Source organism: Acinetobacter sp. SA01, from assembly GCF_011319235.1.
Classification (GTDB): Bacteria; Pseudomonadota; Gammaproteobacteria; order Pseudomonadales; family Moraxellaceae; genus Acinetobacter.
Map to the genome: position 1 here is coordinate 1 of NZ_WXXM01000019.1, position 52,580 is coordinate 52,580.

Below are 52,580 nucleotides of genomic sequence, written 5' to 3' on the forward strand. Positions count from 1 at the left end.
AAATTCTGGGGTGTATCGTTGTCCACTCATAATGTTCTCTCCTATGCAAAAAGAATAGACGATATTTGTCTAGGAGAGTGGTGGCAGTCCAATATCTAACTAAAAAGTGTCTACAAAATCGGTGGCTATTCAATCTAACAATGTTATGTTCATCTAATTACATTTCAAAACATCAGGAATTTGATTATGGGCAGCCAAAAAAAACAAGCCAAAATGGCAGCAATTGATATTGGTATCTCTCAAGATAATCGCGTAAAAATTGTCGAAGGGTTATCCCGATTACTCGCTGATAGTTACACTTTATATTTGATGACTCATAATTTTCACTGGAATGTCACCGGACCACAGTTTAACAGCCTGCACAACATGTTCATGGACCAATATACTGAACAGTGGAATACACTAGATGTAATTGCTGAGCGTATCCGTGCTTTAGGTTTTCCTGCACCAGGTACTTATAAGCAATTTGTAAAATTAGCTTCAATCAAGGAAGTAGAAAGTGTTCCTAAAGCAAATGAAATGATTCAGTTACTGGTTAATGCACATGAAGCAGTTGCGAGAACTGCAAGAAGTATATTTGATGTTGTGGATGAGGCGAATGACCAGCCAACAGCAGATGTACTCACACAACGATTAGATATTCATGAGAAAACTGCATGGATGTTAAGAAGTCTTTTAGAATAAATTTTGTCAGATGATAAATAAAAATATGAGGCTAACTGCCTCATATTTTTATTACTATAATTTGGAGTAAAGAACTAATTTCAAATTATAGTGATTTAGTGCTGTAGTACCAATCTACATAGTTGTAGCCTTCAGATTTACGTGTATCAGCAGCTTCCATTGTTACTGGTGGTGGCACAATCACTTCTTGGCCCGGTTGCCAATTTTCAGGTGTAGCAACTTTGTATTCATCAGAAGTCTGTAATGCTTTAAGTACACGAAGAAACTCATCAATACTACGTCCATTACTCATAGGGTAATAAACCATTGCACGTAAGATACCTTCAGGATCGATAATAAAAGTCGCACGAACAGCTGCTGTGTCACTAGCACCTGGTTGGATCATGCCATAAGCTTTGGCAACTTCCATTGAAAGATCAGCAATAATTGGGAATGGGATTTTAATGCCAAAATTTTCTTCAATACTACGTGCCCAAGCAATATGTGAATGTACACTATCAATTGATAAACCTAATAGTTCACAGTTCAGTTCAGCGAATTGCTCAGCGCGAGTTGCAAAACCCATAAATTCAGTAGTACAAACAGGTGTAAAGTCAGCTGGATGTGAGAAAAGAACTAACCATTTTCCCTTGTAATCTTCTAAACTTTTCATACCATGAGTAGTTTTGGCATTGAAATTTGGTGCTGGCTTATTTAATTGTGGAAATGTTACAACTTCATCTAGGTTCGACATTTACAGTCTCCTTAGGGGGGAATTAATTTAAATAAGAAATGGTTGGATAACCTGCATCAATCCAAGCTTGCATACCACCTTCTACAGAATAGAGTTTTTCAAATCCCATATTTTGAAGTGCTTGAATTGATAGAGCTGAACGAGCTCCTGTACCACAGATTAAATAAATATCTTTTTCTGATAGTTCCTGTAAAGAATGTTCAATTTCGCAATGGTGATTCACTAGGGGATGTTGGGCTATTTTCATTTCCAGCATCCCTCGTGGAAAATTTACAGCTCGATCAATAGCTACAGTTTTGTATTCTTCAGGTTCACGAACGTCTATTAAAATTAAGTCAGGATATTCTAAATATTTCTCGTAGAGCTTCTCGACTTTTATTTCAATAACCTTATTTTTAGTTTCAGCTATTAGCTGGTTTGGGGTTTTCATAATATCCTTTTGAAGTAGATATCAATATAGTTTATATATTTATAATATAATAAGTATTCTCATTATTGTCTAATATTATTAAACTTCTTTCATAAATCAAAAAGCAATCTTCTTTCTGATCCTTAGTTCAAAGCGATACATTGGGGTATCTCATTGTCAACTTTTTATTTAATGGTTAAGCAATTGAAAATGCATATTCCATCTAAAAGCAGACCATCCAAATGAAATTCTTCTCTTCCTGAGCTATTAGCAGGAATACCGAATGCTATTCTTGTTGCGAAAAGTTGTGGTATTTCTACAAAGCTACAACCCTGAAATTTCACGGCTGTAGCTTTATAGTTCTCTGAGTAACGTCACGTGGATTTAATAGGTTTTATTATACTTTGTTATAAGAAATCTGATTAAATCACCATGATAGAGTTTTGGTACCAGGTTGAAAAATTGCTTCCCCCATATCATCAGGATTCGCATATTTTAAACCTTTGATAAGATCACCCTCTTTAACACCATATTGATCCATACACATTTTACAGATAAAGACTTGTCCACCATTGACCATTATATTTTTCAGCATGGCCTGATGCTCTGCATATCTATGTTCAAAGCGGCTAGAAGCAAGCATAACCCCTTGATCGACTAAATATACAGTCAAGGGATGCCCTTTTTGGAATTGATTATTACTCATGCCGATGGCCATCTTTGTACGATGAGCATCATTACTGGTAAGCAATACAAATAATGGATCTTTTGTTGTTTCTGCTACTGCAATCGATAAACTTGAAAAAAACAGCAGAAAAGACAAGCACAAGTTTTTAATAAATTTCATAGGATTTATACTCTTTTTAAATCAATATAACCTGAATCGTAGATAAGAAATTGGCTTGAAAAAAAAGGTGGCTACATACTATTAGGGAGTTACCACACAACCTACGCTTTCAGCGACCATGTTTGATTTTACATATTTCTTCTGCATGATTGATGACTTTTTTTCAAAAATCGAAGTAACTTATTGGCAATTTTTAAAATACGATCCTCTCAATTAAAAGTTTCGTAAATCGTGTTTATTGCCATTTAGTATAAATTTTCGTATTTCCATAATCTCAAAGCTTTATTCTTTTCATTAAAGCAAAATCACGGTCAACTCTTTAGATATTTACCTTGTTAACAACGGATAGTTTATCTCATCAGAGCACATCGATTGGCACTGTATGCTTTACATTTTGCCTTGATGAAAGATTATCAGAGCAATTATTATTTATGGATCGATCGACTACGCTGCCTGTATGCAAAAATCAGCGTATTCAACGGTATAAATATCTACCATTGCAACACGCGGTAAAAGCTCAATGGACTAGTTCTTTGGCTGTAAGCTGCATTTAATCATGAGTCAGTCAGGCAAGATTGTCAGTACAGCTTTACCTAATGAACATACAGCAGACATTAAAATGATTGAGCATTTGGTAGAAGGCTTAAAAACAAAATTCTATGCTGTTCGTGGATATATCAAGTCAAGAATTAAAAATCAAATTTGAGGAATCAAGACATTTGGTTCAATTACATATCATCGTAAAAATATAAAAACTATTCGTTTATCCAAAGCAGATGAATACCACTTAAAACAACGCAATAAAAAGAAAATTTATTCAGCTTATTGAAAAAATTAAGCTATTAATCTAAATCTATCAACTAGATAAAATACTTTAAATTTCTAAGCTTTTAGAAACTACGACCTTCTCCTTTTTCTTCATACGTTATTCCCTCACGAATATGATACAGTCGCTGGAAAGTCGGAATAATTTTATCGTCATGTGTAACAACAATAATTGCTGTTTGAAATTTTTCCGCCATTTCGTGCAACAAACGAATTACAGTCATGGCACGAACGCTGTCTAAAGGTGCCGTTGGCTCATCTGCCAAAATGACAGGTGGCTTATTAATCAAGCCGCGTGCAATAGCTACACGTTGTTGTTCACCACCTGATAATTGCCCAGGCATGGCATGAATACGATGCTGAACATCTAAAGCCGTTAAAATTTCTAAAGCACTTGCACGTGCTATGTTATTAGGAACACCTGCCAGCATAGGTAATAGCGCAACATTATCTAAAACATTCAAAAAAGGAATCAAATAAGGTGTTTGGAACATAAAACCAATTTTGTCACGTCGTAATGCATTTAAATCTTTTACTAACCAGTGTTGATCAAAAATCACTTCATTCCCTAAAGTCATACGTCCTTCAGTGGGATCAATCACAGCGCCTAAACATTTTAATAAGGTACTTTTACCTGAACCTGACGGACCAATCAGTCCAACAACTTCTCCTGGATCCACCCACATATTGACATCTTTTAATGCATAAAAAGCATTATCACCTTGCCCAAAACGTTTTTTTAAACCCTCAATTAAAATTCCGTGGGTCATGTGTTATCCTCCAATTGCTTCGGCTGGATCAATACGTAATGCCATACGAATAGCTACTAGACTTGCCAACATACAAATCAACATCACAGCAATAAATCCAAGAATAGAATCCTGAGGAATCAATAATACATACTTTGGAAAATATGGCGCAGCAAAGGTTGAGGTGATTTTACCTATAGTAAATCCAATTAGACCAAGTGAGAGAGCTTGCTGTAAGATCATCCAGGCAATCGTTCGGTTGCGTGTTCCAATTAGTTTCAAAACTGCAATTTCTCGAATTTTATCCATGGTGAGTGTATAAATAATAAATGCCACAATTGCCGCACTCACCAAAGCCAAAATTACTAAAAACATCGCAATCTGCCTTGCTGACGTTGCAATCATCTTGCTAATTAAAATATGTTCCATTTGAAGACGCGTGTAGACAGTCAGTTGCTGCCAACGTTGGATGTGTGCAGCAGTATCTTCTGCGGAAGTACCAGTTTTAAGACGGACTAAAATTGCATTTACATAACGATTGCTGGTTTGAGCACTCAGAACACTGTCTAATAAATCTGGATAAGCAGGCCGATTGTAAATTGGATTTTGTGCGGTACGTCGGCGGTCTTGTAAAATTGCCGCATTATCTTTTTGAAATTGGGCTTGTTGTGCATCTTTAATCGGAATAAAAATCATCGGGTCACCACCTGATGACACCATTCGTCGAGTCAATCCTACTACAGTAAAATAATTACGACGGATTTTGATGCGATCACCTAATTTAAGTCCTGAAGTGATGTCTACAACAGCTTCATAGTGCCCTCGAGTCAATTGACGTCCCGCTAAAAGGTAAGGTGGCCAGCCTAAATTATTCCAGGCATGTTCACCTGTATGGATTCCAACCACCATCGCACGGATATCTTTATCTTTGTAATGAACTTGTGTGGTCAGATAAGTAATATTTGAGGCATGTGCCACACCAGGTATGTTCCTGATACTACGATATAAATCATCACGCACACTAGAGGATTCGGCATATGGACCAAGCGTATCTTGTTGCACAACCCAAAGGTCGGCTCCACTGTTATTCAATAATGCTTTGGCATCATCCACCATACCACGGTAGACACCCGCCATAATTAGAGTCACGCCGATCAACAAGCCAAGTCCAAAACCAGTAAAAACAAACTTACCCCATGACTGGAATATATCCCGACCGGCTAAGCTAATCATTCAGATGTTCCTGCAAGATTTTTTACAATATGCAAACGGTTTTTCGCATTAAGTGGTTTTTCACTATATAAAACGATTTGATCATTTTCTGATAGACCATCGAGTACTTGAACATCACCCTCTAAATTAGAGCGACCTAGTTTAATGTCAATAAATTGTAGTTTTTGATCTGTCACTTTCCAGACACCGACTTGGTTATTGATGCGGTGAATAGCAGCATTTGGAATAGCAAGGCTGCGAGACAGTGGTGCTAGTTTAATTGTCACTTCTGCTAATTCGCCTAAAGGGGGTAGAGGGTTAGGTTGTTGACTAAAGACTACTTTGGCTAAGATTTCTTCGGTAATAGCATCTGCACGAGGCTCTACCCATAAGATTTGACCTGAAAGTGTGCTACTTTGACGCGAGCGTAAATGAATTTGCGCAGGTAAACCTGAGGCTAAGCCAATCGCACTAGATTGATCGAAGCGTGTATTCAACCAAATAGACTTCGGGTCTACAATTTCCAATACGGTTTGCCCTGCAACTACAGTAGAGCCAGGTTCTGCATAACGGGCTGTGACTATACCTGGTGCTGTTGCCATTAAATTTAAATTGTCGCGCTGGGCTTGTAGTGTATTGAGGTCTGCACGGGCTTTATTAAGTTCTTGCTGCATTGAGCCAAGTGCCGTTGTAGCAAGATCAAGTTCCTGCTGCTTAATGGCGAGTGACTCTTGACTGGTGGCATTGATTTTGGTGAGTTGCTGATAGCGTTGAACTTGTTGCTGTGCAAACTTTTGACGAATTTGAATATCTTGTTGCTGAGAGATGATTTTTTGGATAATGGCACGTTGCGCAAGTATTTTTTCTTCTAAATCAACGGGATCCATTCCCCCTAAAAGTTGTCCAGCTTGTACAGCATCTCCTATATCGACTCGAAGGTTTTTAAGACGACCTGCCGTTGTGGGACCAATCTTGTAATTATGACGAGCTTCAACAGTCGCTATACCAAATAGACTAGGCTGAATGGATTTATACTGAACTTGTATCAGAGTGACCTTGACAGGTGCAAAAGGTCCTGTACGCAATAGGACATAAACCAAAAATAAGATTAATGTAATAAGCACTACAAGAACGGAAAGAGCCCTCTTTCCTAATAAAAATGTTTGCATCTGTATTTTGCTTATCTTATTTAATTAAGAATAATATAATCTATTTTTAAGTATTATATAAAACAATTCCTTCCTAATTTAGATACCTAATCGGTTCGGACTGCCACTATCTAAGCTCATTCCACTGAATCATCACTTTCTAATGAACTAATTCTTTCCCCAAAAAGGATTGTAGCAACCTCTCTAGTGAACACACTTTACCAAGCTATCCGATAAGCCTTAATTAAGTTCCCACTTAAAAATAAATGGGGACTTAATTCATGACTACAAATACCCATGCATGGGACGTAAAAACTGGCTGTTTTCAGGATCACTACGCAATGGCTAATGAGCTGTGAACACATGACGCTTACAGTCAGCGAAACTGAATGGACTGTATCCGTATCGTATGCCTATATGAGTGATTTATTCAGTATTGATGATGAAAAAATGACTTTATTGCACCAAACATCAACGTGACTGAACTGGATGAAGGCGCAAAACGATTTGATATCGTACTTGAAAAACGTGATGCAAAATTGAATACTGTGATGAGTAACAGTTTCGGTTTTGGCGGTGTAAATGCCTGTCTTCTTGTTTTCAAAAAATAGGAAGGCTAAGCTAAGAAGTGTTGATCATTCAGCCATGGATGATCAACTTCTGCCACACTGCCCTTTAAAAGGGTGAATGGATGGATGCTCCTTCTGATGCTTTCTTGTGGGTAAAAGCATTACATATTATTGCAGTCGTTTGTTGGTTCGCGGCATTGTTCTACCTGCCACGTTTATATGTTTATCATGCGATGAGTGAAGATGGCACGAGTCATCAGCGTTTCCAAATTATGGAACGCAAGTTGTACCGTGGCATCATGTGGCCGTCAATGCTTGCCACTCTCATCACAGCGCATTTTTTAGTGGATTGGGGTGATGCAACTCGGCATTACCATGAAGCACTCTGGTTTTACCTGAAAGTTGGATTAGTGGGCTTACTGGTGATTTACCATTTTGTTTGTGGTTATTACCGTAAAAAACTGATGGAAAACCCGCATTACAAATCACATAAGTTTTGGCGTTTCTTTAATGAAATGCCAACGATTATTTTACTCGCAGTAGTGATTTTAGTAGTGGTTAAACCGCAGTTTTAATCCAGTTGATTTAAAAGTACATTCTCTCTATTAAATGAGGAATTTAAAACCTCCTCAAAAATAGAATCCCTCCATCTACAAAGCAGTGCTTTTCACCTTCATAAAAGGCAGGAGTAATTTATATCTAATGCTTTATATGATTAATGGCACTGTTGCAAATAGGGATCTGAGTCGATGATGTTCCCTTTAAAAAGTGCTTAGAGACCAAAAATTCTATTCACTAGATATACTTAACCCTGATGCTGACCATAAGAGAATGACGAAGCTTGTCCTTTATGTAGTGCACGCATGACTTCATTACCTTTAATTGTGGCATAAGGCGTCTTCATAGATTTGAATCCTAACGTGGCCCTGATGATCCGGTTTAGCTTGCCATGATCACATTCGATCACGTTATTTTTGTACTTAATCTGCCTGTGCTCAAGGTCTGGTGGACATTTTACTTCCCGTTTTAACCGTGATAAATCACCTCCATATGTGGGTGCTTTATCCGTGTTGATCACTTGTGGAATTTTCCACTTCTTCACATTATTTAAATTTTTTAAGAAAACAATAGGCTGATTTGGTATTACGTCTAGAAGAAAGATAAAAATCAATGGTATAGCCACGTTGATCGACTGCACGATACAGATAAGACCATCGTCCATTCACTTTTATATAAGTTTCATCAATATGCCATGAGCTCAGATCTGTAGGATTACGCCAATACCAGCGTAAGCATTTTTCTATTTCAGGAGCATAACGTTGAACCCAACTGGAAATAGCAGTGTGATCAACATTCACACCACGTTCGGCAAGCATTTCCTAAAGTTCACGATAGCTAATGCCATATTTACAATACCAGCGTACAGCCCAAAGAATGATCTCGCCCTGAAAATGCCGACCATGGAAGGGGTTCATATGCTGAACCTTTAGCTAAAAAACTATTTAGCTTACCATCAGCGGCTATTTGCAACAGTGCCTATGCCTATCTGAGCGATGTATTGAAAAGACTGCCGACACAGAAAATGAGCCAGATTGAAGAATTACTACCGCATAAGTGGAAGCCTTCCTGACTCAAGTAACTTTCACTGAAATCTTACACACACTATTGAATTTTATTAATTTTTTATAAAATATGCAGTACTAGACACGATAATACCCTCCAACCATTTCAATAAAAAGGAGAAAAGAAGCTTAAACAAGATACAATGTTATAACAAAAGGTTTATGGTTAATCATTAATTTCTATAATTTAATAAAATATCAAGCAACTCCACTTAAAAAAGGCGATAAAATGAAAAAATTAGTACAAGCCAGTTTTTTCACCTTCTCAACAGCAATTTTTATCTCACCAGTCATAGCTGCGCCTCAAGAGCGTTCACATAACAATTCATATAATCAAGCATATATGCATTCTCCTGCTGCAAATCAGAGCCAACAGCAGATGCAACAACGCCATCAGCAACAGATGCAGCAAGAAACTCAACAGCAAATGCCACAGCGTAATCAACAAGAGATTCGACAAGAAGTTCAGCAACGTCATCGTGAGATCGTACAGAATCAGATATTGAAACCATCCCGCGACTGGAAACCAGGACAAGCTTTACCATCCCGCTACTATGGTCAAGGCTATAGATTCGATTATAGAATGAATAAGAAACTTAGCAAACCTGAGAAAAATCAACAATGGATTCGTGTACATGGCGATTACATCCTGATTAATACAGTTAACCATCGTATTTTAAAAGTAGTTCCAGATTGATGCATTTAATCTGTTCACAAAAATAAGGGTTAATAACTACTAATTGAAATATATGCATTTCTATACTGATATTATCGTTATGAGTAGATTAGGGCCTGTCATCAATTAGCTTGAGAAAATCTAATCTGTCCTCATTATTTTTTCATGACTAAACGCTATGCATTAAGAGATGATCAGTGGGAACAGATTAAGGATCTGTTGCCCAGACGAGCGAGTACTGTTGGAGTAACTGCCAAAGACAACAGGCTATTTGTTAAAGCAGTATTGTATCGGTATCGTTCAGGTATTCCGTGGCGAGATTTACCAGAACGCTTTGGGGATTTTAGAGTCGTGCACACTCGCTTTAGCCGTTGGGCTAAAGCAGGCGTATGGCAGAAAGTTTTTGAAGTGCTGGCAAGGAATAGTGATAATGAATATGCCATGCTGGATTCAACCATTGTGCGCGCTCATCAACACAGTGCCGGAAAAAAAAGAACAGGCGATTGGACGCAGTAAAGGTGGCTTAAGTACCAAAATTCATGCTCGTATTGATGCTTTAGGCAACCCAACAGGATTTTATCTCACTGCCGGGCAGGTTCATGACTTAAATGGCGCTGATGTGCTGCTGGACTTATCGTTAAGTCAGACTTGGCTCATGGATAAAGCCTACAATTCCAAGGATCGGTTGATTGATCCAATCCATAAGATCAATGGTCAGATTGTGATGCCGTCCAAAAGTAACGCGATTGATCAGCGTGATTATGACCAACATCTTTATAAGGCAAGACATCTGATCGAGAACTTCTTCGCCAAGCTCAAGCAGTATCGAGGTATTGCTACACGCTATGATAAATTGGCTCAAAATTTCCTGTCAGCGATCTAGCTTGCCTCAATCATGATATGGCTTAATTGATGACATGCCCTAGTAAATATTAATATAGCAGCTAAAGTGTTAGGCGTTTCCATTCAAACTTTAAGACGTTGGAATGAAAGCGGTGTTTTAGTTGCTTAAAGAATCCCAAATAATCACAGACGTTATGATCTGATTAAAATCACGCCTGAACAAATACACAGCTTATGTAAGAGTTTCAAGTCATGATCAAAAAGACGACCTGGAACGACAAAAGCAAGTTTTGGAAATGTATTGTGCAAGGCACTGTTGCAAATAGGGACCTAAGTCGATGATATTCGCTTCAAAAAAGCTTAGAGACCGAAAACCCTGTTGATTAGATACACTTCACCCTGAGGCTGACCATAATAAAATTACGAAGCTTATCCTTTACGTAGTGCACGCATGACTTCAATACCTTTAATTGTGGCATAAGCCATCTTCATAGATTTGAATCCTAATGTGGCCCTGATGGTCCCTTTAGCTTGCCATAATTACATTCGATCACGTTATTTTTGTACTTAGCCTGCCTGTGCTCAAGGTCTGGTGGACATTTTCTTTCCTGTTTCATGATGTCAGCCTTTTTAATCATAAAATGGCCACAATTACAGGTACTGGTTTGGGTGTAGAATGAAGTGCAGCATTACTTCTTATTGAGCAAGCGGCTAAAGTAATTGTTTCAGATATTAATCTTGGTGTAGTTAGAAAAGTTGCGGAAAAAATAAAAGGTGTGAGTAGTTAATATACCATTGATAGTTTATATACTTCGCAATAATTTATATATTTTAATAGATGATAAAAAAGACCACGTGAAAACATGGTCTTTTTCTATTTTAGTTAAGATTATCCAGTACAAATTGAGGTGACTTTATAAATAGTTTGATTAAAGCCTGTGCCGAACTTGATGGATGGCGAACACCTCTTTCCCAACTTTCTAGTGTCCTTGGAGAGATACCAAGTTTAGATGCTAGTTCTTGTTGAGAGATATTCATTTTTTTGCGTGCTCTAATAATTTCTTGAGCTAATGTTAAATTAACAATGAATGGAAAATCATAATTAATATTCACATGCTGCTGTTGAAGTAGATTCATAGGTGTATCCTCTTCTTTTTACATAGCTAATAAGAAAGCTAAAGCAGAAACCTAAAGCTCATAGCAATTGCTAATGAACTTAGTAAATCGACTAACCATAAAAAGATAAACCACTGAAATTGTGATAATTTCATTAATAACTCCTTTAATGGTAACCCTCATCGCCAACACTGACTTTATCCCTAAATACCCAATAAGCCATGATGGTGTAAATGATGATAATTGGGATCAAAATCAGTGCACCGATCAGCGCGAACAACTGACTATTGGCTGGTGCAGAAGCATCCCAAATCGTCACTGATGGAGGAATTACATAAGGGAATATGCTAATTAGAAAGCCTGTATATGCCAAAAATATCAGTGCCAATGTGTATAAGAAAGGCATTGATTCATGATGCTTTTGACAAGCTTTAATAGTAGTATCTTCAACTAATTAAATTTCAAAACAATAAATAATTGCCAATAAATTTAGACAGCAAAAGAAAAAGGAGGTGCTCGGCCTTGAGGAATAAGAAATAATTGCTTTAAAAGAAAGAAGATATGGAAATAAGCTTCTTTAAAAGCTAAAAAACGAACTTGAATTCTAACGAGAACTTCTTTAACACCGATGTCTGGTAGTGGAACGACATGTGCGTAAACAACACAGTACTGACATTGATGATTCGTATCGTGATGATGACTGTACGAAGTTTTTTGTTCTAGATGTGCATTATTAGGCTTTTCAGGTTCATGATTAGCTAAACTCAAGTCTCGATGAGAGTAATTATGCGAATGATCTGAGCTATGCAGATCATGAGAAGTATCTAATTGAAGTGCATGGACAATAGTTTCACAGACTGGAGAAATTTGATATTTCTCTGGGAGTAAAGGCTGTATAAAAACAGCAATCTGCAACAAGATTGCCCCAAAAGCTAGCAATCTACCTAAAACCATGATCACTTAGATGGTCTCAATTATCCAAGTAAGAATATTCGATTCTAGCAGAATTAATATTTATTAAAAGTATGTAGTATTAATTTAAGAGTTTTGATTTTAATTTAGCCTAATAATTTTTATAATAAAGTAAAAATAAAAAATATCTATATAAGTAGTTGATTTTAATCTGAATTAATTCAGATTAAAATCGTGCATGATTAATTTTGCTTTTAAAAAATAATGATTAAAGTTCAGAAAGTAAAGTATATGGAAGAATTTTTCCTACATTGTAGGGATTTTATTTAAATATCTTTTACTAACCTGAATAGCGGATAAGCAATTGACTTGAAAAAGAGAAGGACTAGAGTTGTACTAGCTCACCTTTTGCGTAGGTGGGGCGAGTATGTCAATTGTTCTGTGGGGTATCGCCGGGTAGCAATAAGGGCATCTGCGATATGTACTTTTTGCCTGGGCAATCTCTAAGGCATCTTTGATAATTTTTACTTCTACAGTTTTACGACCCAGCATTTGCTTAAGCCTCGAAAAAATTGAATTTTCAAATTTAATTAGATCTTAAGAACTTGATTTTACCCTGAGGGAAAATATTTTTGAGGGTAGATCAGTGAGTCAGCAAGTGAGTGTATTACGAAATAAAAAACTATTTATCAGTATTTGCACATTGGCCTTGGTGATTTTAGGAATTTGGTGGGGCAGCAGTTTACTACTAAATAAAAATAAAACGGAAAAATCAAAGACACAAAATGTAGTCGCCAATGAAACAGAAACAATAGATGTGTCTGGTAATCAGATTTTAATTTCGCCCACACAGATTCAACAAGCAGATATTCAATTACAAACTTTAGGGCAAGCGACAAGAGATGTACAACTCGCACTGACTTTGCAGGGGCAAGCGCAGTGGTCACCTCAAAGTAAAGTGGTTTTAACCAGTCCTGTAGCGGGGATAGTGCAACAGGTATTGGTGCAACCTTTAGCAGAAGTGGGTCTCCACAGTCCTATACTGGCCATTCATAGCCCTGATTTAATTCAGATTCAAAATGAAATTTTACAAATTCGTGCACAATTGCAATTGGCCAGCCAAAATTTGGCACGTGAACGCAGTTTATATGCTGAAGGGATTATTGCTGAAAAACGTGTACAGGAAGCCCAGAATATAGTGCAACGACTGAATATTGATCTGAGTGCCAAGCAACGCATGTTGCAGTTTATGGGAGGAAGTAGCAGTCAGGGACTGAATCCCGTGGTGTATGTTAAAAGTCCCGCCAGAGGCAGTGTAGAAAGTTTACAGGTATCTGCAGGTCAATATGTAGAAACTGGCGCAGTATTGGGTCAGTTGGTGAATAGTGATCTACCTTTGCAATTAATGTTGCAAGCCCCTTTAGCGGATAGCAAATATATCCAGATTGGCGATTTGGTCAAAGTTGAGGGATGTGAAATTACCGGGCTGGTACAACAAATTGCATCAGCACTTTCAGGCAATACGCAATCTCAAAATGTTCTAGTCCAAATGCAGGCCAAGGACAACTGTTTAAAAGTACAACAGTTTGTTAAAGCGAATATTCAAAGCCATAACCCGACAACAAAAACCGCATGGGTAATACCGAGTACTGCCTTAACTTTAAAAGATAACAAGCACTTCATTTTTATCAAAAACCAAAATGGTTTCGTGGCAATGCCTGTGGAATTGGTGGGTGCGAACCAGCAGCAAAGTCATGTGATTGGAAATGCATTAAAACCTGGAATTCAAGTTGCTGTGAGGGGTGTCGAACGTCTAAAAGCCGTTTGGTCAGGTTTCGGTGCAGAGCAGGCACCACCTGCCAGCAGTAGCACTGCGGTGAATTGAGGTTAGGCACATGTTAAAACGTATTATTGCATTTTCACTGAGTCAACGAATCCTAATGCTGTTATTGGGTATGGCAATCAGTGTTGCGGGTTATTTGGCATTTACAAAATTACCGATTGATGCCTTTCCGGATGTATCAAGCACACAGGTTCAAATTGTGATGAAATCTCCTGGCATGACGCCAGAAGAGGTGGAAAGCCGTATTGTGGTACCGATAGAACAGGAAATGTTGGGAATCCCTCATCAAACTGTACTACGTTCACAATCTAAATATGCCATTGCAATCATTACCCTGGATTTTGCAGAAGGGACAGATCCTTATTGGGCCAGGCAACAGGTCAATGAGCGTTTGACTGGAGTCATGTCAGCTCTGCCTGGCAATGCATCAGGCGGGATTGCGCCTATGACGACGCCATTAGGTGAATCTTTTATGTTCACTTTACATGGTCCTATGAGTGATATGGAAAAACGAACCTTGCTCGATCGGGTCGTCCGTCCACAGCTCAGAAAAATTGAAGGGGTAGCGGATGTCAATGTCCTGGGTGGTTTGGCACGTACCTTTGAAGTGACACCCAACCTCGATGCTCTGGCATCGAGAGGTCTATCTCTTGATCAGTTAAAACAAGCAATTGAATTAAATAATGCAAGTGACGGAGCGGGTCGTCTGAATGAAAATGGAGAATCATTATTGATTCGTAGCGATAGTCGTGTCACCAATTTACAAGAGCTGGGTGAGATTATTGTTTCCAATCATCAGGGGACGCTGGTGCAAGTGAAGGATGTCGCCGATGTCCATACCGGTGCCCTTACCCGTTACGGAGCGGTAACCGAAAATGGTCAGGGTGAAGCTGTTGAAGGGATTGTCCTCACCTTAAAAGGCGCCAATGCACGTCAGGTTGTGCAAAGTGTGCGTGAACATTTGCATGACATTGAGAAAAACTTACCCCCGGGCGTTACGATCAAGCCTTTTTATGACCGTGGTGAACTGGTGAATCGTGCCATTCATACCGTGAGTAAAACCTTGATTGAGGCGATTGTACTGGTCCTGATTTTATTGCTGCTGTTTTTAGGAAATTTAAGAGCTGCTTTGGTGGTTGCCGCGATTTTACCTTTATCTGCGTTGAGTACTTTCTTAATGATGCGTCAGTTTGGATTAAGTGCCAACCTGATGTCATTGGGTGGTTTAACCATTGCCATTGGTTTGCTGGTCGATGCGGCGGTTGTGGTGGTTGAAAATATCGAAATGCAACTGGCAGATGCACACGAGTCCAAACACCGTTCGTTTTTGCCGCCGCTGAACGTCATTTATCGTGCAGTTTGTGAGGTGGCGGTACCGGTGACTGCAGGAATGATCATTATTATGCTGGTCTTCATTCCATTAATGACGTTGCAAGGCCTGGAAGGGAAGCTTTTCTCTCCAGTGGCACTGACCATTGTCTTTGCATTGTCGAGCTCACTGATTTTTTCATTAACGATTATTCCGGTGCTGTGTTCCTATTTTTTAAAATCTCAAGCACATCACACGCCGTATATTGTTGCTAAGCTGGAACAGGCATATAGCAAGGTGTTAAATGCAAGTTTGGCCCATCCGAAACGTGTTTATGCTTTGGCCGGAGGTGCTTTGGTGGTTGCTGCACTCATTTTTCCACTCATTGGTAAGTCTTTTATGCCAACCATGGATGAAGGTGACACCATATTGCAGCTGGAAAAAATGCCATCGATCAGCCTGCAAAATTCGATTGCACTTGATCTGGACATTCAAAGAAGAATTCTAAAACAAGTTCCAGAAGTGGCCCGCATTGTGGCAAGAACCGGTTCGGATGAACTGGGCCTTGACCCTATGGGCTTAAATGAAACCGATAGCTTTGTCATTTTGAAACCGCAAGATCAGTGGCAGGGACAAAGTAAGGAGCAGATTTTAGCCAAAATTCGCCATGTATTGGCCGATGTTCCTGGGGTCAATCTCACCTTTAGTCAGCCGATCGAAATGCGGACTTCAGAAATGTTATCGGGTGTACGTGGAGATTTGGCCGTCAAAATTTTTGGTACCGATTTAGATCAGCTGAATCAGCTGTCTAAGCAAATCTCTACCGTTCTACAAGGGATCAAAGGCAGCGAAGATGTCATGACTTTGGAAAATTCTGGGGTGCAATATCAGGAATTACGTATTCGTCGTGATATGGCTGTCCGCAATCAGTTAGATAGTCAGAGCATACAGGCACAACTCAAAATGCTCATTGAAGGGCAGCAGATTAGTTCGATTATTGAACAGGGGCGACCAGTTCCATTGATGATGAAAGGTGATCCACGTCTGGGACAATCCAGTTTTGCCCTCGCGAACATGAATTTACCTGTTGCAAACTCAGCGGCTGTACCGTTGTCCTCTTTAGCAGAAATGGTCAAGACTGAAGGCGTCGTCAAAATTGACAGGGAAAATGCTTCAAGAATGTCCGTTGTCCGTGCCAATGTGCGTGACCGGGATCTGGTTGGTTTTGTCGAGGAAGCAAAACAGCAGGTTGCCCAGAAAGTTAAATTACCGGCCGGCTATTCATTGAAATGGGGTGGACAGTTTGAAAATCAACAACGTGCAGCAGCGCGTCTGATGCTGGTTGTCCCTGCAGCGTTGACCATGATTTTCTTCCTGCTCTTTACAACTTTAGGGTCTGTTCGTCAGGCAGTACTGGTTTTTGTGAATATTCCCTTTGCTTTAATTGGGGGAGTCGTAGCCTTAGCCATTACCGGTGAATATTTATCGGTACCTGCTTCTGTTGGGTTTATTGCATTAATGGGGATTGCCGTACTGAATGGTTTGGTGATGATCGGTTATTTTAACCAGCTCATTTCACGCGGCGTTGCAATTGAAGAAGTGGTTCGTGAGGGGGCGATGCGACGTTTACGTCCAGTAATGATGACTGCAAGTATCGCGGCTTTGGGTTTAATTCCCTTGCTCTTTACCACTGGGCCAGGTGCTGAAATTCAGCGTCCATTGGCGATCGTGGTGATTGGGGGATTAATTTCCTGCACCTTACTGACGCTGATTTTACTTCCTAACTTGTTCAAACAATTTGGTTTAGTGCGAGATACTCATGTCTGAAATGTGCCAACTCTCTATCAACATCTCCAGTGATATTGCGGAAGAATTAATGAGCCATTTATGGCTTATTCCCGAGATTGTGACAGGATGTACCTGTATCCCGGCACAAGGTTTCGGCAGCCGCCAACATTATCGCAACATTCAAGAAAAAATTCGGGGTGCAACTGAGCGTAATTTGATTCTGTTGATTTTACCCCTCGCAACTGTACCTTTAGTTTTAGCCCATATCCAAAAGAAATTTAAATCAAGTGACTGTTTCTATTGGGTATTACCAACCATAACATCGGGTTATGCTGGTCAAGGAGAAGTGAACGAATGAAACCAGAGATAGCGACTCAACCCCGTTTGCTGGGTAAAGCCTTACGTTTACTGGGCTTGGGCTGTTGTGTGATGATGACTTCTGTCGTCTCCGCGGAACCCGCTTTAGATCAGGTATTGCCACCACTCGATGCGATCAAGCTGAGCTTGTCACAGCATCCAACTGTTCGGTCGGCAATATCGGATCAGGACTATGCCAATTTTGCAGGACAAGGGCTAAAACTGGGCCATCCCTGGACTGTGCGCGCGGGCATGCAGCTTCGTAACAACAACGCCCAGGATGGCCAAACAAAGTCCAATAGTTATGAGCCGAACTTTGGTGTTGAAAAGCAGATTCGTTTGCCTGGCAAATACCAGCTGGATCAGGATTTGGCCCAACGAGGGATGAGTATTGCGGAATTAAAATATGAAGATGCCAAACATGAAGTTGCCAAAACTTTGCTGAATCAGTGGTTTGCCTATATACGCAGTGCTTTGCAATTGACGCGCATAGAGGAACAGCAGGCAAGAATACAGCGCTATATGCAAATGACCCAGCAGCGTATTCGTGCTGGAGATGCCCCACGACTAGAACTGATGCTGCTCAGCAATGAATCGCGGCAAATCGAAGAGCAATATATGCAGGCTAAAACAGCTTACTATCAAGCACAGCAGTTATTGTCACGTGATTATCAGGGAAAAATTCCAGAACACTGGAGCAGTGATGTCATCAAAGTTCGCTCACTCAAATATACACAGACTGAATGGATACAGCAGGTTTTGTCTGCCAACCATGAGCTTGAGCTGGTTAAAAAACAGGCAGTACAGCAAGATGCATTAGTCAAAAGAGAGCAACTCAATCGGATACCTAATCCTACGGTCGGAGTGGGCTATAGTCGTGAACAGTCTGGCGTTGAAAACTTGATGAGTGTGAGCGTTTCAATTCCACTCGCCAGTCGGCAAGTGCGTATAGCTTCTGGTATGGCCATGGCGGAAGCTCAAAAGGCCAATTTTGAGATCGGACGAGTAGAAAACCGTTTGCGTCAGGAAACGCAATACTGGTTTACGCAGATGGAGTCGGCAACTGTACGGAGTGAGCAGGCTCAACAGAATTTGGCACAGTTACAGCAACAACATGGATTGATGCAAAAAGCATATAAGCTTGGTGAATTGAGTTTAAATGAACTGTTACTTCATTCACAGCAATTGGTTGATGCGCGCGGTCGAATTGATCAAGCTAAAATTGATTATGCAGAAAGCTTGAGTTTACTATTGCTGAATTCGCATCAGTTATGGCCTTTACATGAGGATCATCAGGCAGAGTAAAATATAGTAGAGTGCTGATATATCAATGCCTTGTATGATCATTATTCGGTTGGTGTTCTGTCTTTCTTGGGCCAGAGTACCTGCCGCTTTCACAGAAATAAATATAGGCTTGTAAGTAGCAGAATGAGAGGGTAGCTCAGACGTGAGAATATTGTTAGTTGAAGACGATGCCTTACTGGCTAAGGCGACAGCACGGGGCTTAGACCATGCAAATTTTGTGGTCGATATCGCTACCACAGCAGAGCAAGCCTATCATTTTTTGGCGAGTTATGATTATCAGTTTATTTTGCTTGATTTAGGTTTGCCAGACCGGAATGGATTGGAAGTTTTAAAGTCACTGCGCCGTAAAAAGAATAAAGTAGGCGTTATTATTCTGACTGCTCAAGATAAAATTCAGGAGCGTATTTCAGGTTTGGATGCAGGAGCAGATGATTTTGTAGTTAAGCCATATGATTTGTATGAAGTCATTGCACGGATTCAAGCGGTATTGCGCCGTATTTCAGGTGAAGTGAGTGATTTGATTCAGATTGGCAATATTGCAGTTAATAAAGCTACCAAACAGGTACTAAGAGATCAAACTGAAGTTGAATTAACTCAGAAAGAATTTCACTTGCTGGAACTCTTTATCCTTAACCGTGGCCGGATTATTTCACGGGAGAGCATAGAAAACTCATTTTATGCCTATGATGCAGATGTAAGCAGTAATGTGATCCAGGTCTATATTCATAATTTACGGCGCAAGCTTGGGAAAAACATTGTCCGTACAGTGCAGGGGTTTGGCTATATTATGGACGAAAATTATTGATGGCCAATTTCATCCGCAGTTATTCGTTGACCCGGCGTCTATCATTGATTTTACTGGTTATCACCGCCACTGTCTGGGTGGGTAGTCTAGGCTGTATCTACTGGGGAATGCAGCGCACGGCGAACAATATATTTGATAAATCACTGGTCGAAACCGCCCATGCTTTACTCTCGACTACTTCAAGTTCACTGGAAGGACGAATCCCTGACCATACTGTCATCGAGAAAGCTCAAGGTGAGCATTATAACCAGATTATATTTCAGATTTGGCATCGTAATGGCAAGTTGATTTATCGTTCGGTTGGCGTGGATACACACCCCTTTGTTCAGCAAGCCAACTTTGGCTGGATTAAGATTCACAATCAAACCTATCGCAGTTATTCGGTTTGGGACAGCACCCACACTATACAAGTACAAATTGCACAGGTCTGGACCATCCGTCAGGATATCCAGAGAGATATGCTACTATTTTTAATAGTGGTTTCAGCATTCTTTTTACCATTATTGTCTTGGTTGATTTTGCAGACCGTACGTAGCAATTTGTCCACTGTATTCAGTATCAGTCAAAATCTGGAAAAGCAGTCGATTGAACATTTAAAACCCATCAACCCTGTCGTGCCCAAAGAAATCGAACCTTTGGTGAAGTCATTAAATACATTATTGAGTGAAGTTGCAGAAAGCATGCAACGTGAAAAACGTTTTACCTCAAATGCAGCCCATGAGTTACGTACACCTTTGGCGGCGATCCGCCTGCATGTACAAGTTTTGCAGAGTGCACGTTCGACTGAGGAGGCACGAGAAGCAGCAGAGGACATTATCATTGGCATTGATAAGGCCTCACGAATGATCACGCAGTTACTGACCTTGGCCCGGATAGAACCCAATGGTCAACAAATTCAAGGCCCGGTTGATCTGGTTAATATGATTCAAAGTACCCTTGCGATGATGGATTTTCAGCTTCGTCAGGCAAAGATTGACTTACAGCTACAACTGGAGTCGGCCCTGATCATCGCACAAATGGATCAATTGGAAATTATGCTCCGTAATCTTTTAGAAAATGCCATTATCTATCGTAGTCAGGAACGTCCGTGTCTCATTAAAATCAGTTGTGGCTGTGTTGAAAATTATAGTTTTGTGCAGATTGAGGACAATGGAATCGGTTTGGATGAAGCACAAATACCTCTGATTTTTCAAAGATTTTATCGAGTGAATCAGAATAGCACTGTCATTGGCAGTGGTTTAGGCTTATCGATTGTTAAGCAAATTGTCGATTTATATCACGGAAAAATTAAGTTACGACGGGCAGATGCAATTGGCGGTCTGGCGATCAGGATTGAGTTTGAAATCAAAAATAAATAACGGCACTATAGATAGTACCCAAGAATAATTTGTAAAATTTTAAATTAGGTTGTCACCACTACGTGTGGTGACAGAGGTCAAATAAGCCCGCGATCCTACACTTAGATAAGAGAATAGGCTGCAATATGAGAGTGAAAATCGGCATAAATTTTATTAAAAGCATAACTTGATTTCTATGCTGTGTTGAGAATTGAGTCAATAAAACTATTTCGTTTATAGTTTCATCATGGATAGATACATGCTTACAGATGCTCAATGAGCGAAAATGGAACAATTCTGCCTCGGTAAAGTCACAGATTGTATACATAGCGGTACACATACTAAATTAGTTATTGAAGGAATTTTATCATCCTGGCGTAAAAGCAGTTATTCCTCCCAAAGCTAACTGTATAAAGTTCAGCGTATATCTGATCATTGTATGTATCAATGGCGATATCTTATCGAAAATTACTTTTTTAAAATGAAATAATTCAAACGTATAGCCATGCTTAACTATAAAACATACTCAAGTTTTGCTACCATAATTTATATTTGTGCGAGCGTAATTAACTCTCGTTAATTCTCAATACATCTTGCTAAGATGTATGTTATTTATATAACTCAACAGAATACTAATGTTTGCAGCTTTGCTGATATCCTGCAAAATATTTGAATATGGGTCGACGGTTCAAAAATTTCTTTATCAGCGCTAAAACACGTGGTTTCTATTGCTCAGGTCTTATAGAGCAGATCGAGCTAAATTAATATAAATATACCTTTAAAATACAAGGAGTCTCAAAAATGGCGAGTTCTAAAAAAGAATCTAAAGCAGTGAAAATTGATATTGGTATCTCTCATAGTGATCGTGCCAAAATCGTGGAAGGGCTATCTAAACTGCTAGCGGATAGCTATACCTTATATTTGATGACCCATAACTTTCATTGGAACGTGACTGGGCCACAATTCAATAGCTTACATAACATGTTTATGACTCAATATACCGAACAATGGAATGCCCTGGATATTATTGCTGAACGAATTCGGGCATTGGGATTTCCTGCGCCAGGAACCTATAAACAATTTGTAAAATTAACTGCAATTAAAGAAGTAGAAGGTGTTCCTAAAGCAGAGGAAATGGTCAGCCTGCTGGTCAATGCACATGAAACTGTTGCACGCACTGCTCGAAGTCTATTTCCCATCGTGGATGAAGTTAATGACCAGCCAACAGCGGATCTGATCACACAAAGACTTGAAGTTCATGAAAAAACAGCCTGGATGTTAAGAAGCCTGTTAGAAGAGTAACGATCTACTGCTATTCAACCGGTAGATATCTCCGCAAGCTCATCAATCAATCGAACCATCTGTTGCAAAAACAGATGGTTCTCATTTTTTATAAATAAATGAGAGAGTGACTCACCTCATAATTTAATTGTTAGCTTCATTTTTTGATCACTTCAATCATAAATTGAATCACGTGGCTTTTTCCCTGATGCAATTGTCCTTCATAACGTTCTACATCTCCGACAAAAAAGTGAACAATGTGATCGTCCTGAAATACTTCTAAAATCTCTTGAGGATCATATAGAAAATCAGAATTGCCAGGACCACCAGTTTTATAAGCAAATTGCGCTTTGGAATATACCTCACCAATAAAATGACCGTGATTTTTTAGTGCCTGACGTACACCCTGCAAGGTTTTTAATCGGGTAGCTGGATCGACATGACCAAATACACACAGAATATTGTCATATTGATCTTCTGGCCATTTCACTGTAGTCAAATCGATCTGCCGGGTTTGCAATTCAATCCCTTGTTCTTGTGCATATACCTGGGCATTTTCAAGAGCAACTTGCGAATAATCCCACGCCTCGGCACTAAATGCTAAATGCTTCTCTCGTGCTGTACGTGCTAAATACAGGATATTACGCCCTTCACCCTCTGCAATAGCCAAGGTACGGCCAGAAATAGCATAACGCTGGCTGATGTCCTGAATAAATACATTTGCTTCTGAGCCATATAAATGTTGTGTTTCCCGATAACGTTTGTCCCATTCTTGATGCATATAGATCATCCTTTTACTCAATAAAATCTAAAAATACCTCATCGATTGTAGCTACCCCAAACACATGTCGCTACAACAACAGGTTTGTCATCTTGCTGTATGATCCAAATTTTTTAATACCAAACAACATACACAACTAAAAGAAAATAAGCACAAACCTAAAAAAACTAATTCTTTAAATGAACTGATGGCACAACGGTTTAACTTCGCCCACTGATGCCAATATTCAAGCCTAAATCAGATGGCTGTGATGCAATTCGCTTGGTTCAGCTGGATAAATACTGTCGAATTGATGTAAAGAAAACCGCCCCACTCCAGCACAGTTGGAAGGTGTCGAATAGGATTATGTTGCAGATGCAGGCTTTATGCTGCACCTAACATTTTAATGGTGGGAGTCTGCGTTAAAGGCCACCCTGTGAAACAGAAAGCAAGGGGAATCTATGAGCAAATCAGTTAAAGACTTTTCTTTTAGCATCCCTGAAAAACCTGTTTTGCCAAAAGTGATCTTAAAAGGGGGAGTTATATCAATCACAATCGTGGCTGCAGTACACTTCATATAGGGTCTGCATGATTTTTAGCACTCGTATATCACTGAATTGATAAAAAATCTGTTTGCCTTCCCGTCGTGTTGATACGATCTGGCTGTTTCTTAATACAGTCAGCTGTTGTGACAAGGTGGGTTGGTGGATATCCGTACGTTGTTCTATGTGCTGTACATTCAGCTCGCCATCGACCAAGACACAGAGAATTTTAAGACGGGCAGGGTTGGATAAAACTTTCAGACAATCACTGACAAAATCGACTTGTGAAAAGTCTATTTGTGCTTTTAACGGTGCAGCGTTCATGTAGGTGTCCTGATAAGCAATGATGAGATACAAAAAAATCAGCATTTTTGCTTGAATGTTTTTATTTATTATATAATATAAAAATATATATTGTAAATGAGTAGATTTACTATGCATGATTTTCTCATCGCATTTCTCGGCGGGCTATTACTGGGAGTAGCGGTAGTTGGTTATCTCTATGTGCATGGCCGTATCGCAGGGATCAGCGGATTGATTGGACAGGTACTGAATCCACAGACCGTATTTAAAACCCCTGCAATCTGGTTTATGTCAGGTTTGATTATCACGCCTTTTATTTATGGATTATTTGTTCAGCCTGAGATCGAGTTGAATGCCAGCCCTCTGATGATGATCATCGCGGGTCTGCTGGTTGGCTTTGGTACACGTCTTGGTTCAGGATGTACCAGTGGTCATGGGATTTGCGGGATGAGCCGTTTATCGAAGCGTTCTATCCTGGCCACCATGAGCTTTATGTTCGCTGGTTTTGTTACGGTTTATATCATTCGCCATATCACAGGAGCTTTCTAAATGAAAAATTTTCTGGCTTTCATTTTCGGCGGTTTGTTCTCTGTGGGGCTGATGGTCTCCGGGATGTCGAATCCGGAAAAAGTGCTCGACTTCCTTGATCTGTTTGGCGACTGGGATGCCAGCCTGGCTTTTGTGATGATGGGTGCAATTGCTGTGGCATTTATTCCCTTTCAAAAAGCGCTACGCAGCCAGGCACCGAAAACGATCTTTAATGAACCGATCGATTTGCCAAAGAATAACAAGATTGACCCTAAACTGATTTCGGGCAGCCTGCTCTTTGGTATAGGTTGGGGTATTGCCGGAATTTGTCCTGCACCAAGTTTTACCTTGATTGGTCTTGGACATTATCAGGTTCTGTATTTTATTGTCGCGATGCTTGCAGGCGTGTTGATTCACCGTAAGTGGGCAGGAGCTTAATCATGTCAAATTCCCCAGTTGTAAAAGACTTTTTCCATGAAGATACCAATACTTTCAGTTATGTGGTGAGTGATCCTTCAACGAAAGCCTGTGCAATTATTGACAGTGTGCTGGATTATGATGCTGCATCTGCCAGCACCTCGACCACACATGCTGATCAGATCATTGCCTATGTCAAAGCGCAGGGCTTAACAGTTGAGTGGATTCTGGAAACCCATGTCCATGCCGATCACTTGACTGCAGCGCAGTATCTCAAAGCTACGCTCGGGGGCAAGATTGCCATGAGCCAGAAAATTGCGATGGTTCAGGAGACCTTTGCTGCGATCTATCATCTGGATATCAAGCAATGGAATGCCCAACAGCTGTTTGATTACCTGTTTGAAGATGATGAGAAATTCCAAATAGGTTCCATCGAAGCCTATAACATTCCCACTCCTGGACATACGCCAGCCTGCTTGAGTTATGTCATCGGTGATGCAGTGTTTGTGGGCGATACCTTGTTTATGCCGGATTATGGCACGGCACGTTGTGACTTTCCGCGCGGCAGTGCATCCATACTTTTTGATTCGGTACAACGCTTGTTTCAATTGCCGGAAAGTACTCGGGTATTTCTATGCCATGACTATTTGCCAGAAACGCGTGATCGCTATGTGTGTGAGACGGATATCCAGACACAAAAAAACCGCAATATTCATATTCACGAGGGAATCAGCAAGGCTGAATTTACCCAAATGCGAAACCAGCGTGATGCCGGACTGAGTATGCCAAAGCTGATCCTGCCTTCCATTCAGATCAATATGAAAGGTGGACAGTTCCCTGAACCGGAAGAAAATGGGGTTTCTTATTTAAAGCTTCCGCTGAATTACTTCAAATAGGCAAGTTTCAGGATTAAACCTGTAGGTTCTTTGGTTGAACCACTGGAGTCAAGAGAGGTATAGGTGTGATGTGGTTGATACTGGAAGGGCTGGCCATCGGTGGCTTGCTGGGTTTAACCGGTGCGGGTGGTGGTATTCTGGCTGTACCGGCACTGATGGCAAGTCAGGGCTGGACGGTAGCACAGGCTGCACCTGTAGGCTTGCTGGCAGTGACTCTATCAGCACTGGTTGGAACATTTGAAGGTTTGTCCAAGCGCATCGTGCGTTATCGTGCCGCGCTCTGGATTGCGCTGATCAGTATTCCTTCAGCACGTTATGGCGTGCATCTGGCTGGAATTATCTCTCCTGTATGGCTCACGCTGGCTTTCAGTTTGGTGATGCTGATCATCGCTTACCGGATCTTCTTTAATAAGGTCCATGATCATGGAAATGCACTGTGCAAGGTTAATCAAACGACTGGTCGCCTGATCTGGAATATGAAAACTGCATTGTCTCTCGGCGCTATTGGTGTCGTGGCAGGTCTGCTGACCGGTTTGCTTGGAGTGGGTGGGGGGTTCGTGATTGTCCCGGCACTGCGTAAAGTGACTGACCTGGATATGCGCAGCATCGTTGCAACTTCGCTGATGATTATTTTCCTGATTGGCGGTGTCAGTATTTCTGTACACGTACTGGATGGCTTTCAATACCCTGTTTCGGTCACGCTGACTTTCGTTCTGGCCTGTATTGTGGGCATGTTAATAGGACGTCGTGCGATGCACCGGATAGACAGTAATCAGGTGCAGAAAATTTTTGCCACGACTGTGATTGGGGTAGCGATGTATTTAATCTATTCAGCGCTCATGGGCTAAAACAGCTGGTTGGGAATTTAAACTAAACCGCTTTTAATCTACCTGATCATAGTTTATAAAATTTGAATATGATTTTAATGGCTGAGGAAGAATGAAAATGATGAAAACTGCAGAGCAATTGATCCAGAATGCAAAAAGCCGAATTCAGGAAGTGAGCGTAGATGAACTGTTTGAAGCGATGAAAAACCATAAAACCATTCTGATTGATGTTCGGGAACCGGATGAATTTCAGGCGGCATCGATAGACCGGGCGGTGAATTATCCTCGTGGTGTTTTAGAAATGAGGATTCACCAGCATCCTTTGGCGAGCCATCATTGCGATACTCTGCAGGCACTGGAACATCTTAAAGATCAGCCAATTTATCTGATCTGTGGCACGGGTGGACGTTCCGCATTGGCAACCGACACCTTACAGAATATGGGTTTTACCCAAGTCAAGTCTGTGCAGGGCGGTTATCAGGCCTGGCTGGAGCAGGGCTATCCGGTAGAAAAATAAGCCGTTAAATAGATGAAAAACCGTATTGTTGATTGTTTAATGTGAGAGGCAGTAATGAAATACAAAGAATTAACCCAGAACATTTCAGGCAGTTTAAGAACCTTAACTCAGGATTCACCTGATTTAATGAAAAGTTTTAATCAGTTATCCCAGACGGCTATGCGTGACGGCGTGATTGATCCCAAAACCAAGGAAATGATTGCTCTGGGGATTGGTGTTGCATCGCGTTGTGATGGTTGTATTGGTTTTCATGTCAGAACCCTGGTTAAAATGGGGATGACCCTGCAGGAGCTGGAAGAACTGTTAGGGGTTGCAGTATATATGGGCGGTGGGCCTTCATTGATGTATGCCGCAAATGCATTGGATGCCTTTAAAGAGTTTTCCAGTTGATTGGATACGGGTCAATGGCGGAATGAAATAAGGGATTATTGGAATGCGTTATGGGTGGCTTTGAAGGATTAATCAAAAAGAGCTAGCCATATGGATCAAGCCTAATCTCGGAAATATTCAAAAGCTGATATTTCCCCAAACTATCCAAATTTAAGTTAAAACTTGGGTATGAGGTCTACCTAATTCTGTAAATTTATTCAGGACTTGAGGAGCACTGCTGCGCAAGGTCGCATGCCCCTCATTGACCTGACTTGAAAAATGTTTTTCTGACAATTTATCGCCTAATAATTTGATGTAGCGCATTTTGGTTTCAACCAAACTTCGGCAATAACCTGTCGCCAGTGTTTTGTGCCATAAGTTCTATCTGTATAGACAGAATCAATTTGCTCTCCTTGTGGAATTTGATCAAGTAAATCAACAAGTAACTCTGAATCACTAGCATTGTTTTTACTGAGCTGGACTGCACGTATTTGCAGTGTTTTTGCATCTATACCAATATGGAGTTTAAGCCATTGTCGACGATATTCCGGCTGAGGTTTTTTACGTTCCCATTCTCCTTCACCCAGAAATTTTAATCTTGCGAAGTAATGCTTCTCATATCAATAAGGAGGTGAAGTCCATCTCTCTATTCGCAGATAAAAATACGAGCATGAATTGGCCCTATTTAAACGGTACCAATTCGGCTGTAAAACGAACAGCGAACAGCAAAAAAAATCCATCTGTGGGATGAAGCGGTAGGGGAAGATATTGCAACAGTTGATCTGGACTTGGGACGATTAAATGCTAGTGAGAATCATATGCCTGAATAGCCACGTTTTTTTTATAGATTACCTCAATTTAAAGGTTTTATAGTCATTGACATAAAACAACCAAACATTAACAATAGAACAATACACTGTATAATAAGGTATCGAAATGAGACTAAAAAATAGACTATCAGTATTGGTGATAGCCTCGACAGCTATTTTAGGTTACAGCAATTATGCAAACGCTGCAGGAACCTTGAGTGGCCAAATTGGCGTAGAAGTTACTATAGGGTCAGGTTGTAGTGTTGCTAATAGTGGCGGTGATACGAATACATGGGGAACTTTAAATTTTGGTGAATACTCTGATTTAGTAAATACTATTAATGGTAGTGTAGTTGGGACTGCAGCGACTGTAGGTTTGCAGGTAACCTGTTCTACTGATTTACCGTATACATTAACTTTTAATAATGGTTTAAATGCATCTGGTGGGTTACGCCGACTTAACTTGGGTGCGAATTATATACCTTATCATTTATATTCTGATGCAACATATACGACTTCAATTTTAAATGCGCCATTAAGTCGCACAGGTACTGGTTCTTTAGAGTCTATTCCTATTTTTGGGCGTATTTTACCATCAGATCAAACTACTACTGCTCCTGCAGCAGGAAAATATATTGATACTGTAACAGCAACATTAATTTGGTAATCTCTAAATACCTAGAGAATAGGATCAATGATCTATTTACTCCGTTATGTTCTCTATGTATTGGTTAGTTTATTAGCTTGTACTAAAGTTCAGGCTTTAACAGTAGATACTAGCTTTGATGTGACTGCAAATGTAGTAAATGGATGCTCTTTAGGTGGTTCCGGTTCAGGTGGAGCTAACTTTGGCACCATAAATTTCGGTACTATGCCTACTGTGTTGAGTAATATTGATGTAGCCAGTTCTAGTGGAGCAGGTTCAATTATAGTGACCTGCACTCCTGGTGCATCAATTATGCTTGCGTTAGATTATGGTCTTCATAATGGAAATAATAACTTTCGATATTTGAGTAACGGTACAACTAGTCTAGCCTACCAACTCTATCGTGACTCTTCATATAGTCAAGTATGGGGAACTATGGCAGATAGTCTTGCATATACTATTTCTTCTTTTCCTGAAATGACCCAAACCTATACTGTCTATGCCCGGCTTTTTTCAACACCTACGATGCCAGCTGTGGGAACGTATACTGATACGATTACTGTGACTTTAACCTATTAATTGAACAATATGAAAAAAGTAATTCTGATCCTGCTAATTAGTATCGTAAGTCAATTGACTTATGCTGCAAGTAATATGCTTGTTTGGCCGATTTATCAAATGATTGAAAGTGATCAGAAAGGTTCAATTTTATGGTTGGAAAATCGTGGAAATAATGATGTCAATCTACAAGTCCAGATTTTACGTTGGAACCAGAAAAATCAGCAGGATGTTTATCAGGATCAGCAGGATGTCATTGCCAGTCCGCCCTTTATGTTAGTGCCAGCGGGTCAGCGACAGCTGGTCAGAATATTAAAACAAGTCAATATTCCTGCCCAACAAGAGTGGGCTTATCGGATAGTGATTGATGAGATTCCATCCCAAGTTCAACCTGCTCAAGCAACGGTTGGTTTGAATTTACAAATGCGTTATGTGTTGCCACTATTTTTATATGGTAATGATATTTCGACAGTGGTACGTACAGATAAAAAACATGGTTCTAAAACAGTAACTCAGCCAGTACTACGCTGGAACATAGAAAGCCAAGGCAACAAAAAATTTATTGCTTTCCATAACTCCGGGATAGTTCATGCCAGAATCAGTAATGTATTCTTCGGTGATAGCAATGATCCCCAGAAAGCTTCTACTGTTATTGCAAAAGGATTACTAGGTTATGTACTTCCAGGACAAAAAATGGTTTGGCTGATAGATCAAAACAAAATGATTGCACCTGATAAAAAATTGTTTGTTCAGCTTGAAGATAATAGTCCCGCGATAGAAATTACAAAATATTAGACAAACGGTATCTTTCATGAAATTGGATAATCGATGTCTATTACAATATATCGCTATTCTTATAGTTGCTAATTCTACTTATGCTGAAGAATATACCAGTTTGCCACCACCGCCCCGTCAAGCTCTTCAACCTCAGCACATTACATATTATGTATCCCTTGAAGTAAACGGCCGTATAGACCCACAACTATCAAAAGTTTTATATAAAGATGGGCAATATTGGGTCAGTTCAAAAGACTTGATTCGCAACCATGTCAAAGTGAATGATCAAAGTGATTTAGTCAATGTCAATACATTAAATCAAGTAGTACCAAAATTTATTCCTACGAAACAAGTACTCGAACTTAGCATTCCAAACGAATGGCTTCCTGCACAATATTTAAACAATCAATCTGCCTTAGCCAATATACCCGTACAAAGTGGTACTGGTGTAGTACTGAATTACGACTCATATCTGGCAATAAATCCCAAATCCCAGTCTTCAGTACTGAGCACATGGTTAGAGCAACGTTTTTTTAATCCTTCAGGTATATTGCTAAATACAGGAGTGTACCGACATTTTTTTACTGATAGTAATAACAGCGATGAAGACTACATGCGCTATGACACCTATTGGCGCAATAGCAATAGCAATAGCATTAGAAGTTATCAGATTGGTGATTTTATCAGTAATGCACTCAACTGGAGTAATGTTACCCGCATGGGGGGATTACAGGTCAGTCGAAATTTTTCCATTCGGCCAGATTTAATTACCTACCCATTACTAGATTATACGGGCATCGCATCTACGCCAGGAATGCTCGACTTGTTTATTAATGGGAATAAAGTCAGTAGTAATACAATTAGCTCTGGGCCGTTTACATTAACACATACGCCTTACATCAATGGTGCAGGCGAAGCGACCATTGTGACTACAGACGCTTTAGGTAGACAGGTTTCAACCACGCTTCCATTTTATGTAGCCAATAGCTTACTAAAAAAAGGATTGAGTGATTTTGATGTATCTGCGGGGTTCCGCCGCTTAAATTATGGCAGCAAAAATTTTGATTATGAAGAAACACCATCATTTAGTGGTATTTATCGTTATGGTCTAAGTAATTATTTGACTTGGTCAAGTCATGTAGAACTCAATCGTGATCTTAGTTTGTGGGGATTGGGTTCTGATATACGCCTAGGTTATTGGGGGGTACTGAATAATTCTTTTTCACAAAGCAATGCTACTCAAACAGGTTACCAGTTTACAAATGGCTATTCTTATAATGGTAGAAATTTTAACTTCAATATACAACATATAAAAAGGTCGTCAAACTTTCAGGATTTATCCACTCTAGATACCAGACAAAGTTTGAGTCGCAAGGCGCTGCAGAGTTCACTCAGTTTTAAGCCTTTTGGAGAAAGTTTTGGTTATATTGGCTTAGGATATTTTGATATTGTTGCACAAGATCGATCACGGACTCAATTGGCAAACTTATCTTACAGCCATAGCTTATGGAGAAACAGCTCTTTTACTTTCTCTCTAAATAAAACACTGAACCAGCCAGATTTTAATAGTCAATTACAATTCACGTTTCCGTTGGGATATGATAGAGGAAGTATGAGTGCCAGTATACAGCGAGATGTAGAGGGGGATTATTCAAAGCGGGTGCTATATAGTAAACCTGCTCCAACAGATCAAGGCTTAGGTTGGAATTTAGGCTATGGGGATCAAGATCAGAAGCAAGCATCTGTAATCTGGAAAAATCAGAAATTCACCCTGCAAAGTGGTTTATTTGGAGACGCTGAAAATACCAATTATTGGGCACAAATAAATGGTTCGATGATTTATCTAGATGGTTTTTTTGCTACCAATAAAGTTAACGATGCTTTTTTAGTTGTAAAGACAAATGGTTTTCCTGAGGTACCAGTCTACTATGATAATCACCTCATAGGTCATACAGATCAAAATGGAACTATTTTAGTTCCTTCAGTCAATGCCTATTATCCTGGAAAATTATATATTGATACCTTAGATTTGCCACCCAATGTAGAGACATTAGAAACAGAAAAACGTATTGCTGTTGAAGATCATAAAGGCGCTGTTGTTCATTTTCCAATTCAAGAAATACGCATAGCCAATATCAAACTTCTTGATCAGAACAATCAGGCTTTACCAATAGGGACAGTCGTTGAAGTCGCAGAAACACAGCAAAAAACAATAGTCGGGCATGATGGTTGGGTCTACTTAACTCATTTAAATATGGACAATACTTTAAAGATCACAGGTCCAAATGGAGTAACATGTCAACAACATCTTTCATTCAAAACTGAATTAACTAATACTTTAACTATACAATGTCCGATAATAATGTCAGTAGAAACAAAGGATTGATAATTATGACAAAACTATTATTCAGTATTCTACTGTCTTTTTTTAGCTTATTTATTGTTCAAAATTTACAAGCGGCATGCACACTTTTACCATTAACAACAAATGTTAACTTTACAGCAGCAAATTCTTTTGAAATACAAACTTCTCAAGATATGGTTAGTACGACGATGGGAATCAGATGTTCAAATATTCAACTACTAGGTATCTTAAGCAATGATAAAGTTACTGCAACTATTATAAACAGCTCAGGATTTCACCTATCAAATAATGCTGGGAATTCAATTCCTTATAAACTATGTAAAGATAGTAGTTGTGACAACACTTATCAAAATGGAAGCTTAATCACATGGTCTTCTACGGAATTAATTAACTTATTATCATTAGGAGCATTTACTCTTAATTTACCACTTTATCTGGAAATTTTACCAAGTAGCAATCCTGATCTTGTTGCTGGAACCTATCAGGATACTATAAACATTAAATGGGACTGGTCATTATGTACTCTTCTAGGTTTGGGGGACATATGTCTGATTAGGGATTCTAGTTCTTCAATCGCAACTATAAATGTCAGTCTTGATGTCAGTAATATTTGTGCTATTGAAAGTCCTCCAAACGTAAATTTTGGTTCAGCTGCATTACCTTCAAGTTTTAATGCTATTAATTCAAACGTTTTACAAACTCGCTGCACAAAAAATGCAAATTATTCGATCAAATTGACTAGTACACAGGGTGAAATTGATGGCATGCGTCAAATGCTCGCAACGGTTAATGGTTCAAATTACTATCTTCAATATCAATTATACCGTTCAGGTGTAGCGTGGACTAGCACGAATGACCTCAGCATGACTGGTCTAGGAACAATACAAGACATTCCTTATCAGGCTAAAATTAATGCTGATCAACAGAACATTCCTGCAGGTAGTTATTCTGATACAGTTACTGTTGCAATAACATATTGATTAGAAAAACTATTGTAAATAGGCACTGAATTTAGGCACTGAATCGATGATAAGAGGTTGGCTGCATGGCGCATTTGCGTCTTAAAATCAATGAACTGCATGTGAGCAGGAAAATTCAGATCGCTTAACAGGCATTAGTGCTGATACATCGAGTTCTACAACAACCAAAGTAATCAATTATAGTCTCAAGCGTTGGCAAGCCTTAAGCCACTATCTGGATAATGGCAATCTACCGATTGAGATGAGAAGTACTGCTTGTGAGGGGGCGATAACCCAATGCGTCCCTTGACTTTGAGGCCTAAGAATTGACTGTTTGCTGGCTCACTACACAGTAGTCACGAGCGGTGAATATCATGATGCTGATTCAGTCAGTAAAGCTAAAGGGCTGGACTGGATTAGTATACCTATTTAAGTAATGTAGTGAAAAGGCTACCGGCACTTAAAGTGACTCAAATAGAAGAGTTACTGTCCATACTGGCCAGCCTTATGAAACTGGTTACATCGTCATAGCAATACATTGAGCTTTTTCTTGACCTGAATAACGTCGATGACATTGAACTGATATACTTCAATACATTCCATAGAACACTCTTTAACCCTAGTACGATAACTAGGTCTTAATTGAGATGTATTCTTGGGCGCTATTCTATCCGATTCTAAAATGTTGCTTTAACAAATGCACTTTTTTGGCTGTATCTTAAGATTCAACTCAGCTTGATTTGCTATGCTGTATTTAAAATAAAGTCAGCACAGGTTTCTTATGCTTCAGCGTACAACCACTTCTTCAACGGATTTACTGATCCGCTTTCTGCATATTGTCATCATGTTGAGTTTTACCGGGGCTTATCTGACCGGGGATGCAGAAGAATGGCATCAAATCCATATGGCCTTTGGCTATACCCTCGGAATCAGTCTGATATTAAGAATTTTATGGCAGTTTGGCGCTCCCCGACTGGCTCATACTCAGCCTTCAGGGCCAAGCCGACGATTGCAGGTGATCAAGCCCTTTGTGCAGCGTTATTGGGCACAGCCGCAGCAATGGCTTTCGCCAACATTTTTAAAAGCAGCCAGTTCCAGCCTGTTTCAGCTCAGCATACTGGGTATTTTTCTCCTGCTACCTTTAACGGTGCTGGCCGGCTTTTTGACCGACTATACCTATAGCCACACTTTAAAAGAAATTCATGAACTCTTTGCCAATCTGTTTTTAGCCAGTGTATTGCTGCATTTGGCAGCGCTGACACTGAATAGTGTTCTGCTTAAAAAATGGCTGGCAAAACGGATGTTCTGGGGAACCGAATCACATTCATGGTTCACCCTGTTTGCTGCACTATTTTCACTGGGCGTGTTGATAGCTTTCTGGTTTTTCTATTTGAGCTAAGCTTATATGAACGCAGAACAGAGAAGGAGATGAGATTTAAACATCTCCTTTGACAGATTGAGATAGTTCATAACATCAAATGACAAAACATTGATGGAATGGATCGTTTAAATGGGATGAGTTCTGATGGGGTGGTAGAGTAATGAAAGTAATTAAGTTTTTAGCTTATTGGATAATCACCATTATTCAGTTTTTTGGAGTTTATACCTATTTCAATGAGGTACTTGATTGGCATGGTATAGTGGGAATAATTGTGGCGATTATTATAGCGGGGATTCCTGTTGTTGGCACGACTGTTGGTGTGCTTGGGGTACATTATGGATGGGATTGGACTTGGCCTGCTGCTTTGGCATTGTACTTATGTCCGTACATTTTGATGGGCCTGATTATTTTTTTATATACCCTGTTTGATTATTAATCGCTCGTAGCATGACGGGGCTGAAGCCCTAGCCCATCAGTGCTGTGTGCTGCTATGGATTGATGAAGCCACAGTAAAATATAGCATTTACGTGTCTGTGACAGACAACTCTTACCCCTTGGAAAATTCGTCTTATGCGAATTTAATTTGCGATGAAAAATCATACCAAGTCAAACAAATTTATCTGACTCCAATGAGTTTCTTAATGTTGATTCGACTGGTTAATGATATTGAATTAGAAACACAACCAGAAAAAAGACAAGTAGATCAAGAATTGGTGCAATTGCTGGATTCTATAATCAATCTAAATGGGGAAAGTTTAGAGCAACAAATCTTATCAGGCTTGCAAGATATAGATCACGAACATGCTGTTGTTAAGATTTTTTCAAAGAAGAAATTTAAGTTTTTTGATCATTTAGATTACGTACAGTATTTTGGAACGAAAAATACATTAGATGGCTTTCTCAATGCTTTATCTAAGGGTGTTTTTAATTACTCGGCATAGCCAAAACAATAAAGTTTAATACATTTCTTTAAAGGCTATATCTAGCGCTTCATCAACAGATTTATCTTTTTGTACAACGATTTGTCTAATTTTTCTTTTTAATACCCACCATGCCTTTTCAATTATCAACAAACAAAGGCACTCAAGGATAGGGATGCTCGTGAAGAATTGGTAAAGCAACCTGAAGCGGAAATTATGTTTATGAAAAATCAATACATGGAGGAGTATGCTAAGCCTAAGGAAGCTAATGTGCATATTGAATAGATAAGGGAATAAGCTATATTGCAAAATCAACAACCACTGAGACACTAATTCTTATTAAGAATGTGCACTGAATACTTACTTGTTTGGTGCCATTTTGTGGCACAATATGGCATTAATAAGACTGAGCGGTGTTAAATATCTATGCAAATTAAAAAAGAGTTCAATATACTGTGGATGAGACAATCTCAGAATCAGCAGAGTACATCATTAAAAAAGTTGGGCTAGCCCCTGCATCTGTTTTTAGTATGGTTATTGCTGAAATAGCTAGAACAGGTCGAATCCCTGTAAGCAATCAAATAAGTGATGATGATTTTAATACAGCACAACTCATAGCACTTAGCCATAATATTCCGAGTATAAAAGTATCCAATACAAAATCTGCTCAAGAATTTTTAAATGATGATGGTGGATATTAATGGCACAGGATTTGTATTAAGGCTTATATTGGTTTTCCAGACATCGCAGATGGTGAAACCCGCCCTTGAATAGCCACAAATCTTAATAACCATTTAAATAAGAATTCGCATATATCTTTCATGAATATCTGAAATATGAGATGACGTTAGATTTGACCATAATTTTAAGCATAGCTTAGTGATTTCTATACAGACTTTATAACTGAGTAGGGATAGCAAAATGTCAGAAGATAATACAGATTTGATTACTCTAGAAATAGATTTGGCTACGATGCAACTCGCTAAAAATGCGGCATCTACATTAGGTTATGAATCCGTAGAGAAGTATTTAATTATGTTGATCAAAGAGCATTCACCCCAAATATTAAATTGTGAATGTGAGATGTTAAAATAAACTGCTGAGACTATATATGCAACTACAGGTGATACAATTTGGTTGGGTTTTTAAATATACCTTAAAGGTCATGATGTCATCTTAATGAGTGAAGCTCAGAGTGTCTTGAGGAAGTCCTCAGTTGATATTTCTTGTTCCACGTAAAAAACACCATTTTGATCTGCTTTCATTTTTTTAATGGAAATACCTTGAAGTTTATTGATCTCGAGTAGATCTTTAAGTATTTGATCTGCAATTTTATTCCTTCTATCATCTTCTGAATCTAAATGAATTGACATGAGTTTCTCCTGGTTCATGGCGTAGAATCTAAATCATCAGTCCTACAGGAAGTTTGACATTAGAGTTGGGTTGAATTGGTTTAATATGAGTATGACAATTTAAACTTCGATGATCAAATTTTCTCTAAAACCATTTTTACCTTGTTCTTGCGGATAACCTAAAGGGTTGATCACTAATCTACATCCATCGACTATAGTATCAACTGATGTATGCGTATGTCCTGAAATCCAAAGATTAAAACCTTTAACATCCAGGTCATTTATAAAATAGGGATTAAGGGTTGATGCAACAGGATGATTACCCCAATACGGATCAAGACAGGCTAAATGAGAAGGGAAATGAGTTATGACAATCACGTTATCTTGCCCCTTAAATTGCATAATATTTTGATGATATCGTTTAAATAATGCTATGTAGTCATCAGCAGTTATAGTTCGATTATCATTGCCAATCATGATTTGATTAAAATCATAAATAGATTGTTCAGCATCTTTTTTGGATTGTAAAAGTACGTTAGGAGATGTAAGGGGAGAGTTGGAACGAAAGTTCGTAAACAATGTACCGCCAACAAATATTTTATCCTGTATCTTGATATAGTTGTCATCAAGCAAGGCATTTTGAGGATAGTTTTCTTTTAAGAAATCCACGACTAAATCGTAGTTTGAACAATAATAATCATGATTACCTAAAACAAAAATAAAGTTCTTATTCAGGTTTTTACATTTTTCTGCAAATTCAATAGCACCACTTAGGCGATTCGAAAAATCCCCGGCATGAATGATAAGATCTACCTCTTTTGATAATTGATATTCTGAATTATGTGTGTCAGACAAGATTTGTAGTTTCAAATGGCCTCCTAAACCTTATCAGAAAGATAACATGAGCTGATTTTGTTTTAAATAGGTAAAGATCTAAATAAAATGCTTGCTTGAGCCTATTGCAATAGTCATAAATGAGTTTTGTTCTAAAAGAGGAATAAATGATGAATAGTACAATAAAGAATTTTGAATTTACAATTTATATCAAGGATTTAAAAGCGTCACATCATTGTGTTGAGGATCGGTTATTTGAAGCAGGTTGTGATGATGCTTTATTGTGTTCAATTAACAACAACGTATATTTAGAGTTTGAAAGAAAAGCCCTAAGTCTTGATTTAGCAATTCACAAAGCATTAAAAGATATTGAGACTGCGGGATGTCAGTCTATTCAAATACATGTGAATAATGAGCCTTACAACTTGGTTAGGTAATTAGATTTAATTTTATAAATAAAGCCAATATCTGATTGGAGCAACAATTTTATCAGAATTAAATCGTTTATTTAAAATCAATTGACTGTTTATTGATCATAAAATTTGACCAATTGATTTTATGCACATAATATAAATACGTTACAGCAAAATCTGTAACCAGGCGTGGAAACCTGAATTTACTACAGAAGCAGTTAACCGCTTTAGCGGTTTTTTGCGTTTATTATGTTTAGTCTATCGTAATGGTAGGCCAAGCAGGGCAGTCTTTGACTGGCCGTCTTCTGTAGTACGGTATTTCCACCCCTGTTTGGCTTGCCTCCATCTCGTGGAAAAGTTGGAAGCTTGTTTGTAATAAATTACTACAGGAACTAAACATGAACACTTTCTATAATATCCCTTATTTTCTCCAAGCCATTCCTTCTGTTCTTAAAGAATAAAATTTTTGAAATAAATTTTAGTCATATCTAAATAATTTTACTTTTATAAATTTCGTAATTTTACGAGATGTAGAGAAGTATTGCCTAGAGAAAATAAAATGGCCCGTACTAAGCTATTAACCAATATTATTCAAAGAAAAATGATGGTGCTTGACGAAATGTCGCACTCAAATCATCACCATAACTTTGAAATTTCGCTTTATGATTTCGCACTGGATGAGATTCTAGAAAAACTGTTTAAGGCAGACAATCAACGTTCCACAGAATGTTGGAGCCCTGATGAAATTGAGGGATTTATTCGAGACTGTTTGAATGATCGTAATGTCAATTTATGCATTCGCTATTGGAAGGATGGATTGGTGTAAAAATAAAGTTAGTAAATAAATTATATAAATCAAATATTTTTTATTAAATATTAAATTTTTTTTGATTTAATTTTATTTATTTTGGGACTATATTAATCTATTGTTTCAACGCTAAAAATAACTTAACTGTGTAGAAAAATGATGACACCATTGCTCATTGATGCATTAACAATATCTGAAGGCAGGTTTAAAAAACCATGCCCAGTTTTAGTTTTGAAAATGATGTTACTCAATGAGGAAACGAGCAGGTTTTCAGAAGAAATTAAAAATCAAGCATTATTACTGCTCGCGATATATCGTAAGTTACTGCTTGCTGTCGATATGGATTTATTTAATGTAAAAACTCTAAAGAACAGTGTGAAAAGAAGACACTGGGGTAAAGTGGATAAAGCACAGGATAAGATGGTGGTTGCAGACCAACTTCGACTAAAGCATTTAGATCTAGAAGAAATGATTTTATTTTTAAATACACAGCATTTTTTAAAAAAGCTGCCGATTTCCTTTGTTCAAAAATTGGTAGATTGGGCACCACCGGTGGTTAGTGGTACTTTTTTAATCGAAAATGTTTTAGCAGGTTATCTCGCCCAAAAGCTTTTGCCATTAGAAAAAATTAAAGTAAAAGAGCTTGGCAAGTCTGTGCAACCATATTTTCATTTAGCTGACTTTTTTGTATTTTTACCTCGACTGGAGAGACTTTATCAAAAACATCAGAAGAAAATTGTTCGTGTGGCACCAACTGCAGAAGTTGCTTTAGCTTTAACAGACTTTGAGAAAGCATGGATCTATCGTATTAGGAGCAGTTTATGAATATTTATTTTAAGCAGCTCATAGAATGGATTAAGCAGAATGAAAATATAGAAGAACAAGAACTTCTCCAAGCATTATTTTTGTTACGTGCACATTATAGCTTAGCTGGTATTATTGTCATTTGTCAGCGAATTTTCACATTGATTGGTGATCATGAATTACCAGAATTCCGTGATGAGCTTAATACTTTAAAGATTATTAGTACCTTACAGTATTCTGATCAATATTCACATTTTTTCTCAGAAACAACAGATAAAAACAAACATAAACTCACGCCATTACGTCCATACACTGGAGACAGTGGAATTTGTGATTTGCTATTGATTCAAGCAGGACTAAGTCGAAATAATGAGAGTTTTGATACTGTAATAATTTGGTTTTTAGAGCAAATATTTCACTTTCAAAAAAATGTACATACTCTAGCGCTTTATAGTAATTATTTAAATGGTGATGGAAGCATAAAGCTGAAAGATCAAAAAGGATCTCGTGTGTATAACGCCTTTTTAGCGATCAGGCTGTTGGGCGATCCAAGTAATGAGGATATTTTAGAACAAGTCAAAGAATTACTTATTCAAAAGTCACCGAAACAACTGATTCATTTGATGTCCGCTGGTTCTGAAAACAAACGATTAAATGAAGTTTTTTATGCATTAAAGCTGTTTTTATCACAAATTTGGCAAAATAATCGACTAAAAAATAAGAAAAAACGTCGAGAGTTTTTACACCGTATAGGGTTAAAGCATCAAAAACTGATCTTACAACGATACGGCTCATTAAGTATTGCTATCCAACCTTTAGAGGATGTAGATGAAATTCATCGTGGTCTAGTCTCTGAAGTATTTGAGTATGATGAGATTGAAGAAGATGAAACACCATTAGAGCCATTGTTTACATTTTTTTTGGCAGAACAATCCGATTTAATTCGAGGGTTTTATGCATCTAAGTCTACCTCTCAGCATGTTGAAGCTACAAATGTTGGTTTAGTTTGGACCAAATGGCGATTGTCATTAAATTCGATTCAAAAAGTGTTTAGGCTCTGTCAACCATCTAAGGCTGATACCAGCTTAATTTTACGCGCAAAATTAGCTTTAATATTGAGTTTACTTACTGGACGTTCAGTTACTGAATTAACAGCGCCGTGTTTTAGTCAAAATACTGATCAGAATAATATTCTTATTCAGTATGATAATACTTTATCTGCATACGTATTGAGTGTTTTAGCAGGCACACCGACACTCAAAACAAAGCCAGAAGAGTCTAAATTTCATGTGCCATGGACCAGGAAATTACATTTGGTTTTACCAAGTGAGCTCAATGATTTGGTGAATCAAGTCAAAAAACTTGCGATTAAAACCCGTCAACCGGCAGTTGAACGTGAAGCTAGTAGACTTATTAATAGTATACCTAAAGAGCTAGAAATCAGCCTGAAAAGCATTAGAGATCTTCTTCCACGGTTGTTATATGAGCATAGCCAAGGTGATTTAGCTGTCGTTAAAGCAGTGACCAATGCATCAGGCCGGAATCATGATAACTTAATTCATTATGCATCTTTTGAGCAGAGGAAGCTTGAGCAATTATGGGCTACTTGTTTAAAAACGATAAAAATAGATATTCCTGAATATATACACTCTTCCAATGAACGTGTGGGTAGCCCAACTGGGATAAAGGTTGTTGAAATACAAAATGAAATTACACGAATAAAAAAGAGAATAAATCAGGCTGCCGAACAGAAAGATTGGCAGACGTTCTTTGATAACTTAACGTTGTATACAGAGTTATGGATGAATCTTGCAACTGCAGGACGGGGGATTAAGCAACCTTTTCCAAAGTGGATAAGCCAGCAAGGCTGGGGATTGATTCAAGATAAACATCATCAAGATGAATCAACCGATCGTTATGTGCCATTGACGGCAGCATTTATCAAACAAATTCAAATTTTACGTGATTTGATGAGAATGCTGGGTGATCAAGTTGAACCACGTGTTGATTTATCATCTTATGCTGTGCAACTTTGTGATCCTCATCAGATTGAAGGTTTAGGTAGAAATTGGGCACGGAAGCTGGTTCGCTCTGATAATAATCAGTTACCTGGACGGTTCAAGGATGCTGGACTTGGGCACTGGGTACGTGGTCGTTATCCATGGGATATGTTATCAGTATTTCCTGTATCAACATTTAAACAACAGTGGCTTGATGTACAAAAAAACCTGCAAAAACAGTTAGGTTTCGAATGTCTTGATGTTTTTAATTTTTTAAAAACCCCGAATATTCCAACATTTGTTTTAACCCAAGAGACTAAAACAGTTCAAGCAGAGACGAAGCCGAGAATACAATATTCAGAAAATGATGTAAAAAAATGGCTGAAAAACTCAGAGTATGAGTCCTATTGTCAATTGATTTTTGAGGAAAATCCTGAGCCAAACGTATCTTTCGAGCTTGGACATGTATTAGCTTCCCATTTAGCTAAAAATACAGACATTGATTTGCCACAAGCGATCAAGGCATATTGTGCTTATATTCGCGATAAAACGAAAATTCCTTTATTCGTTCAACTTCCTCAAAAAGCTAATCGTACATGGCTGACATCTGAAAATAGTTTTAGTACATGGTGTTATATTGAACAAAACTTACTTGATCTTATTCAGAAGGATTTAGAACATTTACCTGAACATCAAAATTGTGATGTTGAAATAGGACGTTTGTTGGTTGTACTCTCCATGTATTCACAACTGTGCAGAGTGAGCCATTTACAAGCGATGTTGGAGTTTATTGCTTCTGATCAACATATAGTCGCTATGGGGAATAGTCGGCTCGTTGAGCTGACAGTGAATAATGATAGATCTGTGACGAAGATACGCCGTACAGTACTATTAAGTCCTTATGTCTCGACTTTAATTTTAGTAGACCGACAGTATTTACAGACCCGATTAAAAGAGATTTTAGCACAGTCAAGAAATCAACAAAGAATGGCTTGGCAAAAGTGTTTTAATACCTATTTAAAACAAATAGGGCTTAAGTCAACTCTATCATTAGCTCAATGGTTGAAAGCTTTACAGCAAAATGTGATGTTAAATAGCACTCCGTTGATTGCAGGTTATATATCAGGCCAAGTCCTGACTGAAGATCTTTCAATAAATGAATTATTACGCTTATCCGAATATGAAAAATTAACCACAGGTTTAGATAGCACTGAGCCAGAAAGTGAAATAGAAATAGGCGATGAGCAACTACATTTGTCTGATATTTTAGCGATGATTCAGCAACTAAAATGTGAGTCTAGATCAAGCATTTGGCTTAAACAGTTTGCCAATAATAAAACGAATCACTACTCAGTTAATTTATTAACGTGCTTTGTGCAATGGTTGATTTTACGCTGTGATGCAGAAGAGTTAAGTCTACAGAATCGAAATATGATTCATCTACATTTGGCCATCGTCAGTGCAGGTATATTGGGGTTTTCAGAAGATTTAACAAAAGATAGCCAGATTGATGAAGATGTATTTCAAAAATGGATGGAGTTGACGCAAGAGCATTTTCCACACCGCAAGCATCTCGCTGCGTGGAATCGCTTTAGAGATTTTTTAATTCAGTTAAATGATGATCGTATAAAGTTACACAAGCGTACAGCGCATCAAGCAAGTGCTAAAGTTTTTTCAAAAAATGAAGTGCAGCAGATCGTTCAAATATTACAATCTGTAAAATCTGGGGTGAATGATGCTGCTTTACGTCTAGAGATTCAGCGTCATTTTCGTTTATCTGCAGCGATGGGTGTACGCCGTTCAGAGACACTTCATTTACGGCCCTTAGATATTGATGAGGATATGCTCCGAATTCGTCCTTATGGTGAGCATCAGTTAAAAACACTTGGATCAGAACGTGTTGTTCCGATGAATTTATTAAGTCAGACGATTCAAAAGGGATTAGATGATATTCATAAGAATAAAAAATATTCGATATTAATGTCTGATGAGAACAGTGAGCATAGGCCTTTTTTTAATCAAATATCTCAAATATTAAAGAAAGTCACTGGAGATGTTGATCTCAGCTTACATCATTTAAGACATACTTTTGCAAGTGCATATACTTTAAAGTGTTTGCAAACAGTGGTGGATTTTAAAGCGCTCATGATAGAACTGCCATGGCTACAAAATTGGATGCCATCGAATGAGCAATTTAATACGCTAGTAGGCAATGAAGGACAGGTTGGGCAAGGGATTAAGGCGATTAGTCGAGTGCTTGGACATTTACATGAATCGACAACGTTAAAGCATTATGTTCATATCTTATTTCTAGCTACTTATGCCTATAGCATGCAACAACAGCAACCCAATTTACATACTGCATTTTTTAAGCGAGTCATGAGTCGGAGTAATTTATTTAGGCATTTCCAAGAGATTCATCAACAGAATGGTAATCTAAAATATGAGTTGAGAGATACCATCGAAAAATATGTACTCAAAAAAAGACAAAGGCAGAGGTGGGTAATCTATGCTCAAAAAAGAGAGAACTCAACTGAAAAAGTAATTAAACACGAATTATTTCAACAATTTGAAGATATTGAGCGGTATCTTATTTCAGGGCAGGGGCAGCCACGATTAGATATTGAGTCCTGGAAGATAGCTTTAATTACGATGGCAAACATTCCGTCAGGTAAACGTGGTTCAAATATAGGAAGACATCCATTATCGACACAAGGAAAGTTAGCACGTTTGCCTGAATTACTAAGTGCTGTAGATTTTAATTCTGCACAAGAGATTTTAGAGCGATTTGATTACTTAGAACAAAACCAATCAGAAACTTATAATTGGTTAATAAAAAAATGGTTGTATGAAAGTAATGTAACAAAAGTATTGATGCATTTTACGGCAGAGGATGAACCTATGCTTTCAATCCTTACAGAACATCAGTTTTTTCCGATAGTGATGAAACATAATAAATATGATTATTTTAGAATTATGTCTCAACAAGCGTCATTAAGCGCCGTGCGATGGGTACTTGCATGGTTGAGTGTACGATATTTGGTGATTAGAGATCATATCAGAATCTAAGTAAATATGTTACGCACGCGTTGTTACACAAAGGTTTGAAAGACAGCGCTACCCTAATTGAGCTAAATTCAAGTGACAACTTGGGTATAAGTGCAGCCAAATTCTGTGAATTTGTTCAAGACAGCTACGTGTGGATGAATATCATTTACCTGACTAGGAAAACTTTTGCTGCTCATTTATCGCTTAATAATAGAGACTCAGGTATTTTTTATAGATCAACAGAGCCAAAAAAACATCACATCATACCTTGCATTTAATATGCTACTAGAAGCCGGATAGCATCCTTCCTTGTGCAAATAGCCTAAGCATATATAGTTCAAACTAGGGGACACAAGCATTTGCTTGGCAAATTAGATTTTGGCAAGCAATGACCTGTGAATCCGCGAATTTGATTTGAATATGATTAAAGTGAGTGACTTAGTCTGCTGCTGATTTTCATTACAGGATAATAGAGTTATTTTTAGAGAGAAATTCCCCCTAATCATCATGTATTAAGCCGAATTTAGGATCAACATGCTGGTTATGAGAGACGTTCGACCAAATCATTTAAGCCTCTGATTTCAGAGTGAAGATTTTTTAAATCGCTTTGTGTACGTCATTAAAGGCAAAGCTTGATGCAATGGGAATAAAACCTACGCATGGAATGAGTAGTCTGATTCAGGATGTAGAACAAAAAGTGTGGGTAGATGAGGAATCTGAAATTACTGTTGAAAGTGATATCGAGAAAGATTTGTTAATTGTTTAATTGTACTAGCTTGTATCTAAATGGATTCGCTAGCGGATGCTTACTTTTAAGAAGATCTTAAGCTAATTTAAATTTGAAATATACGAACTAAAGATTACAGTAGTAATCTTTAGTTCGTATATTTAATTTTAACTCTTAAGCAGGGTGAAATTTGATATAAATCCATCACAAAATTTATCTTAATCATCGTGCGATATGAAACTTATGCAGATTCTTATACTGAATATTGTATGCGTAGATATTTTTATGAATCCTTTGAAGCGGAGCTTCCACTAGAAATTTCAAAAACTGAAGATTGGTAGTTGATCAGTGAATACATTGAAGCACAAGATTTATAAATAAAAATCAGATATTCTTTTTGATAAAAAACTTAATATCAATTTAATTGATATTAAAACTGATTTTACTCATGAAATCTAATACTTCTTTCTGCTGTAATTTAGTCAGAAAATGGAGCTGCATAATAATTTCAGCCAGCAAATCATCTTCTGTGTAAAAATAAGCGACTGGTACTTCTAAAACTTCAGCTATTTTTTTAGTTATAAGTAGATCAGGTGCATATTTTCCTGTCTCATATTGATTCATTCGTGCGCTAGCCGAAGCTTCATCAATACCTGCAAGTATCCCCAACCGTTCCTGAGAAAGTTTTTTCGCTTTACGGGCAATTTTTAGACGCATTGAAAATACATTAGAATTTTTACGTACCATATATTTGATAATCAATTTAAAACTAAGATTCTCTTAGTTTTAAATTGATTAATTACTAAGAATTCCTTAGTATTATTCTCGTGATAGTTATCTTTTTTATACTATTGATCCAATAATCAGAGGGTAAAATGAATAAGAATTTTTTATTTTTAGTAGGTTCTTTTTTCGCAATTAACTTGACAGGCTGTCAACAAATTCAAACTGTAGCAGATAGCACAGTAAGTGTTATATCAAAAGGTGTAAATGCCTATGATGGATGGATAAGTAAAGGTACTCAACAAGTTTGGGATGAAATGGCTAATAAGGAAATACGAAACAAATTTTTAGTCCTTTCAAGTAGTTCTAATAATATGATTGTTTTAAACCCGTCATTAATCAATGATAAATTCAAATTAGAAAAACGGACAATGGGTTCAATTCATTTAGAAAAATATATCAATCACGAAGCAAATTTTAATGAAGCGAATCGAAAAATTAACAATGGTATTTATCTTTCAGAAAAAGATTTAGCTTCAAAAATGTTTATTGAGCAAGCTCTCGCTAAAGGCCATCAGGTTCGCATATATAAAAAGAACATTAATAGTGATTTAAATCGCGGATTAGTGCAATCCATTACAGAGTTTAATGGCGCAGCGAATCGTTATGATGTGGATCCTGCATTTGTAGAGTTTGATAAAGAGGGGAGTCCTGTAGCGATTATGACGCGTTCATGGCAAACAATTTCAGCCATTGGTGTCGATAGTCGTATATATACCAATATTTATTCTGCTCAAGATGCCTTGCGTTGGTTTGAAAATAATTTCTCAAATCGCTACTTAGACGATTCACTAATTCGTACTATTCGTTAATTTAAATATCAAAGTGGAAATTCTGATGAAAAAATTATTATTACTGAGTTTACTTGGTGCTATTGGAACCAGTGTTTCTGCTGCTTCTAACTGTTCAATTAGTTACAGCGCTGATAACAAACTAACAGAGATTATTAGAAAAAATAATTTTGAATTTGATAATTATAATGAGGTTTGTGAGCGCTTAAAAAGTGCGAATGCAAAAGTTGACTTACGCTATAGCTCAGCTATAAGTAATCAACAAGCTACTGCTGTTGTAATTGCTACAGTTGAAGATATAAATTTTCCTATATTTTCAAATAACTATAAACGTTCAATATGGTCAAGTCCAGAACGAACTACAGCCATGGAAATAGAACTATTAATGGATGCGGTTAATGATGCATTAAATGTCATAGATCAATCAGACATTAAGGGGCTGAATGAAAATCGTAAAAAACTGAGTTTTAAAACATATCCGGCTTCATCCGGTATAAATATAAAATAATAAAAGGAAAATTTGGAATGATTAAGTTTAATTTTTTACATGTTGTTTTTTTGACTCTTATCTTGGGGAGTGGTTGTAGTAAAAATGACCAGACTAATATTGCAGGCGAAAAGACATCGTCTACCTCTGAATCAAATGTAAACATAAGTAATGACCCAAATGCTAAATTTATAGCTCAGCAAACGACTTTAAACTCATTTGAAAGCAGTCATATATTTAATAATTACGGTTTCGCTTATCGCTATGAAAGTCGTAGTGGTGATGGTGAAGAGCATTTTTATAAATCCATTCAAGAATTTACGAATAATGACATTACCAATCAAAGAGATATATTAGCTGAAACATGGGTTGAAATTTCTAAAGAGGAATATTTACAGACCAAACAGCATTATGATCAAACCCGAAACCTTAACGACTTACATCCTGAAATTTTAGAGTCTACCCAGATTTATCAGAAATTTTTACAATTTCTTGAAGAACAGCAAGCTCGACAAGCTGAATTTGAAAAAAAACGTGTGGATTTCAATGCTGAGTTTGAAGAAAGAAGAGCTGATTTTGATGCCGAGTTTAACCGTAAACATGCAGAGTTTGATAAGAATTGGGATGAATCAACTCAACCCTCTACAAAATCAAAAAATATAGATACAACTCATAAAGATGTGCTTGATGATATTCAAATGACTGAACCTGAACTGGCCGATGATGAAAGCCAACCTGAAAATACCCGTGCCCTATAACATTTTTACAGCTAAACATTTTTTAATAGGAGATATTTCATGCATAAATTATGGGGTAATGGTCTTATTGCTTATTCTATAGTGATTTCGATGTCAGTAATGGCTGCACCACAATTATTTAATGTAGAGCTAAAAGGTGCAACACGTGATCAAATTCGCTCAGCATTGCAAAATACCAATGTTAAAGTGGTTCGTGAAGACAACAACTACTGGATAGATAAATACAATTCCAATGCTGTATTAGAAGGTACTACAGAATTAAATTTTGGATATACATCCAATGGAAAATTTGCTTATGCAGAATATAAATTTCCCGTATTCATGGATTCAGGAAAAATTGTAGAGGTTGCAAATTTTGTTTCATCAAAATATGGAAAACCGAGCCAACGCTCAGGAAATCCTAGTCTAGGAGAAGCAAGTTTTACTTGGAATTTCAAAAATGGTATGAGTATTACGGCATATCGTGGTTGGCCTGATACTACAACGTATTTGAATTACACAGATAAAATAAACTATTCAAAAATGAACACTGAAATAGAAGCTGAACAAAAACGACAACTTCAACAGAAAGCACAACAACAGGAATCTGCATTTTAAATGAAGACTTACTGTTGAGTATATTGCCTTATCTCCATATACACATTGATGTTATTCTATGCGTCATTAAAATTAATTTTAACTGGTTTTGCATAGCTGACTTCTCTTCAAAATATGACTTTATTTCTATTTAGCAATTAGTGGAATTAGCCTCTACCTTGGGCAGTGGTCAGCTCATCTGAACGTGAATTGATCTATGCATGAAGGAATGCCGCTGGATTACCGAAGCCTACTCAGATTGTTGCAGCAGAATATATCATTAAGGGAAAACCTGACTCTGAAGGTAAGCATCCGCTAAGCCTCACTTTTGCTAACTCATTAATATCGAGATAGTGTCCACTAAAATTTAAGTGGACACCTATTTATGGATTTAAAGGCAGTTATAGACAGCACACCAACGCTAAAAAAGCCCCGTCGAACTTTCACAGCTGAATTTCAACATCAACTTATTCAGCAATGTCAGCAGCCAGACACATCGGTGGCTAAGGTCGCAATACAACACAGGTCAATGCGAATCTGTTGCATAAATGGATTCGTCAGTCCAGATCAATGGTCCCATCATTAACAATCCCATCCAGTCCACAGCACGATAGGGTTCCACTACGTTAGGAACAAGGTTCCGCAAGGGATCATATGATCGAGATCGACTGGCCTGTGGAGTCAGTAACTGAATTACTGTTGCTGATCCAGGGTTTGACTCAATGATCCGTATTGATGAAATCTGGCTTGCGACCCAGCTGATGGATATGCCTGCGGGTATGGATACTGTCATGGCTCAAGTGGTGAGAGCCTTTGGCTCGATCAAACCTCATCGCGCCTACCTATTCTGTAATAAACGTGGCCATCGTATGAAAGTGCTTATGCATGATGGACTGGGCATCTGGCTGTGTGTCCGGCGACTGGAACAGGGTAAATTCCACTGGGCTCAGTTTCATCAGGGTGAATAAGTTGTAATAACCGTTTGTCTTCAAGAATTTTGCTTGATTCAGGTTAATGCAACCAGGCGTAATAGCTAGCGAGTAATCTCTGGAGAGAATACACAAAATGCTCTTATGCAACGCTCACATTAAATAATGATCCGATCCAGGAGCTGAATAGCATCGCGATAATGCCCCAAAGCATCACCCGGATTGAGCCTCTCCAGATGCTGACTCCGCCTACATAACTGGCCAGTGCACCCATAATACCAAGACTTAATACTCCAATCACCATCACGCCTTTCTCTAAATATTGCTCAGGCAGCAGCATAATGGAAATTAAAGGAAAAAGTGAGCCGACTGTAAATGCAGTGGCTGAAGAAAATGCAGCGCGAAAAGGCTGGGCAGAGGTATGATCTAAAATACCAATTTCATCACGCGCATGTGCATCTAAAGCATTGTGTGCAGTCAGTTGTTGCGCGACTTCTTGCGCTAAAGCGGGTTGTAATCCGCGTTGTATGTAAATATTTTTAAGTTCATTTAATTCATGTTCAGGATGGCGTTGTAGTTCACGTTGTTCCATCTCCAGATCATTCTGTTCAATGTCTTGCTGGGATTTAACCGAAATATATTCACCCGCAGCCATTGATGCAGCCCCAGAGATCAATCCGGCGATACAGGTCACCAGTAGGGTATGGGTAGATGCGCCACTGGCTGCAATTCCCACCACCAGACTGGTGACTGAAATAATCCCGTCATTTGCTCCCAGCACCGCTGCACGTAACCATCCAGCACGTTCAATATAATGTTTTTCGATATGATAAGAATGGCGCACAATAAACTCTCTTGCTGTTATCCACATGATTATAGTCAATATAGGATGATGAAACCTTAATTGAGCCAGACAATAGCGAATATAAATCCGTATCCATACCTATCCCTGCCATTTTGAATAACTTGCTTTAAATACCTATCAATTCAGAAGCGCATCCATATTCAGGCTGGATATCATCGGTATTTTGTTCACTGGAGATCAAGTTAAGATTCAGATAATTTTCAGATCTTAAAATTAAGCTCTAATCAATACTATTTTTTTGGATGCTTTTCTTACTTGATGGGGTCAATCATAGAATGGGGAATAAAAGCGCCCGAGCTTGGTATACACAGTTTCCCAATGATGCTTATTCATATCATGTCGTTGCACTTTCAATTACATAAAGAGTGAGCATACTGAAAAATCTACTGATCTCTACAAGGTTTTTGATAATCCCTAAGGTTGTGGGTTTTAGCGCAGTGAACATTTCCGTAAAAAAAGATTTATTTTGATTCAATGTGAGTAATTGTTTCATCCTTTACATTAAATCAATACCGAAATGGTGCAAGATAGCGGCCCATGTCAGGAATAGAACCAGGGTCATTACACAACAAAGGGCTAAAGCTGGCCAAAATCCATAACGCTGATACAGGAGGGGAAATGCTAAAAACATCGGTAAGGTCGGCACCACATACCAAAAGGTGTACCAAGCATGATTTGAAATTCTCTGTGGATCTTGATGCTCAAGTTTCATCCATATCAGTACCAGTAGCGTTACAATCGGTAAGGCTGCGATCAACCCGCCTAAACGGTCACTACGTTTGGCCACTTCTGAAATAAGTATTACCATCCCAGCTGTGAGCGCATACTTAGCAATAAGCCAGACCATGTGCATTTCCTGTAATTAATCAAAATTTTATTTTATAGCGGGTTGAAATCAGTTACATATTGTATTTCATCGATATCCGTACTCATGAAGGATGGTTGTATCTTGCAGTTGTGATTGACCTGTTTTCACGTCTTGTTGTTGGCTGGTCTATGAAATCCAGAATCACGACAGATCTGGTTTTAGATGCATTATTGATGGCTTTGTGGCGAAGACACCCAAAGAACAAAGTCTTGATCCATTCTGATCAAGGCAGCCAATACACCAGCCATGAATGGCAGACATTTCTCAAGCATCACAATCTTGAAAGTAGTATGAGTCGTAGAGGAAATTGCCATGACAATGCTGTTGCAGAAAGCTTCTTCCAGCTATTAAAGCGGGAACGAATTAAAAAGAAAATCTATGCATCAAGAACTGAAGCCAGATCGGATATCTTTGAATATATTGAGATGTTCTACAATTCAAAACGCAGACATGGTTCCAATGGTCAGCGTTCTCCATTAGATTATGAAAAAGCCCATCAAAATGGACTGCTCCCAGTATCCTAGACATGAGACAGCCTCATTTTGAAGCTGCTTCAAAGGCTTCTGGACTCATCCCGTCGAGATGCGAATGAC

The 52,580-nt window shown here is 38.3% G+C and carries 52 protein-coding genes and 12 pseudogenes; 44 read left to right on the plus strand and 20 right to left on the minus strand.

What is annotated here, in order from left to right:
• Positions 1-186 precede the first annotated feature (186 nt).
• Positions 187-684 carry a Dps family protein gene (locus GTU69_RS14145; RefSeq protein ID WP_166171440.1) on the plus strand — a complete coding sequence of 166 codons (498 nt, stop codon included), beginning with the start codon at positions 187-189 and terminating at the stop codon, positions 682-684.
• An 85-nt stretch (positions 685-769) separates the two neighbouring features.
• On the opposite strand, the gene GTU69_RS14150 is transcribed toward GTU69_RS14145, so the two are convergent.
• The 3 genes from GTU69_RS14150 to GTU69_RS14160 all read right to left on the minus strand — a co-directional run bounded on the left by GTU69_RS14150 (position 770) and on the right by GTU69_RS14160 (position 2,673).
• On the minus strand, positions 770-1,417 hold the full coding sequence (locus tag GTU69_RS14150) for a peroxiredoxin (protein ID WP_086194912.1): 648 nt from the start codon (positions 1,415-1,417) through the stop codon (positions 770-772).
• A 22-nt stretch (positions 1,418-1,439) separates the two neighbouring features.
• Positions 1,440-1,847, minus strand: a complete 408-nt coding sequence (locus GTU69_RS14155) for a rhodanese-like domain-containing protein (RefSeq protein ID WP_004973758.1) — start codon at positions 1,845-1,847, stop codon at positions 1,440-1,442.
• Between the two features lie 406 nt (positions 1,848-2,253).
• On the minus strand, positions 2,254-2,673 hold the full coding sequence (locus GTU69_RS14160; protein WP_068912717.1) for a DsrE family protein: 420 nt from the start codon (positions 2,671-2,673) through the stop codon (positions 2,254-2,256).
• 118 nt (positions 2,674-2,791) lie between these two features.
• Between GTU69_RS14160 and GTU69_RS17210 the strand changes: the two are divergent.
• A pseudogene (locus GTU69_RS17210) lies at positions 2,792-3,504 on the plus strand (transposase); the annotation flags it as partial.
• Between the two features lie 59 nt (positions 3,505-3,563).
• Here GTU69_RS17210 and GTU69_RS14170 read toward each other — a convergent pair.
• From GTU69_RS14170 to GTU69_RS14180, 3 genes are read right to left on the minus strand one after another with little or no spacing between them, the layout of a single operon-like run.
• Positions 3,564-4,268, minus strand: coding sequence for an ABC transporter ATP-binding protein (locus GTU69_RS14170; protein WP_166171442.1), 705 nt, complete (start codon positions 4,266-4,268; stop codon positions 3,564-3,566).
• A gap of 3 nt (positions 4,269-4,271) precedes the next feature.
• Entirely contained in the window at positions 4,272-5,480 is a 1,209-nt protein-coding gene (locus tag GTU69_RS14175) for an ABC transporter permease (protein ID WP_166171443.1), read from the minus strand.
• Positions 5,477-6,544: an efflux RND transporter periplasmic adaptor subunit gene (locus tag GTU69_RS14180; RefSeq protein ID WP_240921689.1), complete on the minus strand. Its 1,068-nt coding sequence runs from the start codon at positions 6,542-6,544 to the stop codon at positions 5,477-5,479. The genes GTU69_RS14175 and GTU69_RS14180 overlap by 4 nt, the downstream gene beginning before the upstream one ends.
• Positions 6,545-7,056: 512 nt before the next feature.
• On the opposite strand from GTU69_RS14180, the pseudogene GTU69_RS14185 reads away from it, so the two are divergent.
• A pseudogene (locus GTU69_RS14185) lies at positions 7,057-7,218 on the plus strand (beta-ketoacyl-ACP synthase I); the annotation flags it as partial.
• Positions 7,219-7,298: 80 nt separating this feature from the next.
• The gene (gene hemJ, locus GTU69_RS14190) at positions 7,299-7,751 is read left to right on the plus strand and encodes a protoporphyrinogen oxidase HemJ (RefSeq protein ID WP_086194909.1); all 453 of its coding nucleotides are present in this window, start codon (positions 7,299-7,301) and stop codon (positions 7,749-7,751) included.
• Between the two features lie 230 nt (positions 7,752-7,981).
• On the opposite strand, the pseudogene GTU69_RS14195 reads toward hemJ, so the two are convergent.
• Positions 7,982-8,651 (minus strand): annotated as a pseudogene (locus GTU69_RS14195) (IS6 family transposase).
• 62 nt (positions 8,652-8,713) lie between these two features.
• Here GTU69_RS14195 and GTU69_RS14200 point away from each other — a divergent pair.
• From GTU69_RS14200 to GTU69_RS17215, 4 genes and pseudogenes are all read left to right on the plus strand, one after another.
• Positions 8,714-8,806: pseudogene (locus GTU69_RS14200) on the plus strand (transposase domain-containing protein); the annotation flags it as partial.
• 221 nt (positions 8,807-9,027) lie between these two features.
• A complete protein-coding gene (locus GTU69_RS14205) occupies positions 9,028-9,495 on the plus strand; it encodes an RcnB family protein (protein ID WP_166171445.1) in 468 nt (155 codons plus the stop codon).
• A 144-nt stretch (positions 9,496-9,639) separates the two neighbouring features.
• Positions 9,640-10,357: pseudogene (locus GTU69_RS14210) on the plus strand (IS5 family transposase).
• Positions 10,358-10,586: 229 nt separating this feature from the next.
• Positions 10,587-10,643, plus strand: coding sequence for a hypothetical protein (locus tag GTU69_RS17215; RefSeq protein ID WP_240921695.1), 57 nt, complete (start codon positions 10,587-10,589; stop codon positions 10,641-10,643).
• Between the two features lie 94 nt (positions 10,644-10,737).
• Here the strand turns inward: GTU69_RS17215 and GTU69_RS14220 are convergent.
• The 4 genes and pseudogenes from GTU69_RS14220 to GTU69_RS14235 form a co-directional block, all read right to left on the minus strand.
• Positions 10,738-10,934: pseudogene (locus GTU69_RS14220) on the minus strand (DDE-type integrase/transposase/recombinase); the annotation flags it as partial.
• A gap of 262 nt (positions 10,935-11,196) precedes the next feature.
• Complete coding sequence (locus tag GTU69_RS14225) at positions 11,197-11,454, minus strand: helix-turn-helix domain-containing protein (RefSeq protein WP_143222627.1); 258 nt, start codon at positions 11,452-11,454, stop codon at positions 11,197-11,199.
• A gap of 145 nt (positions 11,455-11,599) precedes the next feature.
• A pseudogene (locus GTU69_RS14230) lies at positions 11,600-11,872 on the minus strand (cytochrome d ubiquinol oxidase subunit II); the annotation flags it as partial.
• Between the two features lie 50 nt (positions 11,873-11,922).
• Positions 11,923-12,387: a DUF2946 family protein gene (locus GTU69_RS14235; protein ID WP_086194907.1), complete on the minus strand. Its 465-nt coding sequence runs from the start codon at positions 12,385-12,387 to the stop codon at positions 11,923-11,925.
• A 604-nt stretch (positions 12,388-12,991) separates the two neighbouring features.
• On the opposite strand from GTU69_RS14235, the gene GTU69_RS14240 reads away from it, so the two are divergent.
• The 7 genes from GTU69_RS14240 to GTU69_RS14270 all read left to right on the plus strand — a co-directional run bounded on the left by GTU69_RS14240 (position 12,992) and on the right by GTU69_RS14270 (position 22,391).
• The gene (locus GTU69_RS14240) at positions 12,992-14,230 is read left to right on the plus strand and encodes an efflux RND transporter periplasmic adaptor subunit (protein ID WP_166171446.1); all 1,239 of its coding nucleotides are present in this window, start codon (positions 12,992-12,994) and stop codon (positions 14,228-14,230) included.
• Between the two features lie 10 nt (positions 14,231-14,240).
• Entirely contained in the window at positions 14,241-17,324 is a 3,084-nt protein-coding gene (locus tag GTU69_RS14245; RefSeq protein WP_166171447.1) for a CusA/CzcA family heavy metal efflux RND transporter, read from the plus strand.
• Positions 17,317-17,643, plus strand: a complete 327-nt coding sequence (locus GTU69_RS14250) for a DUF3240 family protein (RefSeq protein WP_016165445.1) — start codon at positions 17,317-17,319, stop codon at positions 17,641-17,643. The genes GTU69_RS14245 and GTU69_RS14250 overlap by 8 nt, the downstream gene beginning before the upstream one ends.
• Positions 17,640-18,947 carry a TolC family protein gene (locus GTU69_RS14255; protein WP_166171448.1) on the plus strand — a complete coding sequence of 436 codons (1,308 nt, stop codon included), beginning with the start codon at positions 17,640-17,642 and terminating at the stop codon, positions 18,945-18,947. The genes GTU69_RS14250 and GTU69_RS14255 overlap by 4 nt, the downstream gene beginning before the upstream one ends.
• 142 nt (positions 18,948-19,089) lie before the next feature.
• Entirely contained in the window at positions 19,090-19,752 is a 663-nt protein-coding gene (locus tag GTU69_RS14260; protein WP_086194903.1) for a response regulator, read from the plus strand.
• On the plus strand, positions 19,752-21,110 hold the full coding sequence (locus tag GTU69_RS14265) for an ATP-binding protein (RefSeq protein ID WP_166171449.1): 1,359 nt from the start codon (positions 19,752-19,754) through the stop codon (positions 21,108-21,110). The genes GTU69_RS14260 and GTU69_RS14265 overlap by 1 nt, the downstream gene beginning before the upstream one ends.
• 780 nt (positions 21,111-21,890) lie before the next feature.
• Positions 21,891-22,391 (plus strand): Dps family protein, encoded by a 501-nt coding sequence (locus GTU69_RS14270; RefSeq protein ID WP_086194901.1) that lies wholly within the window; start codon positions 21,891-21,893, stop codon positions 22,389-22,391.
• Positions 22,392-22,527: 136 nt separating this feature from the next.
• Here the strand turns inward: GTU69_RS14270 and GTU69_RS14275 are convergent, their stop codons facing one another.
• Together GTU69_RS14275 and GTU69_RS14280 are read right to left on the minus strand one after the other, a co-directional pair.
• Complete coding sequence (locus tag GTU69_RS14275; protein ID WP_166171450.1) at positions 22,528-23,151, minus strand: class I SAM-dependent methyltransferase; 624 nt, start codon at positions 23,149-23,151, stop codon at positions 22,528-22,530.
• A gap of 524 nt (positions 23,152-23,675) precedes the next feature.
• Positions 23,676-23,996: a metalloregulator ArsR/SmtB family transcription factor gene (locus tag GTU69_RS14280; RefSeq protein WP_086195124.1), complete on the minus strand. Its 321-nt coding sequence runs from the start codon at positions 23,994-23,996 to the stop codon at positions 23,676-23,678.
• A gap of 111 nt (positions 23,997-24,107) precedes the next feature.
• Here GTU69_RS14280 and GTU69_RS14285 point away from each other — a divergent pair, with 111 nt between their 5' ends.
• The 6 genes from GTU69_RS14285 to GTU69_RS14310 all read left to right on the plus strand — a co-directional run bounded on the left by GTU69_RS14285 (position 24,108) and on the right by GTU69_RS14310 (position 27,550).
• Complete coding sequence (locus GTU69_RS14285; protein WP_166171451.1) at positions 24,108-24,524, plus strand: YeeE/YedE thiosulfate transporter family protein; 417 nt, start codon at positions 24,108-24,110, stop codon at positions 24,522-24,524.
• A complete protein-coding gene (locus tag GTU69_RS14290) occupies positions 24,525-24,941 on the plus strand; it encodes a DUF6691 family protein (protein ID WP_086176663.1) in 417 nt (138 codons plus the stop codon).
• Between the two features lie 2 nt (positions 24,942-24,943).
• Entirely contained in the window at positions 24,944-25,816 is an 873-nt protein-coding gene (locus tag GTU69_RS14295) for an MBL fold metallo-hydrolase (RefSeq protein WP_166171452.1), read from the plus strand.
• 68 nt (positions 25,817-25,884) lie between these two features.
• Complete coding sequence (locus tag GTU69_RS14300) at positions 25,885-26,664, plus strand: sulfite exporter TauE/SafE family protein (protein WP_166171453.1); 780 nt, start codon at positions 25,885-25,887, stop codon at positions 26,662-26,664.
• 100 nt (positions 26,665-26,764) lie between these two features.
• Complete coding sequence (locus tag GTU69_RS14305; protein WP_166171489.1) at positions 26,765-27,160, plus strand: rhodanese-like domain-containing protein; 396 nt, start codon at positions 26,765-26,767, stop codon at positions 27,158-27,160.
• A gap of 54 nt (positions 27,161-27,214) precedes the next feature.
• A complete protein-coding gene (locus GTU69_RS14310) occupies positions 27,215-27,550 on the plus strand; it encodes a carboxymuconolactone decarboxylase family protein (RefSeq protein WP_092819707.1) in 336 nt (111 codons plus the stop codon).
• A 150-nt stretch (positions 27,551-27,700) separates the two neighbouring features.
• Here GTU69_RS14310 and GTU69_RS14315 read toward each other — a convergent pair.
• Positions 27,701-28,125, minus strand: a pseudogene (locus GTU69_RS14315) (transposase); the annotation flags it as partial.
• A 37-nt stretch (positions 28,126-28,162) separates the two neighbouring features.
• Between GTU69_RS14315 and GTU69_RS14320 the strand changes: the two are divergent.
• From GTU69_RS14320 to GTU69_RS14370, 12 genes and pseudogenes are all read left to right on the plus strand, one after another.
• Positions 28,163-28,347 (plus strand): annotated as a pseudogene (locus tag GTU69_RS14320) (IS66 family transposase); the annotation flags it as partial.
• A gap of 118 nt (positions 28,348-28,465) precedes the next feature.
• On the plus strand, positions 28,466-29,005 hold the full coding sequence (locus GTU69_RS14325; protein WP_166171454.1) for a spore coat protein U domain-containing protein: 540 nt from the start codon (positions 28,466-28,468) through the stop codon (positions 29,003-29,005).
• Positions 29,006-29,032: 27 nt separating this feature from the next.
• Positions 29,033-29,563: a spore coat U domain-containing protein gene (locus GTU69_RS14330; protein ID WP_166171455.1), complete on the plus strand. Its 531-nt coding sequence runs from the start codon at positions 29,033-29,035 to the stop codon at positions 29,561-29,563.
• Between the two features lie 9 nt (positions 29,564-29,572).
• Positions 29,573-30,337 carry a fimbria/pilus periplasmic chaperone gene (locus tag GTU69_RS14335; RefSeq protein ID WP_166171456.1) on the plus strand — a complete coding sequence of 255 codons (765 nt, stop codon included), beginning with the start codon at positions 29,573-29,575 and terminating at the stop codon, positions 30,335-30,337.
• A gap of 16 nt (positions 30,338-30,353) precedes the next feature.
• On the plus strand, positions 30,354-32,705 hold the full coding sequence (locus GTU69_RS14340; protein ID WP_166171457.1) for a fimbria/pilus outer membrane usher protein: 2,352 nt from the start codon (positions 30,354-30,356) through the stop codon (positions 32,703-32,705).
• 5 nt (positions 32,706-32,710) lie between these two features.
• A complete protein-coding gene (locus GTU69_RS14345; RefSeq protein WP_166171458.1) occupies positions 32,711-33,664 on the plus strand; it encodes a spore coat U domain-containing protein in 954 nt (317 codons plus the stop codon).
• A 53-nt stretch (positions 33,665-33,717) separates the two neighbouring features.
• Positions 33,718-34,174: pseudogene (locus tag GTU69_RS17220) on the plus strand (transposase); the annotation flags it as partial.
• A 250-nt stretch (positions 34,175-34,424) separates the two neighbouring features.
• Positions 34,425-35,042, plus strand: a complete 618-nt coding sequence (locus tag GTU69_RS14350) for a cytochrome b/b6 domain-containing protein (RefSeq protein WP_166171459.1) — start codon at positions 34,425-34,427, stop codon at positions 35,040-35,042.
• 142 nt (positions 35,043-35,184) lie between these two features.
• Complete coding sequence (locus GTU69_RS14355) at positions 35,185-35,460, plus strand: hypothetical protein (protein WP_166171460.1); 276 nt, start codon at positions 35,185-35,187, stop codon at positions 35,458-35,460.
• 46 nt (positions 35,461-35,506) lie between these two features.
• Positions 35,507-35,965 (plus strand): hypothetical protein, encoded by a 459-nt coding sequence (locus GTU69_RS14360; RefSeq protein WP_205683548.1) that lies wholly within the window; start codon positions 35,507-35,509, stop codon positions 35,963-35,965.
• A 434-nt stretch (positions 35,966-36,399) separates the two neighbouring features.
• Positions 36,400-36,645, plus strand: coding sequence for a type II toxin-antitoxin system RelB/DinJ family antitoxin (locus GTU69_RS14365; RefSeq protein ID WP_166171461.1), 246 nt, complete (start codon positions 36,400-36,402; stop codon positions 36,643-36,645).
• Between the two features lie 220 nt (positions 36,646-36,865).
• Positions 36,866-37,039, plus strand: coding sequence for a hypothetical protein (locus GTU69_RS14370; RefSeq protein WP_166171462.1), 174 nt, complete (start codon positions 36,866-36,868; stop codon positions 37,037-37,039).
• Positions 37,040-37,134: 95 nt separating this feature from the next.
• Here GTU69_RS14370 and GTU69_RS14375 read toward each other — a convergent pair whose 3' ends face one another.
• Together GTU69_RS14375 and GTU69_RS14380 are read right to left on the minus strand one after the other, a co-directional pair.
• Positions 37,135-37,317 (minus strand): hypothetical protein, encoded by a 183-nt coding sequence (locus tag GTU69_RS14375; RefSeq protein WP_166171463.1) that lies wholly within the window; start codon positions 37,315-37,317, stop codon positions 37,135-37,137.
• Positions 37,318-37,416: 99 nt separating this feature from the next.
• On the minus strand, positions 37,417-38,166 hold the full coding sequence (locus GTU69_RS14380) for a metallophosphoesterase (RefSeq protein ID WP_166171465.1): 750 nt from the start codon (positions 38,164-38,166) through the stop codon (positions 37,417-37,419).
• A gap of 134 nt (positions 38,167-38,300) precedes the next feature.
• On the opposite strand from GTU69_RS14380, the gene GTU69_RS14385 reads away from it, so the two are divergent.
• From GTU69_RS14385 to GTU69_RS14400, 4 genes are all read left to right on the plus strand, one after another.
• Positions 38,301-38,567, plus strand: a complete 267-nt coding sequence (locus tag GTU69_RS14385; protein WP_166171467.1) for a hypothetical protein — start codon at positions 38,301-38,303, stop codon at positions 38,565-38,567.
• Positions 38,568-39,102: 535 nt separating this feature from the next.
• A complete protein-coding gene (locus tag GTU69_RS14390) occupies positions 39,103-39,369 on the plus strand; it encodes a hypothetical protein (RefSeq protein ID WP_240921691.1) in 267 nt (88 codons plus the stop codon).
• A gap of 138 nt (positions 39,370-39,507) precedes the next feature.
• Positions 39,508-40,176 carry a hypothetical protein gene (locus tag GTU69_RS14395; protein ID WP_166171469.1) on the plus strand — a complete coding sequence of 223 codons (669 nt, stop codon included), beginning with the start codon at positions 39,508-39,510 and terminating at the stop codon, positions 40,174-40,176.
• Positions 40,173-45,224, plus strand: coding sequence for a tyrosine-type recombinase/integrase (locus GTU69_RS14400; RefSeq protein WP_166171471.1), 5,052 nt, complete (start codon positions 40,173-40,175; stop codon positions 45,222-45,224). Before GTU69_RS14395 ends, GTU69_RS14400 begins: the two co-directional genes overlap by 4 nt.
• Positions 45,225-45,292: 68 nt before the next feature.
• On the opposite strand, the pseudogene GTU69_RS17225 reads toward GTU69_RS14400, so the two are convergent.
• A pseudogene (locus GTU69_RS17225) lies at positions 45,293-45,400 on the minus strand (IS5/IS1182 family transposase); the annotation flags it as partial.
• A gap of 443 nt (positions 45,401-45,843) precedes the next feature.
• Between GTU69_RS17225 and GTU69_RS17325 the strand changes: the two are divergent.
• Positions 45,844-45,969, plus strand: coding sequence for a hypothetical protein (locus GTU69_RS17325; RefSeq protein WP_277343579.1), 126 nt, complete (start codon positions 45,844-45,846; stop codon positions 45,967-45,969).
• Positions 45,970-46,350: 381 nt separating this feature from the next.
• On the opposite strand, the gene GTU69_RS14405 is transcribed toward GTU69_RS17325, so the two are convergent.
• Entirely contained in the window at positions 46,351-46,677 is a 327-nt protein-coding gene (locus GTU69_RS14405; protein ID WP_166171473.1) for a helix-turn-helix transcriptional regulator, read from the minus strand.
• Between the two features lie 128 nt (positions 46,678-46,805).
• Between GTU69_RS14405 and GTU69_RS14410 the strand changes: the two genes are divergently transcribed.
• The 5 genes from GTU69_RS14410 to tnpB all read left to right on the plus strand — a co-directional run bounded on the left by GTU69_RS14410 (position 46,806) and on the right by tnpB (position 50,293).
• Entirely contained in the window at positions 46,806-47,525 is a 720-nt protein-coding gene (locus GTU69_RS14410) for a hypothetical protein (protein ID WP_166171475.1), read from the plus strand.
• Between the two features lie 25 nt (positions 47,526-47,550).
• Positions 47,551-48,012, plus strand: coding sequence for a hypothetical protein (locus GTU69_RS14415; RefSeq protein ID WP_166171477.1), 462 nt, complete (start codon positions 47,551-47,553; stop codon positions 48,010-48,012).
• A 17-nt stretch (positions 48,013-48,029) separates the two neighbouring features.
• On the plus strand, positions 48,030-48,749 hold the full coding sequence (locus GTU69_RS14420; protein WP_166171479.1) for a hypothetical protein: 720 nt from the start codon (positions 48,030-48,032) through the stop codon (positions 48,747-48,749).
• A 39-nt stretch (positions 48,750-48,788) separates the two neighbouring features.
• On the plus strand, positions 48,789-49,346 hold the full coding sequence (locus GTU69_RS14425; protein WP_166171481.1) for a hypothetical protein: 558 nt from the start codon (positions 48,789-48,791) through the stop codon (positions 49,344-49,346).
• Between the two features lie 701 nt (positions 49,347-50,047).
• Entirely contained in the window at positions 50,048-50,293 is a 246-nt protein-coding gene (gene tnpB / locus GTU69_RS14435; RefSeq protein ID WP_166171483.1) for an IS66 family insertion sequence element accessory protein TnpB, read from the plus strand.
• A 103-nt stretch (positions 50,294-50,396) separates the two neighbouring features.
• Here the strand turns inward: tnpB and GTU69_RS14440 are convergent, their stop codons facing one another.
• Positions 50,397-51,098, minus strand: coding sequence for a VIT family protein (locus tag GTU69_RS14440; RefSeq protein ID WP_166171485.1), 702 nt, complete (start codon positions 51,096-51,098; stop codon positions 50,397-50,399).
• A 517-nt stretch (positions 51,099-51,615) separates the two neighbouring features.
• Positions 51,616-51,966: a DUF3147 family protein gene (locus GTU69_RS14445; RefSeq protein WP_166171487.1), complete on the minus strand. Its 351-nt coding sequence runs from the start codon at positions 51,964-51,966 to the stop codon at positions 51,616-51,618.
• Positions 51,967-52,040: 74 nt separating this feature from the next.
• Between GTU69_RS14445 and GTU69_RS14450 the strand changes: the two are divergent.
• Positions 52,041-52,511 (plus strand): annotated as a pseudogene (locus tag GTU69_RS14450) (IS3 family transposase); the annotation flags it as partial.
• Positions 52,512-52,580: the final 69 nt, after the last annotated feature.

Bases quoted from the DNA above. Each gene is read 5' to 3' on its own strand.
- GTU69_RS14400 (WP_166171471.1), top strand. From the start codon at position 40,173: ATGAATATTTATTTTAAGCAGCTCATAGAATGGATTAAGCAGAATGAA.
- GTU69_RS14410 (WP_166171475.1), top strand. From the start codon at position 46,806: ATGAATAAGAATTTTTTATTTTTAGTAGGTTCTTTTTTCGCAATTAAC.
- GTU69_RS14305 (WP_166171489.1), top strand. From the start codon at position 26,765: ATGAAAACTGCAGAGCAATTGATCCAGAATGCAAAAAGCCGAATTCAG.
- hemJ (WP_086194909.1), top strand. From the start codon at position 7,299: ATGGATGCTCCTTCTGATGCTTTCTTGTGGGTAAAAGCATTACATATT.
- GTU69_RS14245 (WP_166171447.1), top strand. From the start codon at position 14,241: ATGTTAAAACGTATTATTGCATTTTCACTGAGTCAACGAATCCTAATG.
- GTU69_RS14330 (WP_166171455.1), top strand. From the start codon at position 29,033: ATGATCTATTTACTCCGTTATGTTCTCTATGTATTGGTTAGTTTATTA.
- GTU69_RS14420 (WP_166171479.1), top strand. From the start codon at position 48,030: ATGATTAAGTTTAATTTTTTACATGTTGTTTTTTTGACTCTTATCTTG.
- GTU69_RS14205 (WP_166171445.1), top strand. From the start codon at position 9,028: ATGAAAAAATTAGTACAAGCCAGTTTTTTCACCTTCTCAACAGCAATT.
- GTU69_RS14355 (WP_166171460.1), top strand. From the start codon at position 35,185: ATGAAAGTAATTAAGTTTTTAGCTTATTGGATAATCACCATTATTCAG.
- GTU69_RS14445 (WP_166171487.1), bottom strand. From the start codon at position 51,966: ATGGTCTGGCTTATTGCTAAGTATGCGCTCACAGCTGGGATGGTAATA.
- GTU69_RS14255 (WP_166171448.1), top strand. From the start codon at position 17,640: ATGAAACCAGAGATAGCGACTCAACCCCGTTTGCTGGGTAAAGCCTTA.
- GTU69_RS14405 (WP_166171473.1), bottom strand. From the start codon at position 46,677: ATGGTACGTAAAAATTCTAATGTATTTTCAATGCGTCTAAAAATTGCC.
- GTU69_RS14295 (WP_166171452.1), top strand. From the start codon at position 24,944: ATGTCAAATTCCCCAGTTGTAAAAGACTTTTTCCATGAAGATACCAAT.
- GTU69_RS14325 (WP_166171454.1), top strand. From the start codon at position 28,466: ATGAGACTAAAAAATAGACTATCAGTATTGGTGATAGCCTCGACAGCT.
- GTU69_RS14150 (WP_086194912.1), bottom strand. From the start codon at position 1,417: ATGTCGAACCTAGATGAAGTTGTAACATTTCCACAATTAAATAAGCCA.
- GTU69_RS14160 (WP_068912717.1), bottom strand. From the start codon at position 2,673: ATGAAATTTATTAAAAACTTGTGCTTGTCTTTTCTGCTGTTTTTTTCA.
- tnpB (WP_166171483.1), top strand. From the start codon at position 50,048: ATGATCCGTATTGATGAAATCTGGCTTGCGACCCAGCTGATGGATATG.
- GTU69_RS14270 (WP_086194901.1), top strand. From the start codon at position 21,891: ATGGCGAGTTCTAAAAAAGAATCTAAAGCAGTGAAAATTGATATTGGT.
- GTU69_RS14145 (WP_166171440.1), top strand. From the start codon at position 187: ATGGGCAGCCAAAAAAAACAAGCCAAAATGGCAGCAATTGATATTGGT.
- GTU69_RS14345 (WP_166171458.1), top strand. From the start codon at position 32,711: ATGACAAAACTATTATTCAGTATTCTACTGTCTTTTTTTAGCTTATTT.
- GTU69_RS17325 (WP_277343579.1), top strand. From the start codon at position 45,844: ATGGGAATAAAACCTACGCATGGAATGAGTAGTCTGATTCAGGATGTA.
- GTU69_RS14235 (WP_086194907.1), bottom strand. From the start codon at position 12,387: ATGGTTTTAGGTAGATTGCTAGCTTTTGGGGCAATCTTGTTGCAGATT.
- GTU69_RS14370 (WP_166171462.1), top strand. From the start codon at position 36,866: ATGTCAGAAGATAATACAGATTTGATTACTCTAGAAATAGATTTGGCT.
- GTU69_RS14385 (WP_166171467.1), top strand. From the start codon at position 38,301: ATGAATAGTACAATAAAGAATTTTGAATTTACAATTTATATCAAGGAT.
- GTU69_RS14250 (WP_016165445.1), top strand. From the start codon at position 17,317: ATGTCTGAAATGTGCCAACTCTCTATCAACATCTCCAGTGATATTGCG.
- GTU69_RS14265 (WP_166171449.1), top strand. From the start codon at position 19,752: ATGGCCAATTTCATCCGCAGTTATTCGTTGACCCGGCGTCTATCATTG.
- GTU69_RS14225 (WP_143222627.1), bottom strand. From the start codon at position 11,454: ATGAATCTACTTCAACAGCAGCATGTGAATATTAATTATGATTTTCCA.
- GTU69_RS14280 (WP_086195124.1), bottom strand. From the start codon at position 23,996: ATGAACGCTGCACCGTTAAAAGCACAAATAGACTTTTCACAAGTCGAT.
- GTU69_RS14155 (WP_004973758.1), bottom strand. From the start codon at position 1,847: ATGAAAACCCCAAACCAGCTAATAGCTGAAACTAAAAATAAGGTTATT.
- GTU69_RS14425 (WP_166171481.1), top strand. From the start codon at position 48,789: ATGCATAAATTATGGGGTAATGGTCTTATTGCTTATTCTATAGTGATT.
- GTU69_RS14395 (WP_166171469.1), top strand. From the start codon at position 39,508: ATGATGACACCATTGCTCATTGATGCATTAACAATATCTGAAGGCAGG.
- GTU69_RS14390 (WP_240921691.1), top strand. From the start codon at position 39,103: ATGGCCCGTACTAAGCTATTAACCAATATTATTCAAAGAAAAATGATG.
- GTU69_RS14300 (WP_166171453.1), top strand. From the start codon at position 25,885: ATGTGGTTGATACTGGAAGGGCTGGCCATCGGTGGCTTGCTGGGTTTA.
- GTU69_RS14285 (WP_166171451.1), top strand. From the start codon at position 24,108: ATGCATGATTTTCTCATCGCATTTCTCGGCGGGCTATTACTGGGAGTA.
- GTU69_RS14350 (WP_166171459.1), top strand. From the start codon at position 34,425: ATGCTTCAGCGTACAACCACTTCTTCAACGGATTTACTGATCCGCTTT.
- GTU69_RS14170 (WP_166171442.1), bottom strand. From the start codon at position 4,268: ATGACCCACGGAATTTTAATTGAGGGTTTAAAAAAACGTTTTGGGCAA.
- GTU69_RS14375 (WP_166171463.1), bottom strand. From the start codon at position 37,317: ATGTCAATTCATTTAGATTCAGAAGATGATAGAAGGAATAAAATTGCA.
- GTU69_RS14310 (WP_092819707.1), top strand. From the start codon at position 27,215: ATGAAATACAAAGAATTAACCCAGAACATTTCAGGCAGTTTAAGAACC.
- GTU69_RS14335 (WP_166171456.1), top strand. From the start codon at position 29,573: ATGAAAAAAGTAATTCTGATCCTGCTAATTAGTATCGTAAGTCAATTG.
- GTU69_RS14275 (WP_166171450.1), bottom strand. From the start codon at position 23,151: ATGCATCAAGAATGGGACAAACGTTATCGGGAAACACAACATTTATAT.
- GTU69_RS14290 (WP_086176663.1), top strand. From the start codon at position 24,525: ATGAAAAATTTTCTGGCTTTCATTTTCGGCGGTTTGTTCTCTGTGGGG.
- GTU69_RS14175 (WP_166171443.1), bottom strand. From the start codon at position 5,480: ATGATTAGCTTAGCCGGTCGGGATATATTCCAGTCATGGGGTAAGTTT.
- GTU69_RS14340 (WP_166171457.1), top strand. From the start codon at position 30,354: ATGAAATTGGATAATCGATGTCTATTACAATATATCGCTATTCTTATA.
- GTU69_RS14415 (WP_166171477.1), top strand. From the start codon at position 47,551: ATGAAAAAATTATTATTACTGAGTTTACTTGGTGCTATTGGAACCAGT.